The organism is Citrobacter sp. Cpo037, assembly GCF_030332945.1.
In the GTDB taxonomy this organism is placed as follows: domain Bacteria; phylum Pseudomonadota; class Gammaproteobacteria; order Enterobacterales; family Enterobacteriaceae; genus Citrobacter; species Citrobacter portucalensis.
This window is the reverse complement of the sequence record NZ_JAOWGW010000080.1, coordinates 1-42,605: the sequence shown is the minus strand read 5'-3', so window position 1 is coordinate 42,605 and position 42,605 is coordinate 1. Positions and strand designations below refer to the sequence as shown.

Below are 42,605 nucleotides of genomic sequence, written 5' to 3'. Positions count from 1 at the left end.
AATCGGCCCAGATCCGCGAAATTTTAATCAGCGAGTCAGCTTGGGAAGAAATGACCTGCTTATTCGCACCTTCCCTAATAAAGCAGGGAGAAGCAGTGCCAATACTTTTCTTTTCATTATGTATTCCCTTTGCATGATAATTAAAATGAATATGTAGTACTATCCGAGTGACTACATTTGGATACTATCTATGAAGTTCATTTAATTTAAAATATAACATGTAACAAATGTATTTAAAATATTTCCAAATGTTTCTTAAGTGCCTTTTTATAACTTTGAATGTATGTGCATTACATTGTTATTTGCAAAATAAATCATTTTTAATCAATGCATTATGTATGTTGCATTATTTATTTTTGGAGTGCATTTTATTTGCCATGAGAATTTGTTTTTGTTATTCATATAATATATTTGTCGATATTGGGATTTTGGGTTTTATAAATTCATGAGGGTTTTGTTTTCGGTGTGATAATAAAAAATAATTATGTGATGGGGCAGGCAGTGGTTTGCAATGATAATTGTTGCTAAGGTGATTTTCTTTCTACAAAGGGAGATAGCATGGAACTGCACGACTGGCAGTCGCAATTTGAAGCCTGGTTAGCTGATAACCATTCCGGACAAGATGCTGCACATGACATCTTTCACTTTCGACGTGTGTGGATGACGGCGCAAAAGCTGGGTACAGATGCCCCCGTGGACTGGCTGGTGGTGCTGACCGCATGCTACTTCCACGATCTCGTCAGCCTGCTGAAGAACCATCCTGAGCGTCATCGTTCGTCGGTACTGGCAGCTCTGGAAACACGTCGCGTTTTGATGCGCGATTTTCCGGATTTTCCACGACAGCGGTTATCGGCAGTGTGTCATGCCATTGAGGCGCACAGTTTTAGCGCCAAAATCGCGCCAGAAACCCTTGAAGCCAAAATCGTGCAGGATGCTGACCGGCTTGAGGCGCTGGGTGCAATTGGTTTAGCGCGCGTATTTGCCGTTTCAGGGGCGTTGGGGGGTTCGCTGTTTGATGCGGAAGATCCGTTTGCCCGCAAGCGTAGTCTTGACGATAAACAGTATGCGCTCGATCACTTCCAGACCAAATTATTGACGTTGCCGTTGACGATGCAAACCGAACGAGGGCGGCATTTGGCACAACATAATGCGGATTTTTTACTGACGTATATGGCGAAGCTGAGTGCGGAGTTAAAAGGAGAATACGAAATGCTGGATCTTGACGCGATTCAACCCTTTAAAGCGCGCTAGTCGCCAGTACGGCTGAAACGTCAACCGTGCTAATTTATGTTAATCTGTCGGTTATCCATTTCTGCCGGTTAAATGTATGCAGGATAATTTTTCAGTAGCAGGCTCCATGAACCCGATGACAGATGAAAACGAGACCGACGTGCAGGTGATGTTGGCCAAGTTGCTTGAAATATATGACGTGAAAACGCTGGTTGCTCATCTGAATGGCGTTGGCGAGAACCGCTGGAGCCCGGCCATCTTTAAGCGAGTGGTTGCTAATGAAACATGGCATCGCCTCAGCGACCGCGAGCTCATTCATCTGAATACTTTGTTGCCGAAACCACCTGCGCATCATCCGCACTATGCCTTTCGCTTTATCGATCTTTTTGCTGGCATTGGCGGTATTCGTCGCGGCTTTGAAGCGATTGGCGGGCAGTGCGTGTTTACCAGTGAGTGGAACAAGCATGCTGTGCGCACCTATAAAGCGAACAACTACTGCGATCCGCTCCAACACCGCTTTAATGAAGATATTCGTGATATCACACTCAGCCATCATGACGGGGTGAGTGACCAGCAGGCGGCAGAACATATTCGCCAGCATGTTCCTGAACACGACGTGCTGTTGGCCGGATTCCCTTGCCAGCCATTTTCTCTGGCTGGTGTATCAAAGAAAAACGCGTTAGGGCGGGCCCATGGTTTCGCCTGTGATACGCAAGGCACGCTATTTTTTGACGTGGTGCGCATTATCGATGCGCGTCGGCCAGCCATATTTGTGCTCGAAAACGTCAAAAACCTGAAGAGTCACGATCAGGGCAAAACGTTTCGCATCATTATGCAAACGCTGGACGAGCTGGGTTATGACGTGGCGGATGCGGCGGATAACGGTCCGGACGATCCGAAAATTATCGATGGGCAACATTTTTTGCCTCAGCATCGCGAACGTATCGTGCTTGTCGGCTTCCGACGCGATCTAAATCTGAAATCAGACTTCACGCTGCGGGATATCGTCACGCGTTATCCGCCGCGGCGTACCACGCTGGCGGAACTGCTTGAGCCGACCGTCGATGCGAAATATGTGCTGACGCCGGTGCTGTGGAAATACCTCTATCGCTATGCGAAAAAGCATCAGGCGCGGGGCAATGGATTTGGCTATGGCATGGTGTATCCCGGTAACCCTGATAGCGTAACGCGCACATTATCTGCGCGTTATTATAAGGATGGGGCGGAGATCCTGATTGACCGTGGCTGGGATATGGCGCTGGGTGAAAAAGATTTTGACGATCCGCAGAATCAGCGCCACCGCCCACGCAGACTTACGCCCAGAGAGTGCGCGCGTCTGATGGGGTTTGAATCTCCGCAGGGCTATCAGTTCAGGATCCCCGTGTCGGATACCCAGGCTTATCGCCAGTTTGGTAATTCGGTGGTCGTTCCGGCATTTGCGGCGGTGGCCAGGCTGCTGGAGCCGAAAATCAGGCAGGCAGTTGCTATTCGCGAGAAAGAGAATCAGCGTGGCGGACGTTCACGATAAAGCAACACGCAGTAAAAATATGCGGGCGATAGCTACCCGCGATACCGCAATTGAAAAACGCCTTGCCAGCGTGCTGACAGAGCAGGGGGTAACTTTTCGCGTGCAGGATGGGACGTTACCCGGTCGCCCCGATTTTGTGGTGGATGATTATCATTGTGTGATTTTTACTCACGGCTGTTTCTGGCACCACCACGATTGCTATTTGTTTAAAGTCCCCGCGACACGAACGGAATTCTGGCTGGAAAAAATAGGCAAAAATGTCCAGCGCGATGCGCGGGATTGTGAAAAGTTGCAGGTTCTGGGCTGGCGCGTACTGATTGTCTGGGAGTGTGCCCTGCGTGGTCGCGAAAAGCTGGACGATGAAGCGTTATCTGAACGTGTCATCGAGTGGATCTGCGGCGGTGGTGACACCGCGCAGATCGACACTCTCGGTATTCATTTACTGTAACGTTTTTTCCGACGGGGTAGCAACGGCATCCGCTTTAACAGGGAACAGGTATTTCCCCAACGTCACCAGCACCACAGCAAACACGATCACGCCGAGTGCCAGCCATTCGATAGGAGCCAGTCTTTCTCCCCCCAGACCGGTACCTAACAGCACGGCAACAACCGGATTGACGTAGGCATAGCTGGTGGCTAGCGCCGGGCTGACATTGCGGATCAGGAACATATACGCATTAATGGCAATAATGGAACCAAACAGGGCCAGGTAAGCCACCGCCATAAAGCCTGAAAATGTTGGCATGGTGGTCAGTTTTTCCCCGGAGAGTAGCGATGCACACATCAGCACTATACCGGCGGCTAACATTTCAATGGCTCCGGCCATCATGCCAACGGGTAGGGTAATGCGTGAACCGTACACTGAGCCAAACGCCCAGCTTATCGAACCGATCAGGATTAAAATAGCGCCCCACGGATTGCCACTTAAATTGCCTCCGCTGTTTAGCATGATGATCCCTGCTAGCCCAATTGCTATCCCCAACCATTCCAGCTTGCGCGTTTTGATGCCAAAAAAGTGGCTAAAACACAGCGTAAATAGCGGGACGGTGGCGACCACCACGGCGGCAATACCAGAAGGGACATTTTGATGTTCTGCGACGGTGACCAGCCCATTACCCACAGCCAGCAGCAGGATACCAATTAGCGCGGCGTTCAGGATTAGGCGTAAGGGGGGCAGCTTATGCCCACGAATAAGTAAGAAACTTGTTAATAAAATTCCCGCGGAGAGAAAACGTACGGCTGCCATCATTAACGGCGGCCAGCTTTCAACGCCAATGCGAATAACGAAGTACGTGGAACCCCAAATGATGTACAGCGCGAATAGCGCACTGAAAAGCGGTAACAATTGCCTGAAACGCATAATCCCTCACGGTGGAAATAAAAAGGTGCAACATAGTAAACGTCAAAACTATCTTACTGGCGAGATTTATAATTACGTGTTGATGTTAAAAACTTGTTGACCAGAAAGGTCAGTTTCAGCATGGCGTGTTTTACTTCATACTTATGACTGCAAAAAAATAATATTGAGGGTGAAAATTTTGGCAGGAAGTAGCTTACTGACCTTACTCGATGATATCGCCACGCTGCTGGATGATATTTCAGTGATGGGAAAACTGGCCGCGAAAAAAACCGCGGGCGTGCTGGGGGATGATCTGTCGCTTAATGCGCAGCAGGTGTCGGGCGTGCGGGCTAACCGCGAACTCCCGGTAGTCTGGAGCGTGGCGAAAGGATCGTTTGTTAACAAAGTTATTCTGGTGCCGTTGGCGCTATTGATAAGCGCATTTATCCCCTGGGCGATCACCCCCTTATTAATGGTAGGCGGGGCATTTCTCTGTTTTGAAGGGGTGGAAAAGGTTCTGCATACCCTGGAGGCGCGTAAGCACAAAGAAAGCCCGGAAGAGCGTCAGCAGCGTCTGACTGCTCTGGCCGCACAGGATCCACTCACCTTTGAGAAGGATAAAATCAAAGGGGCAATACGTACCGACTTCATTTTGTCTGCCGAGATTGTCGCAATTACGCTGGGTATTGTAGCGGACGCACCCTTGCTGAATCAGGTGTTGGTGCTATCAGGTATCGCGTTAGTGGTGACCGTGGGCGTGTATGGCCTGGTTGGGATTATCGTTAAGCTTGATGACATCGGGTACTGGTTGGCAGAAAAGCGTAGCCTGCTTGCCCAGTCGCTGGGCAAAGGGTTGCTGGTGGTTGCCCCCTGGCTTATGAAAACACTTTCTGTGGTCGGCACACTGGCGATGTTTTTAGTGGGAGGCGGCATTGTGGTACACGGAATATCGCCGCTGCATCATGCGATTGAACGTTTTGCTCAGCAGCAAAGTACATTGATTTCGCTAATGCTTCCGACCCTGCTTAACCTGGTGCTCGGCTTTATCATCGGTGGGATTGTCGTTCTGCTGGTAAAAGCTGTCGCCAGAGTGCGCGGAGTTTCGCACTAATTGTTACAGGACTGATTACGCAAAACGCCTCTTTGTCATCTAAGGTGTAAAGGTTTCTCTTGATACAGGAGGCGGGTATGGTCTTTTCTGTCAGTGAGGAAGTCACCTCCAAAGAGGGTGGCCCACGTATGATCGTTACCGGGTATGCCAGCGGAATGGTGGAGTGTCGCTGGTACGACGGCTTTGGCGTTAAACGGGAAGCATTCCGTGAAGATGAACTGGTGGTGCCTGGCGAGCGAAGACAGCTCTCCCAGGATGCCTGAACATTAGGCTCGACCGTAACCTGGTGATCTCTCACCCATTAGTTATATTTATCATTCCGGTGAGAATTATTTACTTGTCAGGCAAAAAAATTGCAGATAAGGTTTGGTTCACATCAGATTTTCTGGTGTAACGAATTTACAAGTGCTTCTTGCATAAGCAAGCTTGATCCCGACCCGATAAGGGCCGGGATTTTTTTCGCCCTCAGTCAGCGATTGATCTCCGACACGCTAAAGTCATGGATATCAAGCTCGAACGCATCGGCCAGTTCATGCCATGTATGGTAATCACGCCCGTCAACGCTGACGCGCTCCGGGTCATCCTGGCTACGATGAATTTCACTCTCGCAGATTTCGTTGATTGCCTTTAGCAGCGCGTCGACATCGACGCTGACTTCACGTTTGGCCGTATCGCTGTACTCTTTCGCGGTTTTCATCCTCATACCTCTCAACCGTTAAGGATACCGGGGGAGCGTACCCAAACATCAGATACGCACAACTTAAGTATAGACCGTCGATAAAACCCGCAATCGCGCGTGCACAGCGCTGCCAGAAAAAGGAATTTGTTCTACACTGGCACAAAGCCACAGGAGGAAAACTATGAAGGTGAATGATCGGGTTACAGTCAAAACGGACGGCGGTCCTCGTCGACCGGGCGTGGTACTGGCAATCGAAGAATTTAGTGAAGGCACCATGTTCCTGGTTTCGTTGGAAGACTACCCGCTCGGTATCTGGTTCTTTAATGAATCAGGTCATCAGGATGGTATCTTTGTGGAAAAAGTGGAGTGACATGAGTTCCGCTGTTTGATTCTGACTGGTGGAGTCGCCACCAGTCAGAACGTCTTAGCGCATATTCACAAAGATACCATTGGTGACGTTATCCGTAAGCCTTACAACGTGATAGATAACTTGCTTATTATGCGTTTTAATCTTTCGTTTTATATTCCCCTTATGGGATGACACCGTCTTGGCTTTGATATTCATTTGATCTGATATCTGTATTGTTCCCTGACCCTCCATCCACATACGCAGCATGCTGGATTCGGTTCGACTTAATGATAATGTCGGCAGATTCACATCAATAGCAATATCTACTTCCTTTTTCAGAATATCGCCAAGTAGTTTATCCAGTGAGTCAGGTTTAATCGATTTAGAACTAATCAATAAATTTTTTCTGACGAGTAGATATTCATCAAAATGCACGTTGGCAATTGCCATAAACACAATAAATAATGTGCTGGGATGCTGATTAATGATTTGCTTTATTTGCTGGCTATTAGCAGGATCGTGGATAAAGCAGTCCTCATTAATAAACACCACAGCGGGTTGTTGAGAGACACAGGCGAGACTGAGTTCATCAACGTTGGAAATGTTGTTGATTTCCCTTTTTTTCACTCCCCGACTTACCAGATATCCGGTTAACCCTAGTCGGGTGTAACTGCATAAATCCATAATAATCGTTGACATGGCATACCCTCACTCAATGCGTAACGATAATTCCCCTTACCTGATTATTTCATCACAACTAAACGGAATAATGACGACCCAAGATGACGCTTTCGCTGTTTTTCAGGCGAATTTACTATCCCGTAAAGTTGCGTATAATTTGCCAGGAAACATCTTAAAGTAAAGTGAATGTTGCGTTATGTGAGTGAGACAAAAACAAATAAGCCGCGACAGAGATATCCTGGTGGATGTTGTCACTTTTTAAATTTAGGACAATCCTTAGTAAAACAGGATAAAAAATAAGGGTTATTATTTTCCAGGCATTTCGCTGATGATATCGGCCAGTAAATTAAAAATTTCACTGAATAATCGTTCGCAGAATGGCGCAATTAATGGCATTAATGCCGCCATTAGTGAAATACCTACGGTCAGAGTGAGAGGAAAGCCGATGACGAAAACCGACAGCTGTGGCGCCATGCGATTTAACAAACCAAGTGCGAGGTTCAGCGTGAGCAGCAGCGTCATTACCGGCAGGGCCAGCATTAGCCCATTGAGGAAAATCAGGCTGCCCGCCCGTGCCAGCGCGAGAAACGCATTGCTGTTCACCGGATTGCCGCCGATAGGCAGAGTATGAAAAGTATCTACCAGCAGCGATATCAGCCATAAATGGCCGTTAAAGGTCAGGAACAGCAGCATGGCGAGCATGTCGATCAGTCGAGCCAGTACCGGCATATTCAGACGGCTACCGGGATCGAAGAACGTCGCGAAGGAAAGGCCCATTTGCAGGCCAATTAATTCCCCGGCGGTACGTACTGCGGCAAACGCAAACTGCATGGTGAAGCCTAAAGCGATACCGATCAGGATTTGTTGCATTGCCTGCCAAAGCGCGCCAACAGAAAAGATGGGGACGTCAACGGCGGGAATCGATGGGGCGATAACGACGGTAATCATCAATCCCAGCCCCAGCTTTACCCGTTTAGGGATGGCTCGTTCACTGAGGATGGGGGCCGTTGAGATGAGCGCCAGTATGCGCAGCAAAGGCCAAAAGTATAAATTCAGCCAGTGGAGCCACTCAACGCTGGACACCTGCAACATAACGTTGTCTACCCTATGATATAGGGGATATTGCTGAACAGCGTACGCACGTAGTCGAGCAGCAGGTTAAGCATCCACGGGCCAGCAACAATGATGGCAATAAACACCGCGACAATTTTGGGGATGAAGGACAGCGTCATTTCGTTAATCTGGGTCGCCGCCTGCAGAATACTGATGATAAGACCTGTGACCAGAGCGACCAACAGCAAAGGCGCAGCAAGGGCCAGGGCGACTTTCATCGCCTCTGTGCCCATCATCATGACCGATTCAGGAGTCATTTCGCGCCTTTAACTGTAAAAGCTTTGTGCCAGCGAGCCGACAAGCAGCTGCCAACCGTCTACCAACACAAACAGCATCAGCTTGAACGGCAACGCGATTGTGGCGGGCGGTACCATCATCATCCCGAGCGCCATCAGCACGCTGGCAATCACCAGGTCGATAATCAGAAACGGAATAAAAATGGTAAAGCCTATCTGGAATGCTGTTTTCAACTCACTGGTGACATAAGCAGGCAGCAAAATTCGCATCGGCACGGCTTCTGGTCCCTGTAACGGACCGCTGTTTGCTAAGCGCGCGAAGAGTGCCAGATCGGCTTCACGGGTCTGGCGCAACATAAACTCACGCAGCGGCTGGGCGCCTTTCTCCATTGCTTCCTGCATGGAGATCTTCTCTTCGCTGAACGGTTGGTATGCGTCAACGTAGATTTTATCGATCACCGGCGACATGATGAAAAAGGTCAAAAAGAGCGCCAGGCCCAGGAGCACCTGGTTAGGCGGTGCAGAGGGGGTACCCAGCGCATTTCGCAGTAGACCGAAAACGATGATGATGCGGGTGAAGCTGGTCATCATCAGTAAAATTGCAGGCAGGAACGTCAGCGAGGTGATGAACACCAGCGTCTGCACGGGCAACGTCCAGTTTTGTCCGCCGCCCGGCAACGGCTGACTGACCAGACCCGGGAGTTGGGCGAGGGCAACGGGGCTGAAAAGCCACAAGCCTGCAAGCGTAAGGGATAACAAACGGCGCATCAGGATCTCCCAGGACGCTTCAGCAAACTCTTCATCATGGCCTGGAAATCCGCAGGGGAGGCCGTTTTTTCTTCTGCATCGGCAGGTGCCGGGGGCAGGGTGTGCAGGACGTTAATCTGCGAGGCTGTGACGCCAAGTACCAGACGGGCATCTTCGACCTCGACAATCACCAAGCGCTCACGTGGACCCAGTGAGGTGCTGGCCGTAACTTTCAACCCGCGCGTACCGGCACTTTTGGGGGCAAACCCTAGACGTTTAATGACCCAGGCCGCCGCCAGGATCAAGACGATGATCCCGAGCAGCGCGCCGCTTACCTGCACCAGCGGTGAGCCGGGAACGGCGGCGGGTTGAGAAACAGTAGCCTGGGTATTCATGATTAACGGCTCAGACGGCGCATACGTTCAGACGGGGTGATAATGTCAGTGATACGCACACCGTATTTATCTGCAACTACGACGACTTCGCCCTGCGCAATCAGATAACCGTTGATCAGAATATCCAGCGGTTCGCCTGCCAGACCATCCAGTGCGACAACCGAACCCTGCGTCAGACGCAGCAGCTCTTTGATGGTCATGCGGGTACGGCCCAGTTCGACGGTCAGCTTGACCGGAATGTCCATGATCAGGTCGATGTCCTGCAAAGCACCGCTGACGTCGCCGCCACCTAACTGCTGGAATACCGCATCGGCCGCACTTTTGGTGGGCGTGGTTTTTTGCTCGTTTAACGCGTCAGCCCACAGATCGTCCAATGCGCCAGTGTTCTCATCGGACGGATTATTCATATCACTCATTTGGGCTGTTCCTCATTCAGCGAATTCAAAATCGGGTTTATCAGATGTTCTACGCGTAACGCATACTGACCGTTTACGGTGCCATACTGGCTGGTCAGCACAGGCACGCCGTCCACATGAGCAATAATGCGGTCGGGTTTTTCAATTGGCAGTACATCGCCGGGTTTCAGTTTTAAAATCTGGGATAGCCGCAGCGGAATGTAGGCAAAGTTTGCCACCAGCTCCAGCTCAGAATGCTGAACCTGACGCACCAGATTATTGCGCCAGTTCTGATCTTCATTACGTGAGTTTTCCAGCGGCGGATTCACCAACAGCTCACGCAACGGTTCAATCATGCTGAATGGCAGACAGATGTTAAATTCACCGGTCAGGTTGCCAATTTCAACGTGGAACGGGGTATTCACCACGATGTCGTTCGGAGAGGTAGTGATATTGGTAAATTTCACCTGCATCTCAGAACGGACGTATTCCACTTCCAGCGGGTTGATGGCCTTCCACGCGTCGCTGTAGCTTTCCAGCGCCAACTTCAACATGCGGTTGATAACGCGCTGTTCCGTGTGCGTAAATTCGCGACCTTCGACTTTCGTCGGGAAACGACCGTCACCGCCAAACAGGTTGTCTACGGCGATAAATACCAGACTCGGTGAGAACACCACCAGACCCGTACCGCGCAGCGGCTTCAGGTGGATTAAGTTCAGGTTGGTCGGAACCGGTAAGTTGCGCGCAAATTCATGGTATGGCTGGATACGGATCGCACCCACGGTAATATCCGGGCTACGGCGCAACAGGTTAAATAACCCCATACGGAACTGGCGCGCAAAGCGTTCGTTAATGATCTCCAGCGCCTGTAAACGCTCACGTACCACGCGACGCTGAGTGTTGGGATCATAAGGACGAATATCGCTTTCTTTTGCGATACCTGAAATGGGTTCGTCTTTGGTTTCGCTATCGCCGTTGAGCAATGCGTCGATTTCAGCCTGAGAAAGAATACTGTCGCCCATGTCTTTACCGCAGAATAAAAGCTGTATAAAGAACGTCGGTGACAACCTGTTTCGGCTGCCCAACAACGAGCGGAGTCGCCAGCGTCTCTTTGATGGCGGTAATCAGCTGTTGCTTACCTTCCTCGGTGGCGAGTGTGGCTGCATTCTGACGAGAGAACAGCAGTAGCAAGCGGCTGCGCACTTCCGGCAGATATTCGTTAAGACGTGAACGTGTCGCCTCATCTTTCATGCGCAGCGTGATACCGATATACAGCACACGATCTGCATCACCCAGATTGACGGTAAAGGTATCCAACGCAAAGAATACCGGGGCTGGCGGTGGAGGCGGTTCCGCTTTGACGCTGGCGGACGGCTGCTGCTGCATGCGCCAGTAGCTATAACCCGCAGTTGCGCAGGCGGCGAGGGTAATTAATACCAGCAGAGGGATCCAAATAGCGCGTTTACTTTTTTTGTTAATCGCGGAGTCAGTCATCAGATACGGGCTTCCTGTTTCGGTACAGCTTATGGGCTGATTATCCCGTGTCCTGTCCACGACAAAGCGTGGAAAAGACGCGGATAATCATGCTACCTCTGGCGTTAGGCGAAGATGTCTACTGCGCCATCGCCGCGGGCAGCGGCTTGCAGCGAGGCTGGGGTTGCCAGTATTGCGTCATCTTCAGCGGCAAAAATGTCTTGTCCTTGAGCGCGACCAGCCTGCTGTTGCTGCCCGGAAGACTGCTGATGGCCAGCGAAGCTGTCACTGCTGATGTTGCTTTGCCCCAGTTGAATGCCGCTTTCAGCCAACTGCGTACGCAGCATCGGTAATGCGGCTTCCAGTGCGGCGCGCACGTGACTGTGCGGTGAAACCATTTGTAACTGTGCGAGGTTGTCGTCCAGTTTGAGGGAAATATGTACCTGACCCAGGTCCTGCGGATGCAGACGCAGCTCTGCGCTTTGCTGGCCCTGGCGCGTGAACAATGTGACGTGCTGGCTCAGCGATTGCTGCCATTCATGGCTACCTAACGGAGCGCTTAACACCGGCGCGGCCGTCGGTAACGGTTGTGCGTGTGTTTGTGGACCACTTAGCGGGGCCGCAGTCATGCCAATGCTCGTCGGTGACGGGGTGCTGTCGATTTCAGCTCTGGCGTTCGCCGCCGCCGTCAGCGGGGTTAGTGCTGGATTGTTTGCCTGATTAGCACCACCGCCAGCAATTGTGATATCCGCTTTGCCTTTTTTGGCATCACCCGGCAGCAATTCGTCTGCGTTATCAGTCGTCGCGCCGTGTGCAGCGCCACGTGACAACGCCGAAAGCGTGGCATCAACAGGGGCTGGTGCGCTGTCGACGGCAGGCGTAGCCAGCGGTTGTCCTGGCAGCATGGCGAACAACGCGCTCAGGTTGGCGAGATCGTCATCACTCAGCGTAGTGTTTTTTTCGTCCTGCTGAGCGACTTTGCCCAGCGTCGTCAGAGCATTAGCTTTCAGTGAAGGCGTGAGGGCGGACAACAGTTGCTGAGCGTCCGTCATGTCGGTAAGAGAAGCCTCGGTTTGCAGCTCTTGTTGCGCCAGCAGATCGGTTAATTTGACCGACTGTGTGGCATCGCCATTTTTTTGCAGTAACCCTTTTTGCAGCTTACTGCTGGCCGCCTGTAAGTCGGCAAGCGACAGCGGAGCGTCTTTACCCTGCGCGTCGCCCGCACCTAATGCGCCAGCCAGCAGCGCTAAAAAATCCTCGGGTGAATCTACCGCTTTGCCTGACTGAAGACCTGCGGCTACGTCGGTGTCGGTGGTAATCAGTTGGGGTAAAGTAATCATTCGGGTTTCCTCATAGCTGCGCGCTGAGCAAATTCATCCATTTTTTTCTGATCCAGACGGTTTTCGGCCAGTAACGCCGCCGAGGTTTGTCTGTCCTGCAACGTCTGCCACGCCTGTAATCGTTGTTTTTTGTCGCGCCAACTGTTCAAAGCCATGTCCACTTTTTGCGTCCACTGATTGAGCTGTTGGCGGTGTTGCTCAATCGCTTTTTCCAGCGTCTGAATAAATTGCTGGTAGTTAATCCAGCGATTGCTGGTAATACCCTGGCCCATATCGGTATTCAGATTGTTGCGATACTCATGCTGATAATCGATCAGCATTTTTAACTGTTCTTCCGCCTGCTGACAGCCACGACGCATCTCTCCTAATAAGACAGCGGCGTCATCTACCTCTTTTTCAGCCAGGTCTTTCAGTGTTGCTAACGCACCATGTTGTGCCATGACCTATGCTCTCCTGCTTAATCACACACCAGGGAAAATCAGTTCTAAAGCTTGTAGAGAATCTTCCCAGTCAGCCCGTTCAAAAATGCCTTGCTGTAAGAACGCTTCCAGCTGTGGCCATAAGGCGATGGCTTTATCCAGCATTGGATCGCTGCCTTTGGCATACGCCCCCACGCTGACCAGATCGCGGTTACGCTGGAAGCTGGACAGCAGCTGTTTAAAGTTACGTACCCGTGCATAGTGTTTTTCACTAATGAGCGCGGTCATGGCGCGGCTGATCGAGGCTTCAATATCGATGGCCGGATAGTGACCCGCTTCGGCTAAATGACGAGACAGCACGATGTGCCCGTCCAGTATCGCGCGCGCGGAATCGGCAATCGGGTCCTGCTGGTCGTCACCCTCGGTCAGTACTGTATAAAACGCGGTAACTGAACCGCCGCCGTGGATACCGTTCCCGGCCCGTTCAACCAGCGCCGGTAATTTGGCGAATACTGACGGCGGATAACCTTTGGTTGCCGGCGGCTCGCCGATTGCCAGGGCTATCTCACGTTGCGCCATCGCATAGCGGGTGAGGGAATCCATAATCAGCAATACGTGCTGTCCACGATCGCGGAAATCTTCGGCGATGCGCGTGGCGTAGGCCGCGCCTTGCATACGTAACAGCGGCGAGACATCCGCCGGAGCGGCAATCACTACCGAGCGTGCACGACCGTCAGCGCCGAGAATATTTTCAATAAAATCTTTAACTTCGCGGCCACGCTCGCCAATCAGGCCCACGACGATGACGTCGGCCTGGGTATAGCGCGCCATCATGCCGAGCAGGACGCTTTTACCGACGCCGGAGCCTGCGAAAAGTCCCATACGCTGGCCGCGACCTACGGTTAACAACGCGTTGATGGGGCGTACGCCGGTATCCAGGACGTGTTCTATTGCGGTACGTTGCAGCGGGTTAAACGGCGGCGTAATCAGCGCGCCGGTTTCGGTGGTATCCGGGGCGGGCAGTCCGTCGAGCGGTTTGCCGCTACCGTCCAGCACTCGACCCAGCAGAGCAGGGCCAAGCGGTAATTGCTTCCCGCTTTGCAGACCTTCTCCGGCAATGTTCTTCGCGTATACGCGTGCGCCGGGCAGAACGCCTTCGACCTCTTCGAGCGGCATCAGAAACAGACGTTGACCGTTAAAACCCACGACTTCACTTTCGACTTCCTGGGTTTCGTTGCCGTCCTGGCGTTCAATGACGCAGGTGGCACCCAACGGCAGCTGTAACCCCGTGGCTTCCAGCACCAGCCCGGTGGCGCGGGTCAGGCGACCGTAACGACGCACCGCAGGCAGCAGCGACATTTTCTCTTCGAAGTTGTCCAGCGTATTGAGCCAGCGAGTCAGGCGAGTGGTCATTACACGACTCCCGGCGCTGCCAGACGGCAGAGTTCTTGCCAGCGAGTGGCGACGCTGGCATCCAGATCGCCTTCGTCTGCTGAGACTTTACAACCGCCGTGATGCAGCGTGGGATCGCCGCGCAGCCGCCAGCCGTGCAGGCTGAGAGTGGCACCGAGCATCTCCTCAACACGCTGGAGATCGTCCGGATGGACGCGCAGCTGCGGTTTACCGCTAAACAGCGGTTCCTGTTGCAATAACTGTTGAATCTGCTTAATCAGCGCAGCGTTATCCACGATAGGCGTCTGACCAATCACCTGACGCGCAGCTTCCAGCGCCATTTGCATCAGGCGCGAGGCAATGACGCTGTCCAGTGCGTCCAGCGTATTCTGAAACTCGCTCACCAACTGCTGCATGCGGGCATGGATCGGCGCATGCTGCGCGCGCGCCTGGTTCTGGCCTTGCTCCAGCCCCTGGCTCAGACCTTCCTGATAGCCTTGTTCATGACCCTTTTGTCGACCTTCCGCCAGCCCCGCGTTATACCCTTGCTCATGGGCCTGCATTTGCAGCTGTGCGAGCTGTTGTTCAAGCTGTTGCTCTGCTGAAAGCTCGGGTTCTTCCGTCTCTTCGGACAGCGGCGTTTCGCTGTGGTCAGCCAGCACGAACTCTGCCATTGGTGGGGCGAGATCGTCCGGAGTCCAGACTTTCCACGGCAGTTCGTTAGACATAGGTATCCTCGCCGCTGCCGATCACCATCTCGCCGGTTTCCGCCAGACGACGCACAATAAGCAGAATCGCTTTCTGTTCGTTTTCCACCTGCGACAAGCGCACCGGACCGCGGTTGGCAAGGTCGTCGCGCAGAATATCGGCAGCACGTTGCGACATGTTGCGCAGGAACTTCTCGCGTAGTGGCTGTTCGGCACCTTTCAGCGCAATCAGCAGCGATTCGGAATCCACTTCCTGCAGCAGACGCTGGATACTGCGATCGTCGACTTCCACCAGGTTTTCGAACAGGAACATCTCGTCGATAATTTTCTGCGCCAGTTCGCCGTCGAATTCGCGTACGGCGGTAATAACCGCTTCTTCCTGCTGGGTTTTCATCAGGTTGATAATTTCTGCCGCCGTTCTCACGCCGCCCATTTTGCTGCGCTTGAGGTTCTGTCCATCGAGCAGACCGTTCAGTACCTCGGTCAGTTCTGCCAGCGCGGCAGGCTGCACGCCGCCGAAGGTGGCGATACGCAGCATCACGTCGTGACGTAAACGCTCGTCGAACAGCGCCAGAATATCGGCGGCCTGGCCCCGTTTGAGGTGTACCAGAATGGTGGCGATAATCTGCGGATGCTCGTCGCGGATAAGGTCGGCGGCGCTTTGCGGCTCCATAAAGTTGAGCGTTTCAATGCCGCTGGTGGTATCGCGGGTTTCCAGAATATCTTCCAGCAGGCTGGAGGCGCGTTCCTCGCCCAGCGCTTTCACCAGCACGGAGCGCAGATATTCGTTGGCGTTGATATTCAGCGCGGCAAACTGTTCTGCTTCTTGCTCAAACTCGGCCAGCACTTCCGTCAACTGTTTGTTGGAGATCTGGCGTACGTTCGCCATCGCTGTACTCAGCGCCTGAACCTCGCGCGTGGAAAGGTGTTTAAACACCTCTGCCGCGCGATCTTCGCCAATGGTCATCAGCAGGATGACGCTTTTATCGGTACCGGTAAGGGCATTACTCATGATCGTTACTCATCCACTGGCGAATGACCAGCGCCACGACGCGCGGATCGTTATCTGACATTTCACGAATACGCTGGCTCATCACTTCTGCACCCAGACGCTGATTCGTACGACGCTGCTGGGTCTGTTCGTCTTTGCTGAGGCGAACTTCTACCGCTTCTTCGGTTTCCTGACGGATACGCGTTTGTTCTTGTACCGCTTTTGCTTCTTCGCTGCGGCGAACTAACTGCGGGCGAACAGCTTTGCGCCACAGGATCCAGGCAACTAGCAGAACCAGCAACCAACGGCCTGCGGTCATCAACTGATCAATAAAGAACGGCTGTTTCCAGAACGGCAGCTCGCCAATGGAATCGTCGGTCGCCGTGAACGGAGAGTTCACCACGTTCAGGGTATCGCCACGTTTGTCGGAGAAGCCCATCGCTTCGCGGGTCAGGTCCTCAATCTGTTTCATCTGATCGGCGGTTAACGGCAGCGGTTTGCCGTCCGGCAACGTTTTATAGTTGACCACCACTGCAACCGAGAGACGCTGCACATCGCCGACGTTCATTTTGGTGTGGCGAATGGTACGGTCGACTTCATAGTTGCTGGTTTCATTGCGCTGCGTACTGCGTGGACCGGCATTATTGTTGTTATTTGCCGTCTGCGTGGTTTGCGCATTTTGCTGATTAGCCGGAGGGTTGGCGATTGGCGCGGTATTCGCCGGTGCTGGCTGATTGGACAACGCGCCCGGTACGCCGCCTGGCGCTCCGCTTCCGATCTGCTCGCTGACGTTTAACTGGCGTGAACGTAGGACGGCCTGGGAATCATCACCGTTTGGACGGTACTGTTCTTCGGTTTGCTCTTTATTAGCAAAATCCAGCTGCGCGGTGACCTGCGCATGTACGTTACCGTTGCCGACAATCGGCGACAGGATCGATTCGATACGACGTTGAACGCGGCCTTCGACATCGCTGGCGTATTTCAACTGCGCATCGTTAAGATCGCGGCTGCTGGTGTTCGACTGAGTTAACAGATGACCTGCCTGGTCGACCAGCGTAACGTTGCCCGGCGGTAACCCTGCGACAGCGCTGGAAACCAGATGTGTAACTGCACTGATCTGACCTTCATCCAGTGCGCGACCCGGTTCAAGATTCACGGTCACGGAGGCCGAAGGCGCTTTTTGCTCACGCACAAACAGCGACGGTTTCGGCATTGCCAGATGCACGCGGGCGCGTTTTACCGGTCCAAGCGTTTCAATGGTACGGGCTAATTCACCTTCCAGCGCACGCTGGTAGTTGACCTGCTCGCTAAACTGGCTGATACCAAACTTTTCCTGATCCAGCAGTTCAAAACCAACGGCGCCGCCTTTCGGCAGGCCTTGCTGCGCCAGACGTAAACGTAGTTCGTGGACTTTATCGGCAGGAACTTCTATAGCACCGCTTCCCTCAGTAAAACGATAGGGAACGTTCATCTGCGTCAGTTGGGTGACAATCGCGCCACCATCCTGATCGGAAAGATTGCTGAACAGCGTGCGATAGTCAGGCGCTTTCGCCCACAGGACCATCGCCACGATGATAGCGACGGCAGCGGCTCCCGCCACAATCAAAGGAATTCTGGGATTCGCGCGCAGGCGGTTTAACCACTCGAGAGGTTTAAGCTGGGTTGCAGTCGATGCTGTCGCACTCATCTCGCACCTCGTGGCTTATCGTGGACGGCGTTTTTTGCAAAGTGGAACAAGACTCACTCCCGGGTCAGCAAACTCGAAAAATTGACGGTCTCATTATTTGCGGTTTCGAATTTTTCTATGGGTTAAAAACCGTGGTTTTTTATCGTTATTTAACGCCTTTATCTTATTGACTAACTGGTAATCTCAGCTACGTAAAAAATCATCCAGGGGATCAGAATGTCGGCAATACAGGGGATTGAAGGGGTCATCAGCCAGTTACAGGCCACGGCGATGTCAGCAAAAACGCAGGATATGCAGCCACAACCGACCGTGAGTTTTGCCGGGCAACTGCATGCGGCGTTAGACAGGATCAGCGATGTGCAAACCGCGTCCCGTACGCAGGCTGAGAAATTTACCCTGGGTGAGCCGGGTATTGCGTTAAATGATGTGATGACCGATATGCAAAAAGCGTCGGTATCGATGCAGATGGGTATTCAGGTGCGTAATAAACTGGTGTCGGCCTATCAGGAAGTGATGTCGATGCAGGTGTAGGGACAACGCGCCGAGAATGTTTGCCGGATAAGCGCAGTGCCATCCGGCAACCAGTTACTTCTGAATCAAATAGCGGATCGTTGGACCATCCTGCTGAATATCCAGCACCGTATAACCGTGATTACGCGCATCCAGTGGAATATTGTTGATTGACTGCGGGCAATCGCTCACTACTTCCAGAATTTCACCTTTCTTCAATTGCGGCATCGCTTCCAGCGTGGCTACAGCCGGATATGGACACGGTTCGCCGACCATATCGAGGCGATAATCAGGCACGATATTTTTCATACAGACTCCTTGGCAGGCGTCAGCCCTGCGCGACGGAAGAAACGTTTTTCCCAGCCGATAATCAGCATCAGCGCGGCAAACAACAGCAGATAGGTCACCAGCAGACCGCCGAGCGGACCGAAGGTGTTGAGCAGATTCACTTTGTCCCAGTTGGTGGCGAGCGTGGGAGCAAAATCATCCCAGTAGTAGGCCAGGATGGTCGAGCCAATAACGTTGCCCAGACCAACCCACCAGTAATGCACCTGGCCTTCAACGGCGCGGTACATCCAGCCGGTTTCACATCCGCCCGCTAAAACGATGCCAAAGCCGAACAGCAAACCGCCGATCACCGCATTTGGACCCGCCCACATGATTTTAGGCTCGACGCCCAGTTGCACGTAGCTAAAGATACCGATGGCGCTGACCGCCATCCCGAAGATGATCGCTTTTGCCATATGGGTGCGACCGGAAATCCACAGGTCGCGGAAGGCGGAGGTGAAGCAGATTTGCGCCCGTTCAATCAGCAGACCAAACCCGACGCCGAACAGCATCGCCAGACCGAGCCTGGGTTTATCCATCGCGGTGAGTAGCGCCCAGCCGATCATGCCGATAAACACCAGCATGCCCAGGCGGAAACGGCGACGGGCCTGATCCGGCTTTTGCGTTAACGGCGAAGCGGCGGAGACTTTCTGCATTTTGACCGGAATACGAAATATTGGCAGCAGGGTAAAGCGTGCACCAAACCAGGAGCCAATGGCCGTGGCCAGCGCAAAAAACCAGGCGTGTAGTGAGAACTGCGGAATGCCGGTGAAGAATGCGGCCAGGTTACAGCCCATTGCCAGCCGTGCGCCGAATCCGGCGATTGCCCCGCCGACTATCGCCTGCATAATGCGCACCCGACTGCGCGGCATGCGTAACTTGACGTTGTTGGCCCACAGTGCGGCAGCAAAACAGCCGCCGAACATACCGAGGATCATCATGCCGTCGATGCGGGTCAGGGGCGAGCCTTCGAGATGGATCAGCTTGTAGTATCCCCACTCTTCGGCGTGCACACCAAACAGTTGCAGGATTTGACCACCCCAGCGGGTGAATTCACCGGTAACGGCCCAGAAGGTTCCCGTAATGCCGAAATAGTAAGTGGAGAGAATACCCGCTGCGATGACCGCAGGGGCGGGGGACCAAAATTTAATCAACCAGGCCTGTTTGAAGTGTTGCCATGACATGCGTTGTGCCTCTGAACTCAGAAGGTATGTAACAAGAAGTGTGGATACTACACCGTTCAGAATTTTTGACTATGAGTAATAAGAGGTAACACCGTCTGGATCAATCTTTCTCAACGCTGCCGAAAGGCTGGCGACATCAGGCCTTTAATGCCACAATCCCATTTTCTTCGCATGCAGGATGAATGATGAAAAAATTAGCAATCGTTGGTGTATTTCTGGCGCTTACCGGATGCGCCGAAGTAGAAAATTATAACGACGTGGTGAAAACGCCAGCGCCAGCCGGTCTGGAAGGATACTGGCAGTCAAAAGGTCCGCAACGCAGTCTGGTCAGCCCGGAAGCGATTGCCAGCCTGGTGATAACGAAAGAGGGCGATACGCTGGATTGTCGCCAGTGGCAGCGGGTGATCGCGCTGCCGGGGAAACTGACGATGCTCTCTGGCGATCTCACCAACGTGACGGTTAAACGCGAGCTGTACGAGATTGAGCGAGAAGGCAATACGCTGGAATATGACGGTATGACGCTGCAACGGGTGGATCGCCCGACGCAAGAATGTGCTGACGCGTTAAAGAAAACGCCGCTGGCCACGCCACTGCCATAAGCCGTACGCCCCGGTAACCATCGGTCACCGGGGTTGAGCTTTACAACACGTCTTCAATCACCCACACGCTGACGCTCCCGCCGTTACAGAAAAACGTCGCTTCACCGTTTTCATCGGTGACCACGCTTTCTTCACGATTTCCCAGATAGTCCCGCCAGGTTTTATTGCCATAATTGGCGCCGAGATTGATGGTCTTTTCCCCGTCATCGCCGTTAGACAATACCACCACACATCCGGGATCCTCATCCGTACCGCTGCGGCTAAAAGCGATACAGTTAGGATGATCGAAAAAGAGCGTTTGTACCCCATGCGCGAAGCGCTGGCGTGCGAGGATCAGTTCATCAAGTTGTTCAATGATCAGCATGTCAATAGGATAGGTTTCGCCATCGCCACCGGTGTCTTCGTAATGCGCTCCGTAGAGGTCAGGGTAAAACACCGACGGTACGCCGTTTTCGCGTAACAGGATCAGCGCATAGGCCAGCGGCTTAAACCATGCCTCGACCGGGGCTTCCAGCGCCTGTAACGGCTGGGTGTCATGGTTCGCAACCAGCGTCACCGCATGAAAGGGATCGGCCTCCACCAGCGTATCGGTGAAAATCTGGCTCATGTCATAATCGCGCCCCTGGCGGGACGCTTCGTGAAACTTCATTTGCAAAGGGGCATCAAACAGCATGGTTTTCCCCTCGACCTGGTTAATATAGGTTTGCAGTTTATCGACCTCATGGGACCAGTATTCCGCCACGATAAACAGCGGCTTCGGGGCGACTTCCTGGACGTGCTCGATCCACTCTTTGTAAAACCATGCCGGAATATGTTTCACCGCATCTAAACGAAAGCCGTCACACTGGGTTTGCTCCATTACCCAACGCGCCCAGTATTTGAGCTCCTCAGTCACCGCGTGATTGCGAAAATCAATGTTTTCTCCCATCAGATAATCAAAATTACCCAACTCATCATCAACCTGATCGTTCCAGCCTTCGCCCGTGTAATCGTTAACGATTTTGAAAATGCCGTCTTCGGTAGGATTCTCGATATGGTCAATGCCGCTGAAGCATTTAAAGTCCCAAATGAATTGCGAGTACTGGCCAGCGCGGGCAGGGAAGGTATAGCGCGTCCAGCCCTCGCACTCGACAATCTCATCGTCTATTTGCGTACGATCCTCGGCGTTAACGCGCTGGACGCGGATCTTTTCTTTCTCATCAGCGCCCATTTTGTGGTTAACCACCACGTCGAGCAGTACGGCAATATCATTGTGTTTCAGCGCGTCAATCGCCGCCAGCAGCTGGTTTTTATCGCCGTATTTGGTGGCGACGGTTCCCTTTTGGTCGAATTCGCCTAAATCAAACAGATCGTAGGAGTCATAGCCAACGGAGTACCCGCCGGACGCACCTTTATAGGCGGGAGGCAGCCATACCATATTGATGCCGATATTGTTTAGTCCGTCCGCGCGTGCGGCGAGTTCTGGCCAGAGCTGGCCGCCATCAGGGTAATACCAGTGGAAGTACTGCAATAAGGTGGGATTTTTCATCTTCCGTGCTCCAGAAGCCGTTTGGCCGACCTCTGGAGTATGGAAGATTATTCAGACGTAACGGGAAATTATTGTGGGGCAGTTGGGGCATCCGGAACCAGCAACATACCGGAAAGCCGACCGTAGGCGTTATTTAGCGTCTTCTGGCGGGTTGACTGACCGATCAGCGTGCTGAGTTCATCCAGACGCTGCTGCAATAATGCTTTGAGCAACTGTTCGTTATCCAGCGTCTGTTTAATATACCCGGCAATCAAATCCTGAACGCTTCGCGTAATGCCAGATGGAGTTTGTTCTTCCATGACCACTTCAATACTTTGCAGATAGGTAACTTCCTGTTCCAGTAAAAGGTCCCATTCACCTCGCTGCGCCAGTTCCAGCAGCGAGTGACTGAGTAGCGCGATGCGCTGCCAACGGTTGATAAACTCCACGGCTGAGGTCATTAACGAGACTCCTGGGACGACGCTTTCGGTGAGATCTGTTTCCAGGCATCTGCAATGTTGCCGAGTAACTCTTCGACTTCTTCAATGGCCTGACAATCATTACGCAAGTTAGCTTGCAGTAAACGGCGGATCATATAGTCATACAGCGAGGACAGGTTGGTGGCAATTTCACCGCCATTCTCCTGATCCAGGCCTGCTTTCAGACCATTGTCGATAATGTTAATGGCTTTGCTTATAGCCTCGCCTTTGGCGACGATATCACCCTGCTGCATAAACAGGCGAGCGCGCACCAGGGCGCTGTTCGCGCCATCAAACAACATTTCAATCAGCTGATGTGGGCTGGCGCTCATTACGCCACTCTCTATGCTGACCTGTGCATAGGCTTTGGTACCGCTCGCGGTATACATACTTACCTCGTGTTATCAGGAATTACTCATCGCTGTAAATTGCTGGCCCAGATAGTTACTGGTGCTATTCAGCTTACTCATCATGCTATCAAGCTGGGTAAACTGTGCTTTGTAGCGCGCGACGGTATCGTCGATGCTGTTGCTGACGGCCAGATACTGTTTGGTCAGTTTTTTCAGCGTGGCGTTAATATTGTCCTGGGCAACGTCAATAATGCCGTCGTCGGCCAGGTAACCTTTTACTTCGGTAGCGATTTTGGTGGTAATACCGGTTTCTTTACCATCACCAACCAGCAATTGACGAGTCGCTGCGGTGTTATCTTTCAGCGCTTTTTCCAGCTTAGTGTCGTCAATTTTCAGCTTGCCTGAGGTACCGTCGGTAGTAATACCGATTTCACCCAACGTTTTGAATGTACCGTCGCTGGCACCATTGGAAAACTGGGCACGTATCCCTGTCTGAATAGTGCGTACAGCGCTGTCGCCGAGTAATGCACCATTATTCGTATCCTGGGTTTCGGCACCTGGATCAACTTCAGTGTATTTGGTCAGCGTTGAGAACGTATCCAGCAGCGAGTTATAGGCATCAACCCAACCTTTGATCGCTTCTGTTGCTTTATCATTGCTCTTAGTGACAGTGATCCGCGCGTCGGTCACTTCTTTAGTCAGATTCAGCGTCACACCCTGCGGGGCATCGGTAATGGTGTTGCTTGGGCGTTCAATATCAATACCGTTAACTTTCAACAGCGCATTTTTGGCTTCCACTAGCTGTTTCATATTTCCGCTGCCGGCGGTGCTGTCGTATGCCAGTAAGTCATTAAGCTTATTGTCACCGCTGACGGAAATGGTCATCTTATTATCGACACCGCTATCGGCCGTTAATACCAGCTGATAATCATTTTCTTTAACTTTAACGATACTGGCGGAAATACCGCTGTCGGCGTCGTTAATGGCATCACGGATCCCTTCCAACGACGTTTGGTCTTTGCTGAGTTTAATTTCCAGAGGTTCTTTGCGGCCTTTTTGCTCAATTGTGATCGTGCGACTCTCGAAAGATGTGTCCCCTAATGCGTTTTTCGTCGAGCTGATATCGCTTTTGGTACTTAATGATTGCGCCTGTGCCAGTTGTGTAACGCTAACGGTATAGATCCCGGGGGCTGCGCCGGCAGAGGTCGATACCTTAAGGTCTTCTGTACTGCTGGTTACTGTGGTGCTTTTAAACAGATCGGCACTGTTCAGCGCTGTGTTTGCTGTCTGAAATTTTTCTAACGCGCTTTTTAGCGTGCCGTAGGCGGTTAATCTTGCCGTATTCGTACTCTGCTGTTGGGTAATTGGGTTTAAGCGTTTTTTTTCAGCAGTCGTTAAGTTTGTCAGCAATGTGTCCAGTGGTAAGTTTGAGCCGACGCCCAATGAAGTAAATGAAGGCATGCCTAATTCCTTGTGATTGCAAACAGTAGTTAAGCGAGTTATCGGCAATCTGCGCGCAAAGTTTAATGATAGTTTTATAAAAATAATGCGCAGAATAATGGCATATAAAGAGGGTATTTCACGGGCTAAGAAAAAAAACGACGGAAAGTAAAAATTTTCTAAAGTTCGAAATTAAGGTGCCGATACATGGGTTACGGTGAGAAACCGTGGGCAACAGCCCAATAACATCAAGTTGTAATTGATAAGGAAAAGATCATGGCACAAGTCATCAATACAAACAGCCTGTCGCTGTTGACCCAGAACAACCTGAACAAATCTCAGTCTACTCTGAGCTCCGCTATCGAGCGTCTGTCCTCTGGTCTGCGTATCAATAGCGCGAAAGACGATGCGGCTGGCCAGGCGATTGCTAACCGCTTCACCTCTAACATCAAAGGTCTGACTCAGGCTTCCCGTAACGCCAACGACGGTATCTCCATCGCGCAGACTACTGAAGGTGCTCTGAACGAAATCAACAACAACCTGCAGCGTGTACGTGAACTGTCTGTTCAGGCCTCCAACGGTTCTAACTCAGATTCCGATCTGGACTCTATCCAGGCAGAAATTACTCAGCGTCTTGCTGAGATTGACCGTGTATCTGGTCAAACCCAGTTTAACGGTGTGAAAGTACTGGCTCAGGATAACACCCTGAAAATTCAGGTTGGTGCAAATGATAACGAAAGCATTTCCATTAATCTTAAAGAGATCACCAGCGGAACCTTAGGTCTTAATGGTTTTCGTGTTACGGGCGACAAAGCCGCAACATCCGATCAGTTGATAAAAGATTTCGGTGCCAGTGGTTCAAAAGACTATAAGTTGGGAACAACTGCATATAATGTTAATGTTGCAACCGGGGAAGTCACAACGGCAGCTGACGACAAGGCGGTATTTATTGGCGCTTCTTCAGGAACATTAATTGCTGATGATAAGAATACTGCTATAGATAAAGTAGCTAGCGCTAAAGACGTTGCAGTTGTAGCAAAAGATGTAAAACAAGGAAATAGCTTTAACTGGATGGGGACGACCTGGAAAGCAGCAGGTGATACTGATTCAAACGGAAATGGTAGCTTCAAAGCATCAATTGATGGCAAAGAGATTACGTTAACTGTCGATGGGTCTACAGATGCTACCGGTAAAGATGCAACGTTGACTGTCGCTGGTGGGGCTCTTTATGAAGAAGGTGCTGCTGGCTCTAAAAAACTGACTACGCACGGAACCAACACTGCTGCAAAAGAGTCTGATTTGGTTCAACAGAAAGCGAGCCTTACTGGTGGTGAATTAAAAGTCGGAGCTGCTACTTACAAAGTAGATTCTGCTGGTAACGTATCTAATGCAGCTGGAACGGCGCAGATTTTTGTTCAGAATGCAGGCACTGCTAACGCTAAACTAGTTGAGCAGGATAAAGCCAGTGAAGCTACGCGTAACCAGTTAGATGTATTAGATAAAGCGATTGCTCAGGTTGATACCTTACGTGGTGACCTCGGTGCGGTACAGAACCGTTTCGATTCTACCATCACCAACCTGGGTAACACCGTTAACAACCTGACTTCTGCACGTAGCCGTATCGAAGATGCTGACTACGCGACCGAAGTGTCCAACATGTCCAAAGCACAGATCCTGCAACAAGCAGGTACCTCTGTACTGGCACAGGCCAACCAGGTTCCGCAGAACGTTCTGTCTCTGCTGCGTTAATTTACGCTTACTACACAAACCCCGCTCCGGCGGGGTTTTTTACATTTAGCTTTACCCGTAACCCCCAAATAACCCCTCATTTCACCCACTATTCACCCGATTAAAACCCCTGCAGAAACGGATAATCATGCCGATAACTCATTTAACGCAGGGCTGTTTATCGTGAATTCACTGTATACCGCTGAAGGTGTAATGGATAAACACTCGCTGTGGCAGCGTTATGTACCGTTGGTGCGTCACGAAGCATTGCGCCTTCAGGTGCGTTTGCCGGCGAGCGTAGAACTGGATGACCTGCTACAAGCGGGCGGCATCGGGTTATTGAATGCCGTTGACCGATATGACGCTTTGCAAGGAACGGCATTTACCACTTACGCAGTGCAGCGTATTCGTGGAGCAATGCTGGACGAACTACGTAGCCGGGATTGGGTGCCGCGTAGCGTTCGGCGCAATGCTCGCGAAGTGGCACAGGCGATGGGACAACTGGAGCAGGAATTAGGGCGCAACGCGACGGAAACCGAAGTGGCGGCGCGTCTGGCTATTCCTGTGCAAGAGTATCGTCAGATGTTGCTCGATACCAATAACAGCCAACTCTTCTCTTATGACGAGTGGCGGGAAGAGCATGGCGATAGTATTGAGCTGGTGACGGAAGAACATCAGCAGGAAAACCCGTTACAACAGCTTCTTGAGGGTAACCTCCGCCAGCGCGTGATGGACGCGATCGAGGCGTTGCCGGAGCGTGAAAAGCTGGTGTTAACGCTGTACTACCAGGAAGAGCTGAATCTGAAAGAGATTGGCGCGGTACTGGAAGTCGGGGAGTCGCGGGTCAGCCAGTTGCACAGTCAGGCCATCAAACGTCTACGCACCAAGCTGGGTAAGCTATAGGGGTACATTATTACCCCTGAACAATGCCGCATTACGAATTGACTACCAGGAGTTCTCATGACGGTGCAGCAATCAAAAAGACGGCCTCTAAGCCGCTACCTCAAAGATTTCAAACACAGCCAGACGCATTGCGCCCATTGCTTTAAGTTGCTCGACAGGATCACGCTGGTTCGTCGCGGGCAAATTGTGAATAAAATCGCCATCGCCCGACTGGACACGTTGTTGGATGAAGCCGAGTGGGAGCAGGAGAAAAAAGAGTGGGTGGCACTGTGTCGTTTTTGCGGTGATTTGCATTGCAAAGAACAGAGCGACTTTTTCGACATTATTGGTTTTAAACAGTTTTTATTTGAGCAGACCGAAATGAGTCACGGCACGGTACGTGAATACGTTGTCCGCCTGCGTCGCCTCGGGAATCACCTGACCGAACAAAATATCTCTCATGACCTGCTGCAGGAAGGGTTCCTCGACGAAAACCTTGCCCCGTGGCTGCCGGAAACCAGCACCAACAATTACCGCATCGCCTTGCGTAAGTATGAGCAGTTTAAAGCCCATACCCATATGGGACATATGCAGAAATCCTCCTGGACAGCCAGTTCTGATATATATTAAAAACGAATAAGGTGTAACAGAGTCGTGTTTGTGGATCACGACAAACGCTCTACACTACAGTCATATACACGTCATCCTTCAAGCTGTCTCTGCGTTGGCTGCGTTCATTCACCCCAGTCACTTACTTTAGTAAGCTCCTGGGGATTCACTCGCTTGCCGCCTTGATACAACTCGAATGATTTTGTGAATAAATAGCAGTCACTAATGACAATATTCGGGGTAACTATGAAATTAGCACTTCTGGGACGTCAGGCTCTGATGGGTGTAATGGCTGTTGCACTTGTCGCTGGAATGAGCGTAAAGACTTATGCAGATGAAGGTCTGTTAAATAAAGTTAAAGAGCGTGGCACGCTGCTGGTGGGCCTGGAAGGGACCTATCCCCCGTTTAGTTTTCAGGGCGATGATGGCAAGTTGACCGGTTTCGAAGTGGAGTTCGCTGAGGAACTGGCCAAGCACCTTGGGGTGAAAGCTAATCTGAAGCCGACCAAGTGGGACGGTATGCTGGCCTCTCTTGATTCCAAGCGCATTGATGTGGTCATCAACCAGGTGACCATCTCTGACGAACGTCAGAAAAAATACGATTTCTCTACCCCGTATACGGTTTCTGGTATTCAGGCGCTGGTGAAGCAAGGTAATGAAGGCGTTATTAAGACTGCTGCCGATCTGAAAGGTAAAAAAGTCGGCGTTGGTCTGGGCACCAACTATGAAGAGTGGCTGCGCCAGAACGTGCAGGGCGTGGATATTCGTACCTATGATGATGACCCGACCAAATACCAGGATCTGCGTGTAGGTCGTATCGACGCCATTCTGGTTGACCGTCTGGCGGCGCTGGATCTGGTCAAGAAAACCAAAGATACGCTGGCTGTGACCGGTGAAGCATTCTCCCGCCAGGAGTCCGGCGTGGCGCTGCGCAAAGGCAATGAAGATCTGCTGAAAGCGGTTGATGTGGCCATTGCTGAAATGCAGAAAGACGGTACGCTGAAAGCCCTGTCTGAAAAATGGTTTGGAGCGGATGTGACGAAATAATCGGCATCCAATGAAAAAAGGCGCCTTTAACAGCGCCTTTTTTTATTTCATTGCGCCTGAGCGTGCATAATAAAAAGAACATCACAACAACGAATACCGGAGGCTGTATGCCGCTGCATAACTTAACGCGCTTTCCACGTCTGGAATTTATTGGCGCGCCAACGCCGCTCGAATATCTTCCACGTTTCTCCGACTACCTCGGGCGCGATATTTTCATCAAACGCGATGACGTCACGCCGATGGCCATGGGCGGCAATAAGCTGCGTAAGCTGGAGTTCCTGGCCGCAGATGCGCTGCGTGAAGGCGCTGATACGCTGATAACCGCAGGTGCCATCCAGTCTAATCACGTTCGTCAGACGGCGGCGGTAGCGGCGAAGCTTGGCCTGCACTGCGTGGCGCTGTTGGAAAATCCGATTGGCACCACGGCGGAAAACTATCTCACCAATGGCAACCGTCTGCTGCTGGACCTGTTTAATACGCAGATCGAAATGTGCGATGCGCTGACCGACCCGAATGCGCAACTTCAGGAACTGGCGACACGCATTGAAGCACAGGGGTTCCGCCCGTATGTGATCCCCGTTGGGGGCTCTAACGCGCTGGGCGCGATGGGTTATGTGGAAAGCGCGCTGGAAATCGCACAGCAGTGTGAAGGGGCCGTTGCGCTTTCTTCCGTGGTGGTGGCTTCGGGCAGCGCGGGAACGCATGCCGGACTGGCCGTGGGTCTGGAACAACTGATGCCAGACGTCGAGCTTATCGGCGTGACCGTCTCGCGCAGCGTGGCGGATCAAAAACCCAAAGTTGTTACGCTGCAGCAGGATATTGCCCGTGAACTGGAGCTGACGGCCTCGGCGGATATCCTGTTATGGGATGATTATTATGCGCCGGGCTACGGTACGCCAAATGAAGAGGGCATGGAGGCGGTAAAACTGGTGGCGCGACTGGAAGGCATTTTGCTGGATCCGGTGTATACCGGTAAGGCGATGGCGGGTTTGATTGACGGTATCAGCCAGAAACGCTTCAAAGACGAAGGGCCAATCCTCTTTATTCATACTGGTGGGGCACCAGCACTGTTTGCCTACCATCCTCACGTGTAACAACCAGGTCGAAAAACGCTAATGCATGAAAGTATCCAACTGGTAATTGATTCTCTGCCGTATCTGCTCAAAGGCGCGGTTTTTACGCTGCAACTGAGTATCGGCGGGATGTTTTTTGGCCTCGTGCTGGGGTTTATCCTGGCGCTGATGCGTTTGTCACCGCTGTTGCCTGTGCGCTGGCTGGCGCGTTTTTATATCTCTATTTTTCGCGGAACACCGCTGATTGCCCAGCTGTTCATGATCTATTACGGTCTGCCACAGTTTGGTATTGAGCTTGATCCCATCCCGGCGGCGATGATTGGCTTGTCGCTGAATACGGCTGCCTACGCTGCGGAAACCCTGCGTGCGGCAATCTCTTCCATCGACAAAGGACAGTGGGAGGCGGGTGCCAGTATTGGTATGACGCGCTGGCAGACCATGCGCCGGGCAATCCTGCCGCAGGCTGCGCGCGTTGCGTTGCCGCCGCTGAGCAACAGCTTTATCAGTCTGGTGAAAGATACTTCTTTGGCCGCCACTATTCAGGTACCGGAACTGTTCCGTCAGGCGCAGCTGATTACCTCGCGTACGCTGGAAGTCTTTACGATGTATCTGGCGGCCTCGTTGATTTACTGGGTGATGGCGACGGTGCTTTCTGCGCTGCAAAACTATTTTGAAGAACAACTGAATCGCCAGGAGAGAGAGCCGAAATGAGTGCTATCGAAGTCAGAAACCTGGTCAAAAAATTTCATGGGCAAACGGTGCTGCATGGGATTGATCTTGACGTCAAACCTGGTGAAGTAGTCGCGATTATCGGGCCGAGCGGATCGGGCAAAACCACGCTGCTGCGTAGCATTAATTTGCTGGAGCAACCGGAGGCGGGCACCATTAAAGTGGGTGAGATTACCATTGATACCGCGCGTTCGTTGACCCAGCAGAAAGGGCTGATTCGTCAGTTACGTCAGCACGTCGGTTTTGTGTTCCAGAACTTTAATTTGTTCCCGCATCGGACGGTGCTGGAAAACATTATTGAAGGGCCGGTGATAGTCAAAGGTGAACCAAAAGCTGAAGCGACAGCTCGTGCGCGCGAGCTGCTGGCGAAAGTCGGGTTGGCGGGTAAAGAAACCAGCTATCCGCGGCGTTTATCGGGCGGACAGCAGCAGCGCGTAGCGATTGCCCGAGCGCTGGCGATGCGACCTGAGGTTATTCTTTTTGATGAACCGACCTCTGCGCTTGATCCTGAACTGGTTGGCGAGGTACTTAATACCATCCGCCAACTGGCGCAGGAAAAACGCACCATGGTGATTGTGACGCATGAAATGAGCTTTGCTCGCGATGTTGCCGATAGAGCGATATTTATGGATCAAGGACGGATAGTGGAGCAGGGACCCGCAAAATCCTTATTCACGCATCCGCAGCAGCCGCGTACCCGCCAGTTTCTAGAAAAGTTTTTGATGCAATAAATAGTGCATATAGCACTCGTCGGAATTGTTTCTGGCGAGTGCTCTTCGCATAACTATTTATAATTATTGCTTTATTATTAACGCTTGAATCTGTTACTTCCTTCCACTGTTGAGTAATACTCAAGTAATTCTTCATTTGTCCGATAATTTGCATATATAAAATACATTTATGTGTTAGCTTGTTTCATATGTTTGGATGATTATCAATCTCAGGGGCATTACCACTTAGTATGCAGGATCATGATTTCTTCACCTGGCGACGGAGCATGCTGTTACGCTTTCAGGAAATGGCGACGGCAGAGGATGTCTATACGGAATTACAACAACAGACGCAGCACTTAGAGTTCGATTTTTACGCGCTCTGTGTTCGTCATCCGGTACCTTTTACCCGACCTAAAACGTCACTTCATACGACCTATCCCAAAGCATGGGTGGCGCATTATCAGTCCGAAAATTATTTCGCCATTGATCCGGTGCTGAAACCTGAAAACTTCAGTCAGGGGCATTTACCCTGGAACGATACTCTGTTTCGCGATGCGCAACCTTTGTGGGACGCCGCACGCAATCACGGTTTACGCAAAGGGATGACGCAATGCTTAATGTTGCCTAATCGGGCGTTGGGTTTTTTATCGGTATCGCGGGCGAGTATCCGTAATAGTCGCCTTGCGAGCGATGAAGTGGAGCTCAGGATGCAGCTTCTGGTACGGGAAAGCCTGTCTGTACTGACGCGGCTGGAAGATGACATGGTTATGGCGCCAGAAATGCGCTTTAGCAAGCGGGAAAAGGAAATATTGAAATGGACGGCCGAGGGCAAGACCTCTTCAGAGATAGCCATCATTCTGTCGATTTCCGAAAATACAGTGAACTTCCACCAGAAGAATATGCAAAAGAAATTCAATGCGCCAAACAAAACGCAGATAGCCTGTTATGCCGCGGCAACCGGGCTTATCTGAGTAAATTATCGTTCTGAGTGTCAGACGCAAAACCGGCTGAGAGCATTGCTATCAGCCGGTTTCTTTTTACTGGCGGTAAGCTTGTTTAATTTGCTTAACCGTGTTGGAAAATACCGCCGCCTGTGATTGATCTTCAATCAGCGCGAGCTGTTTTTCCATTTTAAGAATCACGCGGCCTGCATCGGCTTGGCCCATTGCCTGCAGCATCAGCGTTAACATGGCTTTCAGGCAGGTGACTTCATTGGCCAGTTCCTGGTTATTCTCAGCAGTGGAAAAGTCAGGCGTACTCATTTATTTTCCTCGTTATGTTTCAATGAAAAAGTGCGATGTCAAATCTTAAGGCGGCGGAGTATACCATAAGCGAGGCTAAAAATATCTGTGGTTGTTTTTTGCGCGGACTAATGTTGTGGACATTAAAATAAACAACATGTTGCAGTGCATATATTTTCTTCACATGTTGTTTATTTCGAGTATTTTCCTCGTTAATTATTGTTACAACTTTGACTGCCTATTTTGCATTCAGCGGAGGAATATGAATTTTTTGTCACTATTCTGAAACAGCTATGCAGATATAACCGTGGCAGAAGGCTGTCAGGACTGAAAGTTTCCACTCGTCGTACAATCTAATTTCCAAAAACGAGAGCAAAATCGAAAGTCGGGCGTTTTTTACATTTCAAAGTTGAGATAAAACCCGTTAACATAGGACCGATTAACTATCGGTAGCGTTATCCCTATTCTGGAGATATTCCTTTGATCAACGTTTTTCTTGTTGATGACCACGAACTGGTGCGCGCAGGGATACGACGCATTCTGGAAGATATAAAAGGCATAAAAGTTGTCGGCGAAGCGTGCTGCGGTGAAGATGCGGTAAAATGGTGCCGCTCAAATTCCGTTGACGTTGTGCTGATGGATATGAATATGCCCGGTATTGGCGGTCTGGAAGCAACCCGCAAAATTGCGCGTTCCACTGCAGACATTAAAGTGATCATGCTGACGGTACACACCGAAAACCCATTACCTGCAAAAGTTATGCAGGCAGGGGCGGCAGGGTATCTCAGCAAAGGCGCCGCCCCCCAGGAAGTAGTGAGTGCGATTCGTTCGGTTTATTCCGGGCAGCGTTATATTGCCTCCGATATCGCTCAGCAAATGGCGCTCAGCCAGATTGAGCCTGAGAAAACGGAAACCCCGTTTGCCAGTTTGTCTGAACGCGAGTTGCAGATTATGCTGATGATCACCAAAGGTCAGAAGGTCAATGAGATCTCAGAGCAACTGAATCTTAGTCCTAAAACGGTGAACAGCTATCGCTATCGAATGTTCAGTAAATTAAACATTCACGGCGATGTAGAGCTGACTCACCTGGCAATTCGCCATGGCCTGTGTAATGCGGAGACATTAACAAGCCAGTGACCGATCAGTTTGATGCCAAAGCGTTCCTGAAAACCGTGACCAGTCAGCCCGGCGTCTATCGTATGTATGATACCGCCGGGACGGTTATCTATGTCGGGAAAGCGAAAGACCTGAAAAAAAGGCTTTCCAGCTACTTCCGTAGTAATCTTGCGTCACGCAAGACCGAAGCGCTGGTCGCGCAAATCCAGCAGATTGATGTCACGGTAACGCACACTGAAACCGAAGCGTTATTGCTTGAGCACAACTACATCAAGCTGTATCAGCCGCGCTATAACGTATTGCTGCGCGATGATAAATCCTACCCTTTTATATTCCTTAGCGGCGATACCCACCCGCGCCTAGCGATGCATCGCGGGGCAAAGCATGCCAAAGGCGAATACTTTGGACCGTTCCCTAACGGTTATGCGGTGCGTGAAACGCTGGCGCTGTTGCAGAAAATATTTCCTATCCGCCAGTGCGAAAACAGCGTTTATCGCAACCGTTCTCGACCTTGTCTGCAATATCAGATTGGCCGCTGTCTCGGTCCGTGTGTCGCGGGTCTGGTGAGTGAGGAAGAGTATGCTCAGCAGGTCGAGTATGTTCGTCTGTTCTTGTCCGGAAAAGACGATCAGGTATTAACGCAGCTGATCGCCCGCATGGAAAAGGCCAGCCAAAATCTCGAGTTTGAAGAGGCTGCGCGCATTCGTGACCAAATTCAGGCCGTACGCCGCGTAACAGAAAAACAGTTTGTCTCTAATACCGGAGACGATCTGGACGTCATTGGCGTGGCGTTTGACGCCGGTATGGCCTGTGTGCACGTTCTGTTTATTCGCCAGGGTAAAGTGCTGGGCAGCCGCAGCTATTTCCCGAAAGTACCCGGTGGCACGGAACTCGGCGAGGTCGTCGAAACCTTTGTCGGGCAGTTTTATCTGCAGGGTAGCCAGATGCGTACCTTACCCGGGGAGATCCTGCTCGATTTTAATCTTAGCGATAAAACCCTGCTGGCAGACTCTCTGTCTGAACTGGCCGGCAGGAAGATTAACGTGCAGACGAAACCGCGAGGGGATCGCGCGCGTTATCTGAAGTTGGCGCGGACCAACGCGGCAGTGGCGCTCACCACGAAACTTTCTCAGCAGTCGACTATTACGCAACGTCTGACGGCGCTGGCATCGGTGTTGAAGTTACCTGCGGTGAAGCGTATGGAGTGCTTCGACATCAGCCATACGATGGGCGAGCAGACGGTAGCCTCCTGCGTGGTCTTTGATGCCAATGGCCCGCTGCGTGCAGAATATCGTCGCTACAACATTACCGGTATTACGCCGGGTGATGATTATGCGGCGATGAATCAGGTCTTACGTCGGCGTTACGGGAAGGCGATTGAAGAAAGTAAGATTCCGGACGTCATATTGATCGATGGTGGTAAAGGCCAACTGGGGCAGGCGAAAGCCGTTTTTGCTGAGCTGGACGTTCCCTGGGACAAACAGCACCCACTCTTGCTGGGGGTGGCAAAAGGGGCCGATCGTAAAGCCGGTCTGGAAACGCTGTTCTTTGAGCCGGAAGGTGAGGGCTTTAGTTTGCCGCCGGATTCGCCTGCATTGCACGTTATCCAGCATATCCGCGATGAATCTCACGATCATGCGATTAGCGGGCATCGTAAAAAGCGGGCGAAAGTGAAAAGCACCAGCACGCTTGAGACCATCGAAGGTGTCGGGCCAAAGCGTCGCCAGATGTTGTTGAAATATATGGGAGGTTTGCAAGGTCTTCGTAACGCAAGTATCGAAGAAATTGCAAAAGTGCCGGGTATTTCGCAAGCTCTGGCAGAAAAGATCTTCTACTCGTTGAAACATTAGGCCCTCTGTAGCAACATAGGGGTAATTTCACTGACAACAGATAGTTATCCGTCATATGCAATTTAATATCCCTACGTTGCTCACGCTGTTTCGCGTCATCCTGATCCCATTCTTTGTATTGGCTTTTTACCTGCCATTCACCTGGGCTCCCTTTGTTTGTGCGCTGATCTTCTGTATCGCAGCGGTCACTGACTGGTTTGACGGTTTTCTGGCGCGCCGCTGGAACCAAAGCACGCGTTTTGGCGCCTTCCTCGATCCGGTCGCTGATAAAGTGCTGGTGGCAATCGCGATGGTCCTGGTGACAGAGCATTACCACAGCTGGTGGGTGACGCTTCCTGCCGCAACAATGATTGCGCGTGAAATTATCATCTCTGCACTGCGTGAATGGATGGCCGAACTGGGTAAACGCAGCAGCGTAGCCGTATCCTGGATCGGTAAAGTGAAAACCACTTCGCAAATGGCTGCTCTGGCCTGGCTGCTGTGGCGTCCAAATATCTGGGTAGAGTATGCTGGGATCGCACTTTTCTTCGTCGCCGCGATACTGACTTTGTGGTCAATGTTCCAGTATTTGAGCGCTGCACGTGGAGATTTGCTTGATCAGTGATCGTTTCGACGCAAATTTCAGCAAACGATCGTCAGTGGTGAAAAATATCGTTGACTCATTGCGTCAGGTAAGTAGAATGCAACGCATCGAACGGCAGCACTGATTGCCAGACGATAACAAAATCAAGTGATTAACAAAGTTACTTGGTGATGCGGGAATAGCTCAGTTGGTAGAGCACGACCTTGCCAAGGTCGGGGTCGCGAGTTCGAGTCTCGTTTCCCGCTCCAAATTTAAGACATCGGCAATAGCGGATGTTGGCTGTAAAGCCAGAAGATTTCGGCGCGTTAGCAAAGCGGTTATGTAGCGGATTGCAAATCCGTCTAGTCCGGTTCGACTCCGGAACGCGCCTCCAATTTCTTCCCGAGCCCGGATGGTGGAATCGGTAGACACAAGGGATTTAAAATCCCTCGGCGTTCGCGCTGTGTGGGTTCAAGTCCCACTCCGGGTACCATGGGAAACATCAGAATAATCAAAGCAATAAGCAGTGTCGTGAAACCACCTCCGGGTGGTTTTTTTGTGCCTGAAATTCATGTCCTGTGCATATCCTGTGCTCACGGGGTGCGATGAGCTGCAATCTTCAGCCTGGCAATGCCGAATCGAACGTGTCGCCTCCAGCATAGAGAACCAGGCCGCTTTGCCTGTTTTCCGGTACGCTTCCGGGAAGGGGGCCCGCTGAGCAAGCTGTAATGCTCTAGCCACCCTGAGTACAAAGTTGCTTAATTCGTGCAATCACCTCATCTCTGTACTTCTGGTGTCCGCGCATAGCCCGTGGATGGGCAATTCTGAAACAGATTGCATTACCTGTTTTGAACTCCCATAGCTTCCCCGGAATGACTGAAGAAGTCTCATAGCCGCCCAGCTCAGTAAGCACCTGTTTTATGATGTAGTCTGTTCTCCGGGCTCCAGATGCAAAGATGATGAAATCAGGCTCAAGGTGTTTAATTTGTACCGCCAGTAGCTTCAGCGAGGCTAATATGACTTCCTGCAATTCATTTTGAGGGCGATTGAGAGGGGTCAGTCCGTCGTAATCCCACGCCAGTAGATTGGCATACACGATAGCCTGAGGAGGAATATTAAGCTCCCGGGCCAGCCTGAAATGATATTGCGTGAAGCGGCTACGTGATTTGAGGTTGGTGGTGCCATCATTTTGTACCGGAAGATGTTTCCTGTAACGATCTACAGCCTCTTCAACCACCTGCCCGATGGTGACGTCAGGCATAAGTCCCAACACCCGTGATATCGTATTCTTACCATTCAGCGTATTCCAGCCAGCGGTTTCACGTCCAACCAGCATGATTTTTACCGGTGAATGCCAGTATTCTTCAAACGGCACGGGTAAAAAGACGCCTGAGTATTTATCTTCATTCAGGTTAAATGACTGGGCGTCAACTTCCTGTAATATCCGTTTGTACGCGTCTAATAGCCTTTCCATTCTTCAATCCTGCCCCGTAATAAAAACACCTTCAGATATATATTATTTTCATGATATCAATCAGATATATGAGGATAAATATGCAAAAATCCTTCCGATTCACCAATTCATCCATCAAAGCCCTTCCGGCAAACACAGATACCCGATCTACAGAGCTTGAGGTATCTGATACCGAGGTCATTGGCCTCAAATGCCTCTCAGGTCGAACGGGTAACAAACGTTTCCTCCTGCGCTACACATTCCACGGTACCAAAAAAAGTATCAGTATTGGCAGATTCCCTGAAATTGATGTGGGGACAGCCCGTCAGATAGCTCGTCGTCACAAGGAGGCGATTGCACTGGGAAATGACCCTAAGGCAGAACGCGATAATTATCGTGCTATGCCAACGCTTAGTGAGTTTTTTCACCAGACCTATGTTCCGTTCATCAAGCGCCATAAAAAGTCCTGGGGTAAGGATGTTCAGCGTTTCACGCAATACATTGAACCTCGTCTGGGGAAGATACGTTACTGCGACCTTCGGGCCCGGGAAATCCAGCAGGTGCTTTTCGACATGCTTGAGGGTCGTATTCACGGCCAGCAGTATGCACCGTCAACCTGTAACAGGGCACTGGCTATTCTGAAAACTATGGGGCGTTATGCGCTACGACAGGATGTCCTGGAGAAGAATGAAGCCGATAAGATCCCTTTGCTGAAGGAGAATAATCAGCGGACGCGCTTTTTTGACGCCGATGAGATCAGAAGGATCCTCGACGCTGCGGCACGATATCCCAATAAGGCTGCCGGGGGACTAATAGCCATGCTGTTGTTAACCGGTACCCGCAAATCAGAAATGCTTAACGTCATGCACAAACATATTGATCGGGATAACAGGTCGTTATTCATTCCTTATACTAAGAATGGTCGCAGCAGAACTGTGTATCTCAGTGATGTTGCATTATCTATTATTGATTCGATCCCACGGGCTGGCAGCAACCCCTATCTGTTTGCCGTAAAAGATAATGGAAAACCAATATCAGAACCCCGGTGGGCCTATGAAAAAATACTGGCAGAGTGCGGGATAGATAAAAGTGAAGTCTGTTTCCACACTACGCGCCATTCCGTCGCATCATTACTTGTCTCCAGCGGACAGTACAGTCTGTATGACGTTAAAGCCCAGCTGGCGCATGCCAGTATTCAGAGTACGGAGCGCTACGCAAAACTGACACCAGAGCGAATGCGTCAGACCGGGCAGGGTGTTACCGACCTTCTTTTACCCCCCGTAGCTACCAGTAAAGAACAGTGATTTTTGCGTCTCTTAAACGTGGAGAATGATTATGCCGTTAAAGTGCCCTAAGTGCGGTAGTCGGAATACAGTCACAGAAACTGCCGGAAATATAGCAAAGGTGACTCGCGATGACCGGTTTCTGACATCGACATCCGGTTATATTAGCCCGGAGCAATTACCAGAATTGCTTAAAGAAATCATCAGGGCGATACAGCGTCTATTTGGATTCCTTAAACAGCGTGAAAGAAATAATGCGCCAGTGCTTATCTGCAAGGATTGTGGATATTATGAAAGAATATAGATGACCACTGAAGGCAATTCCAGATTCTTTACCCTGTCTATGTAACCCCGATACTTAAAACGTATCGGGTTTTTTGTTTATGAGGATTATTCAATGAAATTTATCTCGAACTGGCAAGACCTGCCGTCGCTCCTTCTTCCCGATTCAGTTATGACTGTCCTGAGAAAAGAACTGATACTTCCATTTGATGATGAACTTTCCGCAATGAATTTTTGGGGCGAGGTGGGTGTAACATTAATGTACATTGAACCCGGTGATGTTCCCGAAGATATTAAACGACACGTACTGGATGTAATTCATCATTTAATTGCAAACCCTGAGTTCGTGGTCCATCTGACAGATGAATATTACTTGATGCTATCAATTACAGAAGATAATGGAAATGGTATTTATCTGCTATTTCATCCGGAATGCCCTTTGAAGGGGATTGACACATTAATGTCTATGGCGGAATCCCGTCTGTAAATCAGATTAAAATCAGGAGATGAAAATGAGAAAATCAAAGTTAGAGAAAAATAATAATGAACACGAGAAGCTGGAGTTAAATAATGATTTAAGTGATATTGAAAAAGGTATCACTGAAGATGGCCAAATATTACCTGAAGAGAGTTATAAGCTGCTCATTGAATCAGGACAGGCGGAAAAAATCAGCCCTAAAGCCAGCGGTATTCTGACATGGCAACTGGCTATGTCTGAAACGGATAATGAACTTTACCTGCGTCTCATGGCAAATGGCAGCGGTGGATTGTTCTCTAAAGACTGGGTCCCACTTTCTAAGATTGAAAGTGTACTCGAAGTTCAACCGACAACGGGCTTCACATCAGGCGTATTCAGATCATTATTTAAAGGAGCAAGTGCCAATAATGCCGGTTTTCTGGCTGCTGTTTTACGCTCACCGGATATATGTCTGCTTGAGGCGCACCCTGAGAAGTTGTTTACGCATGTTTTATATGCTGACTGGCGGGCGCGTCTTAAAACACTCGGTAAGGTTGGCGATTGAGAAAGGATTGCGAAGAATTAATTCTTTACCAGAACTGTTATACAACCAGAAACTACTACACACCTCTACTCACCTTTTACAGGAAAATCTATTATGCAAACCCAGTATGTCTTAAAACAGGCAGGATTAACGCTGCCTGTCACTAAATTATTTCAGCAGCACATCGTTACGCTTCTGGCAGAACAATCTCAGCAAACATCGGTCAGGGCAGTAGTCATTAATTTTCGTGACCCGGACTACAGTGCAGAATCCGGCGGATTTCATCCGGTTGAAATGCGGTTCATCCGCCAGGATAACGAATGGTATTTCGACTATGTCACAGACTTTAGTTACATGGGACGAGTCTATCCGGAGCTGGAAAAGGAAATGGACTTTTGTTGGTCAGGTCAATACGTCTTCCATTATCTGGCTGGGGATATTTCACTGGCGGCAGAGAGGAATGAACTCTGGTCCTTATGGGAGGGTAATTTTATGGATTACCTGTCTATGGGGATTTACCGGGTAACGGTAACTGTGGAAAGTTGTTGACCTGTTATGAACAGGAAGAAAACGGGCATCTTTGTAATCCTCTTCATGCGCAGTACATCGCAGCATGATGATGATACTGGTTGTACCGGACCGTTCGCATAAACATGTGCAGACACGGGGGATCTCAGATCCCTCGTGATTTTTGCCCCCTATGGTGCATTCTCCAGTAGCAGGGTGATAACGGTTAATTCATTACCCCAACGACAGTATTACACCGGTAATAAATATTCATGAATACAGTCAGTTATGTGGGTTTTGAGGTGGACTATGTCATCGTTGACGATAACTGAAGGTTTTACAGATGTATAAAACTCGCGGTGAAAGGATCGCAGAAAGGCTGTGCTGGATATTACTTCAACTGTATACCGGTAATACGGTATCGGTTAATGATATATGTCAGCGTTTCGCGGTCAGTCGCCGAACCGGACAGCGTGATTTGTTGAGAGTTGAAACTGTAACGGAAACTATTTCACCTGGAAGGGTAAGGCTGGCAAGTTTGATAAGGGAACGGGTCAGACGAAATTTCTAATCGAATCCATATAAATACTTAAATATGAAAACGTAACGGGAGTTGATGTGCGCTCCCGTTATAATATAAGATTTTTTTTACTCTAAGTTGTTTTACTACTTGAGTGACGTTAATTCAGGCACGGTGATGTCTTCGTGGTGTGTTAAATTTGCAAGGTCAATAATATCATTAAATAATTTTATATCGTCGTCAGTGAGCTCTACGTCTGGATCAGCTAAATCGGCACAGGTAACATTTAACCAGTGTATTAATGAATCAATCCTTTTTGAAGTAATATATTCAGTGTGACCAATATCCCACTTCCAGTTGATCACCCGAGCAGGTCCGAATCTCACCTCCCGAACCCCAATTGGCGTTACTGACTCTACGAGAGGGTATATCGTGTTAAGCACTTTATCATGTTCACTGTAGATATTTAAATGCCCCATCTTTGAACCGTAAGTCATTTTCATTATATTCTCAGTATAACTTGTTATTGGGGTGGCTCCAGCCATAGATATTGTTAAAAGGGTATTGTCATTCTTAATGTAGGGTAATGTATTATTTATTAATCGAGTTCCTAAAGAATGTCCCATGATGATCACATTACGCTTTTCTTTATCATATATCTCATTTATGATTCGCGCTAATTTATCTCTGTTATTAACCGATGCTTTAGTTGCATTATACCAGGCCTGACGCGCTTTAAATGGGATGGAGATTGATGACAATAAAGGGGGCGTTCTCAGGGGGAGGAGAGTATATAATCCCCATTTATTCGCTATGTTAGAACTTAATATGGATAGTAGATTTGCTGATTCCCATTGAAAGTACCTGACATCAAGGTCACACCCTGCTTCAATTCGGTTTAACCATGAAATGTCATTTTCGGTCAGAAATCCTGATACAATAATAAGAACTGGGTATTTATTCATGGTAACTCCATTTATTTAGCTTACAGAAATAGCATTCAGAGATAATGATATTACCCGAGTCTCTACGGGGCGTTACTTGGCTGGGTGTAACGTTTCAGTGCGGATTGTATATCTTCAGTAAGTTGTTGACGGACTGAGAGGGGTCGTATTACTTCGATATCCGGCATCCAGTATTTCATTAAAGGTATTATCTGATTTGTGTGTGCTACACGTGATATTATCAGTAAATCGCCATTCCGGGAAGTATGAATTATTTCCTGCCTCGGTAATAGATGACGGCGGGTAAACCACGGAGCAACATGTGCGGAAACTGAAATGAGAACTTCGATAAGATCTTCGCCATACCAGATACCATCTGTTTTTTCTATTTCTTCATTAATTTCGGGGGGTATACTGAAAGCGATATTACTCACGCAAACATCTTTGATAGATGAGATAACAAAGCTTTTTAATGTGCTGTTATGGGAGGCTGCTAGGGAAGGTGCGAACAAGTTCCTGATATGAGATCATCATATTCATCCGGAGCGCATCCCAGAGGGACATCATGAGCCATCAACTCACCTTCGCCGATAGTGAATTCAGCACTAAGCGCCGTCAGACCCGAAAAGAGATTTTCCTCTCCCGCATGGAGCAGATTCTGCCATGGCAGAATATGACCGCTGTCATCCAGCCGTTTTATCCCAAGGCGGGCAATGGCCGACGGCCCTATCCGCTGGAGACCATGCTGCGTATTCACTGCATGCAGCATTGGTACAACCTGAGCGACGGTGCCATGGAAGATGCCCTGTACGAAATCGCCTCCATGCGCCTGTTTGCCCGATTATCCCTGGATAGCG

At 50.5% G+C, this 42,605-nt stretch carries 50 protein-coding genes, 3 tRNA genes and 1 pseudogene; 27 read left to right on the top strand and 27 right to left on the bottom strand.

What is annotated here, in order from left to right:
* The first annotated feature begins 558 nt into the window (after positions 1-558).
* The 3 genes from OGX94_RS21185 (at position 559) to OGX94_RS21175 (ending at position 3,206) form a co-directional block, all read left to right on the top strand.
* Positions 559-1,251: a phosphohydrolase gene (locus OGX94_RS21185; RefSeq protein ID WP_257661871.1), complete on the top strand. Its 693-nt coding sequence runs from the start codon at positions 559-561 to the stop codon at positions 1,249-1,251.
* A gap of 76 nt (positions 1,252-1,327) precedes the next feature.
* Positions 1,328-2,758, top strand: coding sequence for a DNA cytosine methyltransferase (locus OGX94_RS21180; RefSeq protein WP_032934488.1), 1,431 nt, complete (start codon positions 1,328-1,330; stop codon positions 2,756-2,758).
* Positions 2,739-3,206, top strand: a complete 468-nt coding sequence (locus tag OGX94_RS21175) for a very short patch repair endonuclease (protein WP_003834064.1) — start codon at positions 2,739-2,741, stop codon at positions 3,204-3,206. The genes OGX94_RS21180 and OGX94_RS21175 overlap by 20 nt, the downstream gene beginning before the upstream one ends.
* Here the strand turns inward: OGX94_RS21175 and yedA are convergent.
* Positions 3,198-4,118: a drug/metabolite exporter YedA gene (yedA, locus tag OGX94_RS21170; protein ID WP_003834062.1), complete on the bottom strand. Its 921-nt coding sequence runs from the start codon at positions 4,116-4,118 to the stop codon at positions 3,198-3,200. The genes OGX94_RS21175 and yedA overlap by 9 nt on opposite strands.
* A gap of 178 nt (positions 4,119-4,296) precedes the next feature.
* On the opposite strand from yedA, the gene OGX94_RS21165 reads away from it, so the two are divergent.
* Together OGX94_RS21165 and OGX94_RS21160 are read left to right on the top strand one after the other, a co-directional pair.
* Complete coding sequence (locus tag OGX94_RS21165) at positions 4,297-5,208, top strand: DUF808 domain-containing protein (protein WP_286569908.1); 912 nt, start codon at positions 4,297-4,299, stop codon at positions 5,206-5,208.
* Between the two features lie 77 nt (positions 5,209-5,285).
* Positions 5,286-5,471: a YodC family protein gene (locus tag OGX94_RS21160; protein WP_003834060.1), complete on the top strand. Its 186-nt coding sequence runs from the start codon at positions 5,286-5,288 to the stop codon at positions 5,469-5,471.
* Positions 5,472-5,677: 206 nt separating this feature from the next.
* Here the strand turns inward: OGX94_RS21160 and yodD are convergent, their stop codons facing one another.
* On the bottom strand, positions 5,678-5,905 hold the full coding sequence (gene yodD, locus OGX94_RS21155) for a YodD family peroxide/acid resistance protein (protein ID WP_003030417.1): 228 nt from the start codon (positions 5,903-5,905) through the stop codon (positions 5,678-5,680).
* Between the two features lie 163 nt (positions 5,906-6,068).
* Between yodD and dsrB the strand changes: the two genes are divergently transcribed.
* Positions 6,069-6,257, top strand: coding sequence for a protein DsrB (gene dsrB, locus OGX94_RS21150; RefSeq protein WP_257661874.1), 189 nt, complete (start codon positions 6,069-6,071; stop codon positions 6,255-6,257).
* Between the two features lie 54 nt (positions 6,258-6,311).
* On the opposite strand, the gene rcsA is transcribed toward dsrB, so the two are convergent.
* The 14 genes and pseudogenes from rcsA to fliF form a co-directional block, all read right to left on the bottom strand.
* Entirely contained in the window at positions 6,312-6,935 is a 624-nt protein-coding gene (gene rcsA / locus OGX94_RS21145) for a transcriptional regulator RcsA (protein WP_003030421.1), read from the bottom strand.
* A 233-nt stretch (positions 6,936-7,168) separates the two neighbouring features.
* Positions 7,169-8,009: pseudogene (gene fliR, locus OGX94_RS21140) on the bottom strand (flagellar biosynthetic protein FliR).
* A gap of 8 nt (positions 8,010-8,017) precedes the next feature.
* On the bottom strand, positions 8,018-8,287 hold the full coding sequence (gene fliQ, locus OGX94_RS21135; RefSeq protein ID WP_003030425.1) for a flagellar biosynthesis protein FliQ: 270 nt from the start codon (positions 8,285-8,287) through the stop codon (positions 8,018-8,020).
* A 9-nt stretch (positions 8,288-8,296) separates the two neighbouring features.
* Positions 8,297-9,034, bottom strand: coding sequence for a flagellar type III secretion system pore protein FliP (gene fliP, locus OGX94_RS21130; RefSeq protein ID WP_003834056.1), 738 nt, complete (start codon positions 9,032-9,034; stop codon positions 8,297-8,299).
* The gene (gene fliO / locus OGX94_RS21125) at positions 9,034-9,411 is read right to left on the bottom strand and encodes a flagellar biosynthetic protein FliO (protein ID WP_257661989.1); all 378 of its coding nucleotides are present in this window, start codon (positions 9,409-9,411) and stop codon (positions 9,034-9,036) included. The genes fliP and fliO overlap by 1 nt, the downstream gene beginning before the upstream one ends.
* Entirely contained in the window at positions 9,411-9,824 is a 414-nt protein-coding gene (fliN, locus tag OGX94_RS21120) for a flagellar motor switch protein FliN (protein ID WP_003030433.1), read from the bottom strand. The genes fliO and fliN overlap by 1 nt, the downstream gene beginning before the upstream one ends.
* The gene (fliM, locus tag OGX94_RS21115; RefSeq protein ID WP_286569905.1) at positions 9,821-10,825 is read right to left on the bottom strand and encodes a flagellar motor switch protein FliM; all 1,005 of its coding nucleotides are present in this window, start codon (positions 10,823-10,825) and stop codon (positions 9,821-9,823) included. Before fliM ends, fliN begins: the two co-directional genes overlap by 4 nt.
* Positions 10,826-10,829: 4 nt before the next feature.
* Positions 10,830-11,297 carry a flagellar basal body-associated protein FliL gene (gene fliL / locus OGX94_RS21110; protein WP_003834054.1) on the bottom strand — a complete coding sequence of 156 codons (468 nt, stop codon included), beginning with the start codon at positions 11,295-11,297 and terminating at the stop codon, positions 10,830-10,832.
* Between the two features lie 104 nt (positions 11,298-11,401).
* Positions 11,402-12,616, bottom strand: a complete 1,215-nt coding sequence (gene fliK / locus OGX94_RS21105; protein WP_286569903.1) for a flagellar hook length control protein FliK — start codon at positions 12,614-12,616, stop codon at positions 11,402-11,404.
* On the bottom strand, positions 12,613-13,056 hold the full coding sequence (gene fliJ, locus OGX94_RS21100) for a flagellar export protein FliJ (RefSeq protein ID WP_003834052.1): 444 nt from the start codon (positions 13,054-13,056) through the stop codon (positions 12,613-12,615). Before fliJ ends, fliK begins: the two co-directional genes overlap by 4 nt.
* 21 nt (positions 13,057-13,077) lie before the next feature.
* Entirely contained in the window at positions 13,078-14,448 is a 1,371-nt protein-coding gene (fliI, locus tag OGX94_RS21095) for a flagellar protein export ATPase FliI (RefSeq protein ID WP_003030440.1), read from the bottom strand.
* On the bottom strand, positions 14,448-15,155 hold the full coding sequence (gene fliH, locus OGX94_RS21090; protein WP_003834049.1) for a flagellar assembly protein FliH: 708 nt from the start codon (positions 15,153-15,155) through the stop codon (positions 14,448-14,450). The genes fliI and fliH overlap by 1 nt, the downstream gene beginning before the upstream one ends.
* Positions 15,148-16,146 (bottom strand): flagellar motor switch protein FliG, encoded by a 999-nt coding sequence (fliG, locus tag OGX94_RS21085; protein WP_003834047.1) that lies wholly within the window; start codon positions 16,144-16,146, stop codon positions 15,148-15,150. Before fliG ends, fliH begins: the two co-directional genes overlap by 8 nt.
* Entirely contained in the window at positions 16,139-17,812 is a 1,674-nt protein-coding gene (gene fliF / locus OGX94_RS21080) for a flagellar basal-body MS-ring/collar protein FliF (protein ID WP_125112511.1), read from the bottom strand. Before fliF ends, fliG begins: the two co-directional genes overlap by 8 nt.
* Positions 17,813-18,028: 216 nt before the next feature.
* On the opposite strand from fliF, the gene fliE reads away from it, so the two are divergent.
* On the top strand, positions 18,029-18,343 hold the full coding sequence (gene fliE, locus OGX94_RS21075) for a flagellar hook-basal body complex protein FliE (RefSeq protein WP_079935374.1): 315 nt from the start codon (positions 18,029-18,031) through the stop codon (positions 18,341-18,343).
* A gap of 54 nt (positions 18,344-18,397) precedes the next feature.
* Here fliE and yedF read toward each other — a convergent pair whose 3' ends face one another.
* The gene (gene yedF, locus OGX94_RS21070; protein ID WP_000790504.1) at positions 18,398-18,631 is read right to left on the bottom strand and encodes a sulfurtransferase-like selenium metabolism protein YedF; all 234 of its coding nucleotides are present in this window, start codon (positions 18,629-18,631) and stop codon (positions 18,398-18,400) included.
* Positions 18,628-19,833, bottom strand: coding sequence for a selenium metabolism membrane protein YedE/FdhT (yedE, locus tag OGX94_RS21065; protein WP_257661878.1), 1,206 nt, complete (start codon positions 19,831-19,833; stop codon positions 18,628-18,630). The genes yedF and yedE overlap by 4 nt, the downstream gene beginning before the upstream one ends.
* 185 nt (positions 19,834-20,018) lie before the next feature.
* Here yedE and yedD point away from each other — a divergent pair, with 185 nt between their 5' ends.
* Complete coding sequence (gene yedD, locus OGX94_RS21060) at positions 20,019-20,432, top strand: lipoprotein YedD (protein WP_003030454.1); 414 nt, start codon at positions 20,019-20,021, stop codon at positions 20,430-20,432.
* A 40-nt stretch (positions 20,433-20,472) separates the two neighbouring features.
* On the opposite strand, the gene amyA is transcribed toward yedD, so the two are convergent.
* The 4 genes from amyA to fliD all read right to left on the bottom strand — a co-directional run bounded on the left by amyA (position 20,473) and on the right by fliD (position 24,229).
* A complete protein-coding gene (gene amyA / locus OGX94_RS21055) occupies positions 20,473-21,960 on the bottom strand; it encodes an alpha-amylase (protein ID WP_257661879.1) in 1,488 nt (495 codons plus the stop codon).
* Between the two features lie 68 nt (positions 21,961-22,028).
* The gene (fliT, locus tag OGX94_RS21050) at positions 22,029-22,400 is read right to left on the bottom strand and encodes a flagella biosynthesis regulatory protein FliT (RefSeq protein ID WP_005127745.1); all 372 of its coding nucleotides are present in this window, start codon (positions 22,398-22,400) and stop codon (positions 22,029-22,031) included.
* The gene (gene fliS, locus OGX94_RS21045; protein WP_171858502.1) at positions 22,400-22,807 is read right to left on the bottom strand and encodes a flagellar export chaperone FliS; all 408 of its coding nucleotides are present in this window, start codon (positions 22,805-22,807) and stop codon (positions 22,400-22,402) included. The genes fliT and fliS overlap by 1 nt, the downstream gene beginning before the upstream one ends.
* A gap of 15 nt (positions 22,808-22,822) precedes the next feature.
* On the bottom strand, positions 22,823-24,229 hold the full coding sequence (fliD, locus tag OGX94_RS21040; RefSeq protein ID WP_257661880.1) for a flagellar filament capping protein FliD: 1,407 nt from the start codon (positions 24,227-24,229) through the stop codon (positions 22,823-22,825).
* Between the two features lie 255 nt (positions 24,230-24,484).
* On the opposite strand from fliD, the gene OGX94_RS21035 reads away from it, so the two are divergent.
* The 8 genes from OGX94_RS21035 to sdiA all read left to right on the top strand — a co-directional run bounded on the left by OGX94_RS21035 (position 24,485) and on the right by sdiA (position 31,960).
* Positions 24,485-25,957: a flagellin N-terminal helical domain-containing protein gene (locus tag OGX94_RS21035; protein WP_286569898.1), complete on the top strand. Its 1,473-nt coding sequence runs from the start codon at positions 24,485-24,487 to the stop codon at positions 25,955-25,957.
* Between the two features lie 162 nt (positions 25,958-26,119).
* The gene (locus OGX94_RS21030) at positions 26,120-26,839 is read left to right on the top strand and encodes an RNA polymerase sigma factor FliA (protein ID WP_003030465.1); all 720 of its coding nucleotides are present in this window, start codon (positions 26,120-26,122) and stop codon (positions 26,837-26,839) included.
* Positions 26,840-26,896: 57 nt separating this feature from the next.
* Complete coding sequence (fliZ, locus tag OGX94_RS21025) at positions 26,897-27,448, top strand: flagella biosynthesis regulatory protein FliZ (RefSeq protein ID WP_003030467.1); 552 nt, start codon at positions 26,897-26,899, stop codon at positions 27,446-27,448.
* A 225-nt stretch (positions 27,449-27,673) separates the two neighbouring features.
* Positions 27,674-28,474: a cystine ABC transporter substrate-binding protein gene (gene tcyJ, locus OGX94_RS21020; protein ID WP_257661881.1), complete on the top strand. Its 801-nt coding sequence runs from the start codon at positions 27,674-27,676 to the stop codon at positions 28,472-28,474.
* 107 nt (positions 28,475-28,581) lie between these two features.
* Positions 28,582-29,568 carry a D-cysteine desulfhydrase gene (gene dcyD, locus OGX94_RS21015; protein WP_257661882.1) on the top strand — a complete coding sequence of 329 codons (987 nt, stop codon included), beginning with the start codon at positions 28,582-28,584 and terminating at the stop codon, positions 29,566-29,568.
* A 21-nt stretch (positions 29,569-29,589) separates the two neighbouring features.
* Complete coding sequence (gene tcyL, locus OGX94_RS21010) at positions 29,590-30,258, top strand: cystine ABC transporter permease (protein WP_003030474.1); 669 nt, start codon at positions 29,590-29,592, stop codon at positions 30,256-30,258.
* The gene (tcyN, locus tag OGX94_RS21005; protein WP_003030477.1) at positions 30,255-31,007 is read left to right on the top strand and encodes an L-cystine ABC transporter ATP-binding protein TcyN; all 753 of its coding nucleotides are present in this window, start codon (positions 30,255-30,257) and stop codon (positions 31,005-31,007) included. Before tcyL ends, tcyN begins: the two co-directional genes overlap by 4 nt.
* A 230-nt stretch (positions 31,008-31,237) precedes the next feature.
* Complete coding sequence (gene sdiA / locus OGX94_RS21000; RefSeq protein WP_008785095.1) at positions 31,238-31,960, top strand: quorum-sensing transcriptional regulator SdiA; 723 nt, start codon at positions 31,238-31,240, stop codon at positions 31,958-31,960.
* A gap of 66 nt (positions 31,961-32,026) precedes the next feature.
* Here sdiA and OGX94_RS20995 read toward each other — a convergent pair whose 3' ends face one another.
* Together OGX94_RS20995 and OGX94_RS25035 are read right to left on the bottom strand one after the other, a co-directional pair.
* A complete protein-coding gene (locus OGX94_RS20995) occupies positions 32,027-32,251 on the bottom strand; it encodes a DUF2594 family protein (RefSeq protein WP_003030482.1) in 225 nt (74 codons plus the stop codon).
* Positions 32,252-32,270: 19 nt separating this feature from the next.
* Positions 32,271-32,414: a hypothetical protein gene (locus OGX94_RS25035; protein WP_420914863.1), complete on the bottom strand. Its 144-nt coding sequence runs from the start codon at positions 32,412-32,414 to the stop codon at positions 32,271-32,273.
* A gap of 296 nt (positions 32,415-32,710) precedes the next feature.
* Between OGX94_RS25035 and uvrY the strand changes: the two genes are divergently transcribed.
* The 6 genes from uvrY (at position 32,711) to OGX94_RS20965 (ending at position 36,251) form a co-directional block, all read left to right on the top strand.
* The gene (gene uvrY, locus OGX94_RS20990) at positions 32,711-33,367 is read left to right on the top strand and encodes a UvrY/SirA/GacA family response regulator transcription factor (RefSeq protein ID WP_006684079.1); all 657 of its coding nucleotides are present in this window, start codon (positions 32,711-32,713) and stop codon (positions 33,365-33,367) included.
* The gene (gene uvrC / locus OGX94_RS20985; RefSeq protein WP_003834021.1) at positions 33,364-35,196 is read left to right on the top strand and encodes an excinuclease ABC subunit UvrC; all 1,833 of its coding nucleotides are present in this window, start codon (positions 33,364-33,366) and stop codon (positions 35,194-35,196) included. Before uvrY ends, uvrC begins: the two co-directional genes overlap by 4 nt.
* A 55-nt stretch (positions 35,197-35,251) precedes the next feature.
* Positions 35,252-35,800 (top strand): CDP-diacylglycerol--glycerol-3-phosphate 3-phosphatidyltransferase, encoded by a 549-nt coding sequence (pgsA, locus tag OGX94_RS20980; protein ID WP_003030490.1) that lies wholly within the window; start codon positions 35,252-35,254, stop codon positions 35,798-35,800.
* Positions 35,801-35,951: 151 nt separating this feature from the next.
* A tRNA-Gly gene (locus OGX94_RS20975) sits at positions 35,952-36,027 on the top strand.
* A gap of 51 nt (positions 36,028-36,078) precedes the next feature.
* Positions 36,079-36,152: transfer RNA gene (locus OGX94_RS20970), tRNA-Cys, on the top strand.
* A gap of 12 nt (positions 36,153-36,164) precedes the next feature.
* Positions 36,165-36,251 (top strand) — tRNA-Leu (locus OGX94_RS20965).
* 240 nt (positions 36,252-36,491) lie between these two features.
* Here OGX94_RS20965 and OGX94_RS20960 read toward each other — a convergent pair.
* Positions 36,492-37,232, bottom strand: coding sequence for a hypothetical protein (locus tag OGX94_RS20960; RefSeq protein ID WP_001721490.1), 741 nt, complete (start codon positions 37,230-37,232; stop codon positions 36,492-36,494).
* An 80-nt stretch (positions 37,233-37,312) separates the two neighbouring features.
* Here OGX94_RS20960 and OGX94_RS20955 point away from each other — a divergent pair, with 80 nt between their 5' ends.
* The 4 genes from OGX94_RS20955 (at position 37,313) to OGX94_RS20940 (ending at position 40,326) form a co-directional block, all read left to right on the top strand.
* A complete protein-coding gene (locus OGX94_RS20955) occupies positions 37,313-38,515 on the top strand; it encodes a site-specific integrase (RefSeq protein WP_172741531.1) in 1,203 nt (400 codons plus the stop codon).
* A gap of 376 nt (positions 38,516-38,891) precedes the next feature.
* Positions 38,892-39,263 (top strand): hypothetical protein, encoded by a 372-nt coding sequence (locus OGX94_RS20950; protein ID WP_227524228.1) that lies wholly within the window; start codon positions 38,892-38,894, stop codon positions 39,261-39,263.
* 25 nt (positions 39,264-39,288) lie between these two features.
* The gene (locus OGX94_RS20945; RefSeq protein ID WP_001721485.1) at positions 39,289-39,798 is read left to right on the top strand and encodes a hypothetical protein; all 510 of its coding nucleotides are present in this window, start codon (positions 39,289-39,291) and stop codon (positions 39,796-39,798) included.
* A gap of 93 nt (positions 39,799-39,891) precedes the next feature.
* Entirely contained in the window at positions 39,892-40,326 is a 435-nt protein-coding gene (locus tag OGX94_RS20940) for a DUF2787 family protein (protein WP_047741667.1), read from the top strand.
* 624 nt (positions 40,327-40,950) lie between these two features.
* Here OGX94_RS20940 and OGX94_RS20935 read toward each other — a convergent pair.
* Together OGX94_RS20935 and OGX94_RS20930 are read right to left on the bottom strand one after the other, a co-directional pair.
* Positions 40,951-41,769: a DUF726 domain-containing protein gene (locus OGX94_RS20935; protein WP_001721482.1), complete on the bottom strand. Its 819-nt coding sequence runs from the start codon at positions 41,767-41,769 to the stop codon at positions 40,951-40,953.
* 62 nt (positions 41,770-41,831) lie between these two features.
* Positions 41,832-42,182, bottom strand: a complete 351-nt coding sequence (locus OGX94_RS20930; RefSeq protein WP_249415419.1) for a WYL domain-containing protein — start codon at positions 42,180-42,182, stop codon at positions 41,832-41,834.
* A 131-nt stretch (positions 42,183-42,313) separates the two neighbouring features.
* Here OGX94_RS20930 and OGX94_RS20925 point away from each other — a divergent pair.
* Positions 42,314-42,605: transposase (locus tag OGX94_RS20925; protein ID WP_286569891.1), on the top strand; the 292-nt coding region annotated here is incomplete at its 3' end.

Excerpts from the sequence above, each read along its gene's own strand:
- yedD (WP_003030454.1), top strand. The coding sequence starts at position 20,019 with ATGAAAAAATTAGCAATCGTTGGTGTATTTCTGGCGCTTACCGGATGC.
- fliK (WP_286569903.1), bottom strand. The coding sequence starts at position 12,616 with ATGATTACTTTACCCCAACTGATTACCACCGACACCGACGTAGCCGCA.
- fliF (WP_125112511.1), bottom strand. The coding sequence starts at position 17,812 with ATGAGTGCGACAGCATCGACTGCAACCCAGCTTAAACCTCTCGAGTGG.
- dsrB (WP_257661874.1), top strand. The coding sequence starts at position 6,069 with ATGAAGGTGAATGATCGGGTTACAGTCAAAACGGACGGCGGTCCTCGT.
- sdiA (WP_008785095.1), top strand. The coding sequence starts at position 31,238 with ATGCAGGATCATGATTTCTTCACCTGGCGACGGAGCATGCTGTTACGC.
- OGX94_RS20955 (WP_172741531.1), top strand. The coding sequence starts at position 37,313 with ATGCAAAAATCCTTCCGATTCACCAATTCATCCATCAAAGCCCTTCCG.
- dcyD (WP_257661882.1), top strand. The coding sequence starts at position 28,582 with ATGCCGCTGCATAACTTAACGCGCTTTCCACGTCTGGAATTTATTGGC.
- fliH (WP_003834049.1), bottom strand. The coding sequence starts at position 15,155 with ATGTCTAACGAACTGCCGTGGAAAGTCTGGACTCCGGACGATCTCGCC.
- tcyN (WP_003030477.1), top strand. The coding sequence starts at position 30,255 with ATGAGTGCTATCGAAGTCAGAAACCTGGTCAAAAAATTTCATGGGCAA.
- OGX94_RS21185 (WP_257661871.1), top strand. The coding sequence starts at position 559 with ATGGAACTGCACGACTGGCAGTCGCAATTTGAAGCCTGGTTAGCTGAT.
- fliE (WP_079935374.1), top strand. The coding sequence starts at position 18,029 with ATGTCGGCAATACAGGGGATTGAAGGGGTCATCAGCCAGTTACAGGCC.
- yedA (WP_003834062.1), bottom strand. The coding sequence starts at position 4,118 with ATGCGTTTCAGGCAATTGTTACCGCTTTTCAGTGCGCTATTCGCGCTG.
- yedF (WP_000790504.1), bottom strand. The coding sequence starts at position 18,631 with ATGAAAAATATCGTGCCTGATTATCGCCTCGATATGGTCGGCGAACCG.
- OGX94_RS20950 (WP_227524228.1), top strand. The coding sequence starts at position 38,892 with ATGAAATTTATCTCGAACTGGCAAGACCTGCCGTCGCTCCTTCTTCCC.
- tcyJ (WP_257661881.1), top strand. The coding sequence starts at position 27,674 with ATGAAATTAGCACTTCTGGGACGTCAGGCTCTGATGGGTGTAATGGCT.
- fliL (WP_003834054.1), bottom strand. The coding sequence starts at position 11,297 with ATGACTGACTCCGCGATTAACAAAAAAAGTAAACGCGCTATTTGGATC.
- OGX94_RS20995 (WP_003030482.1), bottom strand. The coding sequence starts at position 32,251 with ATGAGTACGCCTGACTTTTCCACTGCTGAGAATAACCAGGAACTGGCC.
- fliN (WP_003030433.1), bottom strand. The coding sequence starts at position 9,824 with ATGAGTGATATGAATAATCCGTCCGATGAGAACACTGGCGCATTGGAC.
- fliZ (WP_003030467.1), top strand. The coding sequence starts at position 26,897 with ATGACGGTGCAGCAATCAAAAAGACGGCCTCTAAGCCGCTACCTCAAA.
- amyA (WP_257661879.1), bottom strand. The coding sequence starts at position 21,960 with ATGAAAAATCCCACCTTATTGCAGTACTTCCACTGGTATTACCCTGAT.
- fliS (WP_171858502.1), bottom strand. The coding sequence starts at position 22,807 with ATGTATACCGCGAGCGGTACCAAAGCCTATGCACAGGTCAGCATAGAG.
- OGX94_RS21035 (WP_286569898.1), top strand. The coding sequence starts at position 24,485 with ATGGCACAAGTCATCAATACAAACAGCCTGTCGCTGTTGACCCAGAAC.
- fliD (WP_257661880.1), bottom strand. The coding sequence starts at position 24,229 with ATGCCTTCATTTACTTCATTGGGCGTCGGCTCAAACTTACCACTGGAC.
- fliI (WP_003030440.1), bottom strand. The coding sequence starts at position 14,448 with ATGACCACTCGCCTGACTCGCTGGCTCAATACGCTGGACAACTTCGAA.
- yedE (WP_257661878.1), bottom strand. The coding sequence starts at position 19,833 with ATGTCATGGCAACACTTCAAACAGGCCTGGTTGATTAAATTTTGGTCC.
- fliT (WP_005127745.1), bottom strand. The coding sequence starts at position 22,400 with ATGACCTCAGCCGTGGAGTTTATCAACCGTTGGCAGCGCATCGCGCTA.
- pgsA (WP_003030490.1), top strand. The coding sequence starts at position 35,252 with ATGCAATTTAATATCCCTACGTTGCTCACGCTGTTTCGCGTCATCCTG.
- OGX94_RS20945 (WP_001721485.1), top strand. The coding sequence starts at position 39,289 with ATGAGAAAATCAAAGTTAGAGAAAAATAATAATGAACACGAGAAGCTG.
- fliP (WP_003834056.1), bottom strand. The coding sequence starts at position 9,034 with ATGCGCCGTTTGTTATCCCTTACGCTTGCAGGCTTGTGGCTTTTCAGC.
- fliM (WP_286569905.1), bottom strand. The coding sequence starts at position 10,825 with ATGGGCGACAGTATTCTTTCTCAGGCTGAAATCGACGCATTGCTCAAC.
- fliJ (WP_003834052.1), bottom strand. The coding sequence starts at position 13,056 with ATGGCACAACATGGTGCGTTAGCAACACTGAAAGACCTGGCTGAAAAA.
- tcyL (WP_003030474.1), top strand. The coding sequence starts at position 29,590 with ATGCATGAAAGTATCCAACTGGTAATTGATTCTCTGCCGTATCTGCTC.
- yodD (WP_003030417.1), bottom strand. The coding sequence starts at position 5,905 with ATGAAAACCGCGAAAGAGTACAGCGATACGGCCAAACGTGAAGTCAGC.
- rcsA (WP_003030421.1), bottom strand. The coding sequence starts at position 6,935 with ATGTCAACGATTATTATGGATTTATGCAGTTACACCCGACTAGGGTTA.
- OGX94_RS20960 (WP_001721490.1), bottom strand. The coding sequence starts at position 37,232 with ATGGAAAGGCTATTAGACGCGTACAAACGGATATTACAGGAAGTTGAC.
- fliG (WP_003834047.1), bottom strand. The coding sequence starts at position 16,146 with ATGAGTAATGCCCTTACCGGTACCGATAAAAGCGTCATCCTGCTGATG.
- OGX94_RS20940 (WP_047741667.1), top strand. The coding sequence starts at position 39,892 with ATGCAAACCCAGTATGTCTTAAAACAGGCAGGATTAACGCTGCCTGTC.
- OGX94_RS21160 (WP_003834060.1), top strand. The coding sequence starts at position 5,286 with ATGGTCTTTTCTGTCAGTGAGGAAGTCACCTCCAAAGAGGGTGGCCCA.
- fliQ (WP_003030425.1), bottom strand. The coding sequence starts at position 8,287 with ATGACTCCTGAATCGGTCATGATGATGGGCACAGAGGCGATGAAAGTC.
- OGX94_RS21180 (WP_032934488.1), top strand. The coding sequence starts at position 1,328 with ATGCAGGATAATTTTTCAGTAGCAGGCTCCATGAACCCGATGACAGAT.
- OGX94_RS20935 (WP_001721482.1), bottom strand. The coding sequence starts at position 41,769 with ATGAATAAATACCCAGTTCTTATTATTGTATCAGGATTTCTGACCGAA.